At 71.4% G+C, this 40,800-nt stretch carries 32 protein-coding genes; 15 read left to right on the top strand and 17 right to left on the bottom strand.

Annotated features, from left to right (window positions below):
- The 8 genes from IH00_RS42265 to ngcE all read right to left on the bottom strand — a co-directional run.
- On the bottom strand, nucleotides 1-160 hold a 160-nt coding region (locus IH00_RS42265; RefSeq protein WP_039947679.1), incomplete at its 3' end, for a 1-deoxy-D-xylulose-5-phosphate synthase N-terminal domain-containing protein.
- A gap of 185 nt (nucleotides 161-345) precedes the next feature.
- Nucleotides 346-1,629 carry a sugar ABC transporter permease gene (locus IH00_RS0133045; RefSeq protein WP_031079761.1) on the bottom strand — a complete coding sequence of 428 codons (1,284 nt, stop codon included), beginning with the start codon at nucleotides 1,627-1,629 and terminating at the stop codon, nucleotides 346-348.
- Complete coding sequence (locus IH00_RS0133040) at nucleotides 1,626-2,420, bottom strand: ATP-binding cassette domain-containing protein (protein ID WP_031079760.1); 795 nt, start codon at nucleotides 2,418-2,420, stop codon at nucleotides 1,626-1,628. The genes IH00_RS0133045 and IH00_RS0133040 overlap by 4 nt, the downstream gene beginning before the upstream one ends.
- 247 nt (nucleotides 2,421-2,667) lie before the next feature.
- Nucleotides 2,668-3,768 (bottom strand): substrate-binding domain-containing protein, encoded by a 1,101-nt coding sequence (locus IH00_RS0133035; RefSeq protein WP_031079759.1) that lies wholly within the window; start codon nucleotides 3,766-3,768, stop codon nucleotides 2,668-2,670.
- A gap of 121 nt (nucleotides 3,769-3,889) precedes the next feature.
- Entirely contained in the window at nucleotides 3,890-5,089 is a 1,200-nt protein-coding gene (locus IH00_RS0133030) for an ROK family transcriptional regulator (RefSeq protein ID WP_031079758.1), read from the bottom strand.
- A 672-nt stretch (nucleotides 5,090-5,761) separates the two neighbouring features.
- Nucleotides 5,762-6,706 carry a carbohydrate ABC transporter permease gene (locus IH00_RS0133025; RefSeq protein WP_031079757.1) on the bottom strand — a complete coding sequence of 315 codons (945 nt, stop codon included), beginning with the start codon at nucleotides 6,704-6,706 and terminating at the stop codon, nucleotides 5,762-5,764.
- 12 nt (nucleotides 6,707-6,718) lie between these two features.
- A complete protein-coding gene (locus IH00_RS0133020) occupies nucleotides 6,719-7,642 on the bottom strand; it encodes a carbohydrate ABC transporter permease (RefSeq protein ID WP_031079756.1) in 924 nt (307 codons plus the stop codon).
- A gap of 76 nt (nucleotides 7,643-7,718) precedes the next feature.
- Nucleotides 7,719-9,170, bottom strand: coding sequence for an N-acetylglucosamine/diacetylchitobiose ABC transporter substrate-binding protein (gene ngcE, locus IH00_RS0133015; protein WP_031079755.1), 1,452 nt, complete (start codon nucleotides 9,168-9,170; stop codon nucleotides 7,719-7,721).
- A gap of 395 nt (nucleotides 9,171-9,565) precedes the next feature.
- Here ngcE and IH00_RS0133010 point away from each other — a divergent pair, with 395 nt between their 5' ends.
- Nucleotides 9,566-13,390: a GH92 family glycosyl hydrolase gene (locus IH00_RS0133010; RefSeq protein ID WP_031079754.1), complete on the top strand. Its 3,825-nt coding sequence runs from the start codon at nucleotides 9,566-9,568 to the stop codon at nucleotides 13,388-13,390.
- 67 nt (nucleotides 13,391-13,457) lie between these two features.
- On the opposite strand, the gene acnA is transcribed toward IH00_RS0133010, so the two are convergent.
- Nucleotides 13,458-16,175, bottom strand: a complete 2,718-nt coding sequence (gene acnA / locus IH00_RS0133005; protein WP_031079753.1) for an aconitate hydratase AcnA — start codon at nucleotides 16,173-16,175, stop codon at nucleotides 13,458-13,460.
- Between the two features lie 558 nt (nucleotides 16,176-16,733).
- Here acnA and IH00_RS0133000 point away from each other — a divergent pair.
- From IH00_RS0133000 to IH00_RS0132975, 6 genes are all read left to right on the top strand, one after another.
- Complete coding sequence (locus IH00_RS0133000; protein ID WP_031079752.1) at nucleotides 16,734-17,468, top strand: dienelactone hydrolase family protein; 735 nt, start codon at nucleotides 16,734-16,736, stop codon at nucleotides 17,466-17,468.
- A 221-nt stretch (nucleotides 17,469-17,689) separates the two neighbouring features.
- Nucleotides 17,690-18,046, top strand: coding sequence for a VOC family protein (locus IH00_RS0132995; protein ID WP_031079751.1), 357 nt, complete (start codon nucleotides 17,690-17,692; stop codon nucleotides 18,044-18,046).
- A 50-nt stretch (nucleotides 18,047-18,096) separates the two neighbouring features.
- Nucleotides 18,097-19,626 carry a helix-turn-helix domain-containing protein gene (locus IH00_RS0132990; protein ID WP_031079750.1) on the top strand — a complete coding sequence of 510 codons (1,530 nt, stop codon included), beginning with the start codon at nucleotides 18,097-18,099 and terminating at the stop codon, nucleotides 19,624-19,626.
- Nucleotides 19,627-19,986: 360 nt separating this feature from the next.
- On the top strand, nucleotides 19,987-20,490 hold the full coding sequence (locus tag IH00_RS0132985) for a GNAT family N-acetyltransferase (RefSeq protein ID WP_031079749.1): 504 nt from the start codon (nucleotides 19,987-19,989) through the stop codon (nucleotides 20,488-20,490).
- Between the two features lie 641 nt (nucleotides 20,491-21,131).
- The gene (locus IH00_RS0132980) at nucleotides 21,132-22,760 is read left to right on the top strand and encodes an MFS transporter (protein ID WP_031079748.1); all 1,629 of its coding nucleotides are present in this window, start codon (nucleotides 21,132-21,134) and stop codon (nucleotides 22,758-22,760) included.
- A gap of 18 nt (nucleotides 22,761-22,778) precedes the next feature.
- Nucleotides 22,779-23,309 (top strand): hypothetical protein, encoded by a 531-nt coding sequence (locus IH00_RS0132975; protein WP_031079747.1) that lies wholly within the window; start codon nucleotides 22,779-22,781, stop codon nucleotides 23,307-23,309.
- Between the two features lie 131 nt (nucleotides 23,310-23,440).
- On the opposite strand, the gene IH00_RS0132970 is transcribed toward IH00_RS0132975, so the two are convergent.
- Nucleotides 23,441-24,034 (bottom strand): potassium channel family protein, encoded by a 594-nt coding sequence (locus IH00_RS0132970; protein WP_078888091.1) that lies wholly within the window; start codon nucleotides 24,032-24,034, stop codon nucleotides 23,441-23,443.
- A gap of 210 nt (nucleotides 24,035-24,244) precedes the next feature.
- On the opposite strand from IH00_RS0132970, the gene IH00_RS0132965 reads away from it, so the two are divergent.
- From IH00_RS0132965 to IH00_RS0132940, 6 genes are all read left to right on the top strand, one after another.
- The gene (locus tag IH00_RS0132965) at nucleotides 24,245-24,901 is read left to right on the top strand and encodes an HdeD family acid-resistance protein (protein WP_039947672.1); all 657 of its coding nucleotides are present in this window, start codon (nucleotides 24,245-24,247) and stop codon (nucleotides 24,899-24,901) included.
- Nucleotides 24,902-24,967: 66 nt separating this feature from the next.
- A complete protein-coding gene (locus tag IH00_RS0132960) occupies nucleotides 24,968-26,386 on the top strand; it encodes a hypothetical protein (RefSeq protein WP_078888090.1) in 1,419 nt (472 codons plus the stop codon).
- 3 nt (nucleotides 26,387-26,389) lie between these two features.
- Nucleotides 26,390-27,253, top strand: coding sequence for a YhjD/YihY/BrkB family envelope integrity protein (locus tag IH00_RS0132955; RefSeq protein WP_052411829.1), 864 nt, complete (start codon nucleotides 26,390-26,392; stop codon nucleotides 27,251-27,253).
- Nucleotides 27,254-27,396: 143 nt separating this feature from the next.
- Nucleotides 27,397-27,861 (top strand): SHOCT domain-containing protein, encoded by a 465-nt coding sequence (locus IH00_RS0132950; protein ID WP_031079742.1) that lies wholly within the window; start codon nucleotides 27,397-27,399, stop codon nucleotides 27,859-27,861.
- A gap of 28 nt (nucleotides 27,862-27,889) precedes the next feature.
- Nucleotides 27,890-28,339, top strand: a complete 450-nt coding sequence (locus IH00_RS0132945; RefSeq protein ID WP_031079741.1) for a DUF7144 family membrane protein — start codon at nucleotides 27,890-27,892, stop codon at nucleotides 28,337-28,339.
- An 82-nt stretch (nucleotides 28,340-28,421) separates the two neighbouring features.
- Entirely contained in the window at nucleotides 28,422-29,732 is a 1,311-nt protein-coding gene (locus tag IH00_RS0132940) for a diacylglycerol/lipid kinase family protein (protein ID WP_039947671.1), read from the top strand.
- A gap of 228 nt (nucleotides 29,733-29,960) precedes the next feature.
- Here the strand turns inward: IH00_RS0132940 and IH00_RS39155 are convergent, their stop codons facing one another.
- Both IH00_RS39155 and IH00_RS39150 read right to left on the bottom strand, forming a co-directional pair.
- Nucleotides 29,961-30,401, bottom strand: coding sequence for a YihY/virulence factor BrkB family protein (locus IH00_RS39155; protein WP_052411828.1), 441 nt, complete (start codon nucleotides 30,399-30,401; stop codon nucleotides 29,961-29,963).
- On the bottom strand, nucleotides 30,368-30,721 hold the full coding sequence (locus tag IH00_RS39150) for a hypothetical protein (protein ID WP_052411827.1): 354 nt from the start codon (nucleotides 30,719-30,721) through the stop codon (nucleotides 30,368-30,370). Before IH00_RS39150 ends, IH00_RS39155 begins: the two co-directional genes overlap by 34 nt.
- Before the next feature lie 288 nt (nucleotides 30,722-31,009).
- On the opposite strand from IH00_RS39150, the gene IH00_RS0132930 reads away from it, so the two are divergent.
- Nucleotides 31,010-33,079, top strand: a complete 2,070-nt coding sequence (locus tag IH00_RS0132930) for a SpoIIE family protein phosphatase (protein WP_031079739.1) — start codon at nucleotides 31,010-31,012, stop codon at nucleotides 33,077-33,079.
- 202 nt (nucleotides 33,080-33,281) lie between these two features.
- Here the strand turns inward: IH00_RS0132930 and IH00_RS0132925 are convergent, their stop codons facing one another.
- Both IH00_RS0132925 and IH00_RS0132920 read right to left on the bottom strand, forming a co-directional pair.
- A complete protein-coding gene (locus tag IH00_RS0132925) occupies nucleotides 33,282-33,473 on the bottom strand; it encodes a DUF397 domain-containing protein (protein WP_031079738.1) in 192 nt (63 codons plus the stop codon).
- Nucleotides 33,470-34,351 carry a helix-turn-helix domain-containing protein gene (locus IH00_RS0132920; protein ID WP_031079737.1) on the bottom strand — a complete coding sequence of 294 codons (882 nt, stop codon included), beginning with the start codon at nucleotides 34,349-34,351 and terminating at the stop codon, nucleotides 33,470-33,472. The genes IH00_RS0132925 and IH00_RS0132920 overlap by 4 nt, the downstream gene beginning before the upstream one ends.
- A gap of 157 nt (nucleotides 34,352-34,508) precedes the next feature.
- Between IH00_RS0132920 and IH00_RS0132915 the strand changes: the two genes are divergently transcribed.
- A complete protein-coding gene (locus IH00_RS0132915) occupies nucleotides 34,509-34,958 on the top strand; it encodes an ATP-binding protein (RefSeq protein ID WP_031079736.1) in 450 nt (149 codons plus the stop codon).
- A gap of 23 nt (nucleotides 34,959-34,981) precedes the next feature.
- On the opposite strand, the gene IH00_RS0132910 is transcribed toward IH00_RS0132915, so the two are convergent.
- The 3 genes from IH00_RS0132910 to IH00_RS0132900 form a co-directional block, all read right to left on the bottom strand.
- Nucleotides 34,982-35,737, bottom strand: a complete 756-nt coding sequence (locus tag IH00_RS0132910) for a thioesterase II family protein (RefSeq protein ID WP_031079735.1) — start codon at nucleotides 35,735-35,737, stop codon at nucleotides 34,982-34,984.
- A gap of 14 nt (nucleotides 35,738-35,751) precedes the next feature.
- Nucleotides 35,752-36,537, bottom strand: a complete 786-nt coding sequence (locus IH00_RS0132905) for a thioesterase II family protein (protein ID WP_031079734.1) — start codon at nucleotides 36,535-36,537, stop codon at nucleotides 35,752-35,754.
- 147 nt (nucleotides 36,538-36,684) lie between these two features.
- A complete protein-coding gene (locus IH00_RS0132900) occupies nucleotides 36,685-40,791 on the bottom strand; it encodes a type I polyketide synthase (RefSeq protein ID WP_234335052.1) in 4,107 nt (1,368 codons plus the stop codon).
- Nucleotides 40,792-40,800 lie beyond the last annotated feature (9 nt).

Below are 40,800 nucleotides of genomic sequence, written 5' to 3'. Positions count from 1 at the left end.
TGGTCAGCTCGACCACGCCCAGGTTGGGACCGAGGTGGCCGCCGGTCTTGGACACGGCGTCCACGAGGAAGGACCGGATCTCCGCGGCCAGCTGGTCCAGCTGCTCCGGGGCGAGCCGGTCGAGATCGCGCGGGCCCGTGATACGGGTCAGCAGAGCCACCCGTGCCTCCTTGCGTGTTGAGCTGGTCGAGCTGCCGATTTGGTCGAGTCTAATGTTCCGCCCCTGATCGTCATCATCGGGCGGTGGGGTCTTCGTCAGGGTGTACGTCACGCCAATGGCGCAGACGCAGCAGTGCCCGGCACCGGTTGAGCGGTGCCGGGCACTGCGGGTGTGACGTGTGCGACCTACGCGCGACCTGCGGTCTTCTGCGTGCGGCGGGAGACCGAGTCGATCACGACGGCGGCCAGGAGGACCGCGCCGGTGATCATGTACTGGATCTCGGACGCCATGCCGAGCATGTTCAGGCCCTGCTGGATCGACTGGATGACGATCATGCCGAGCAGTGCGGACCAGACCTTGCCGCGGCCGCCGAAGAGGCTGGTGCCGCCGATGACGGCCGCCGCGATGACGAGCATCAGCGTGTTGCCGCCGCCGAGGCTCTTGGTGGCACCGCCGGAGAGGCTGGCCACGAAGAGCCCGCCGAAGGCGGCGAGCAGGCCGGACAGGCCGAAGACCGTGATGCGGACGCGGTCGACGTTGATGCCGGCGCGGCGGGCCGCCTCCGCGTTGCCGCCGACCGCGAAGACCTGGCGGCCGAAGGTGGTGCGGCGGGCGACGAAGTCGGCGACGACCAGGACGATCAGGAAGAGCACCAGGGCGAGCGGCAGGCCGCGGGCGCCGGCGGGCTCGTTCAGGACGTACGCGACGACGAAGCAGAGCACCGCGACGACCGCCGTGCGCAGGACGACCTCGCTGGCGGGGCGTGCGGGCAGGCGGGCGGCCTTGCGGCGCTTGCTGTCCAGCAGGAGGGAGGCGGCGTACGCGAGGACGGCCACCAGGGCGAGGCCGTAGGCGGCGGCCTTGTCCTCGAAGTAGTAGCCGGTGAGGTGCTCGACGACGGAGCCGGTCGGCGCGTTGATGGAGCCTTCCTTGCCCATCAGCCAGATCTGCAGGCCGCTCCAGCCGAGGAAACCGGCGAGGGTGACGACGAAGGCCGGCACGCCGATCTTGGCGAAGAAGAAGCCGTGGAGCAGGCCCAGGCCGAGGCCGCACAGGACGGCGACGGCGACGGAGAGCCAGTCGTTCATGCCGTTGCTCACGTTGAGCACGGCCCACACCGCGGCGCCCACGCCCGCGACGGAGCCGACCGAGAGGTCGATCTCGCCGAGGATGAGGACGAAGACGATGCCGACCGCCATGATGCCGAGGCCGGAGGTGTAGACGGCGATGTTCGCGACGGAGCTCGCGGACAGGAAGTTGCTGTTCTGCGCCTGGAAGACGATCGCGATGACGATCAGGCCGATGAAGACCGGGAGGGAGCCCAGCTCACCGCCGCGGACCTTGCGGGTGAACTCGGTCCAGTAGCCCTTCAGGCCCTCCTCGCGGACGAGCAGGCGCGGGTCGACCGCCGGGATCGGGGCGGCGGAGCCCTCGGCCGGGGGCTGCGTGGTCTTGGTGAGGTCGCTCACTTCGCGTCCTCCTTCGTGGCCGTACGCGCCTGCCGGCGGGTCACGGCGTTGTCCGTGGCGCCGGTGATCGCGGCGATGATCTCTTCGTGGGTGGTGTCCTTGACGTTGAAGACACCGTTGTTGCGGCCGAGCCGCAGGACGGCGACGCGGTCGGCGACGGCGCGCACATCGGCCATGTTGTGGCTGATGAGGATGACGCCGTGGCCGCGCTCGCGCAGCCGCTCGACCAGGTCGAGGACCTGGGCGGTCTGCTCGACGCCGAGGGCGGCGGTCGGCTCGTCCAGGATGACGATCTTGGGGTCGCCGATCAGGGCGCGGGCGATGGCCACGACCTGCCGCTGGCCGCCGGAGAGGGCGGCGACGGGGATGCGGACGCTGGGGATGCGGATGGACAGGGTGTCCAGCAGCTCCTTGGCGCGCTTCTCCATGGCGATCTCGTCCAGGACGGAGCCATGGCGCAGCTCGTTGCCGAGGAAGAGGTTGGCGACGACGTCGAGGTTGTCGCAGAGGGCGAGGTCCTGGTAGACGGTCGCGACGCCCAGGTCCTGGGCGTCGTTCGGCCGGGTGACGCGGACGGGCCGGCCCTCCCATTCGATGGCGCCTTCATCGATGGGGTGGACACCCGAGATCGTCTTGACGAGCGTCGACTTCCCGGCGCCGTTGTCGCCGACCAGGGCGACGACCTCACCGGCGTGGATCTCCAGGTCTACGTCGGTGAGCGCCTGGACGGCGCCGAACCGCTTGGAGACTCCGCGCAACGCCAGCACGGGCGTAGCGGACACGTGAATCATCTCCTTCGCCGCCTGTCCGGCGGGGATGGTGGTGCGTTGAGCAAAGGGGTGCGAGGGCCGGGCCGTCGGCCGGGCCGCGGGGCCCGTACCGGGCCCTCGGGGCGCGGGGCCGCCGAGGAGCCTCGGTCCGGGAGAGGCCGGCGCCCGGCCCCCGGTGCTTGCGGGGCGTGGAGGGGGCGGGCGCCGGACCGGTGCAGGGGGGCCGCTGTGCGGGCCCTCACCTGTGGGGGGTACGCGATGCCGGCGGTTACTTGATGCCGGCCGCCTCGCAGGCCGCCTTGTACTCGGCGGTGCAGATGTCCGCGGGGGTGTAGACCTTGTCAGCGATGATCGTGGAGCCGATGTTCTCCTTGGTCACGATCTCGGCGTCGTACAGCTTGGCCGGGATGTCCTTGAACTCACCGGTGAGGCTGGTGACCTTCGTGGAGACCAGGTCGTCGATCGCGTCGCCCTTGAGGAGGCGGACGGCGATCTCCGCGGTGGTCTCGGCCTCCGGCTTGATCTGCTTGTAGATCGTGAAGGCCTGGTCGCCCTTGAGGATGCGCTGCAGACCGGCGAGCTCGGCGTCCTGGCCGCCGACCGGGACCTTGATGCCCTGCTTGCTGAGGGCGGTGATGATGCCGCCGGCCATGCCGTCGTTGGCGGAGTAGACGCCCTGGAAGCCGTCCTTGCCCAGGGAGTCGATGGCGGCGCCCATCTTCTTGTTGGCCTCGTCGGGAGACCAGTCCGGGATGTCCTGCTCGTAGACGACCTTCTTGACCTGCTTGTCCAGGACGCTGTGGGCGCCCTTCTTGAACAGCGGGGCGTTCGGGTCGGTCGGCGAGCCGTTGATCATGACGACGTTGGCGTCCTTGGCCTTGGCGCCGAGCGCCTTGACCAGGCCCTCGCCCTGAAGGCGGCCGATCTTCTCGTTGTCGTACGACACGTACGCGGAGATCGGGCCCTCGGCGAGGCGGTCGTACGCGACGACCTTGACGCCCTTCTTCTCCGCCTGCTGGACCCAGGACTTGGTGGCCTTGTAGTCGACCGAGTCGAGGATGATCACCTTGACGCCCTGCGTGACGAGCGCGTCGAACTGCTTCTTCTGGGTCTCGGTGTCCTGCGCGGCGTTGTTGTACTTGACCTCGCAGTCCGAGCAGAGCTGCTTGATCTTCGCCTCGATGATCGGGCGGTCGAACGTCTCGTAGCGGGTCGTCTTGTTCTCCGGCAGCAGCAGACCGATGGTCTTGCTGTCGCCACCACTTCCGCCGGCGTTGTCACCGTCGCCCGCCTTGCCACAAGCAGCGAGGGTCGCGGCCATGGAGACCGCGGCGGTGCCTATGACGAAGCGTCGCGTCATTGCGTTCATGTGGGTTGCCTCCCTGACGAGGCCGCGACGTTGCGGCCGAGGTGGCTGTGAGTCAACTCGGCCGACCCGTCGTCGTCAAGGAGTAAATTGACAACGAGATGACAACGGTGCCATCCGTTATCTAAGTGAACGCAGGCGTGGAGGCGGGCAGGGCGCTCTCCAGGAGGGTCGAATCGCCCATTTCGCTCAATACCAGGGCGAGCGCTCCGAGCACTTCGGCCCGCCCGCCGAGGGCCCCGGGAGCCACCGAGAGCTGCCGGGCGGCACTGGGGATCGCATACCGCGAGACCGACTCGCGGATCGGGGCCAGCACCAGCTCACCGGCCTCCGCGAGGTCGCCGCCCAGCACGACACGGCTGGGGTTGAGGAGATTGCACAGGTTGGCGACACCGCTGCCGATGTGACGGCCGACGTCGGCGATCACCCGGCGGCAGCCGGGATCGCCCTCCCGGGCGAGCTGCACGACCCGCTCCATGGTGAGATCGGGCCCGTGCCCGGGCTGGAGCAGGGGCAGGACGTACCGCGCGGCGGTGAAGGTCTCCAGGCAGCCGCGGTTGCCGCAGCGGCACACGGGGCCGGACTCGTCGAGCGTGATGTGGCCGATCTCGCCGGCGGTGCCGCCGGGGCCCCGGTAGATCTGCCCGTCGATCACCAGTCCGGCGCCCACACCGCTCGCGACCTTGATGTACGCGAGGTCCTTGACGCCGCGGCCGCCGCCCCAGACCAGCTCGCCGAGGGCGCCGAGGTTGGCGTCGTTGTCGACGTACACCGGGACGCCCAGGCGGCGGGAGAGCTCCTCGCTGGGGTTGATGCCGGTCCAGCCCGGCAGGATCGACGTGGAGCCCAGGGTGCCGGAGGAGACGTCGATGGGGCCCGGGACGCCCAGGCCGACGCCGACCACCTTGTCGCGGCCGATGCCGGTCGTCGCGATCAGCCGTTTGACCAGCTGTTCCGCCCGGTCGAAGCCCTCTGCGGAGGACGCGTCCACGTCCAGCGGCTCGGACTCCTCGGCGAGCACCTGGTGCGCCAGGTTGCCGACGGCCACCCGCAGGTGGGTGTGGCCGAAGTCCACGCCGATGACGATGCCGGCGTCCCCGCTGAGCGAGACGCTCCGGGCCCTGCGGCCGCCCGCGGAGGTGGGGGTCACCTCGACCGTGCCGCCGTCCTTCAGCTCCCGGACGATGTTGGAGACCGTGGCCGCGGAGAGGCCGGTGGTCCTGGCGATCTCCGCCTGGGTGAGGGAGCCGGCCATGCGCACGGCACGTACGACCCGCTCGAGGTTGGCCCGATGCAGAGATGTCTGCGACCCCGGAGTCTCCATCGACTCTCTCACTCCTGCCGTTTTCTCCAACATGTGAACTCTAAGCTGAGCCTTTTGGGTTGCTCCCCGTCAAGACCTTGAGCGTTGTGGGCCTCTGATGAGCGAACAAGATGTGGAGAAAGCGGGCATAAGCCCTTCTAGACCGCGAAACCGCTCGGCGGCGGGGGTGTCCCCGCAGCCGGGCGGTTTCGTTTCGTGACCCCGGTTCGGGGTTCACGTGGGCCGGCGGTGATCGCGCACCCCGGGTTCCGCGACACCCGCGGCGGGCCGGCCTGCGGTCCGGGCCGCGCCATGGGCGGTGGTGGTGGGCGGTGGTGGTGCGACCCCGTCACGCCGGAGGCGTGTCTCCCCGTCGACGCCGCGGCCGCCTGCGGGGGATTCGCTCGTGGGCCGATCGCGGGACCGGCGTCCCGCCCGGCCAGGACGGGCCGCTGCACGGGGAGGTCGTCGGCCCTGTCCTCCGGGCGGCGAGCCGGTACGTGCCCGGGCTCCTGCGCGAGAACGCACTCCATGACCACGGGCCCGTCCCCATCGAGTTCCGCGCCTCGTGCCCGTCGACCGCCGCGAGGGGTCGTCGTGTCCTCCTCGTGGCGGCCGACGACCGAGGACTCCCGGGCGCGGGCTCCTCGGGCGCAGGACTCCCGGGCGCAGGGGCCCCGCGCGCCCGTTCCGTTACTTGAGCGCACCGGCCGTGAGGCCGGCCTGCACCTGCCGCTGGAAGATCGCGTAGACGACGAGCACCGGCAGCATCGCGATCATCATGCCGGCCATCAGGGCGCCCCAGTCGTTCTCGTACCCCTGCTGCAGGGCGATCATCGCCAGGCCCTGGGTGAGGACGTACTTGTCCTCCTGCTGGTTCAGCACCATGGGCAGCAGGTACTGGTTCCACTGCCCGAGGAAGTTGAAGATGCCGATGCTGATCAGCCCGGGCTTGGCCATCGGCAGCATGACCTGGAAGAAGGTCCGGGTGTGGGACGCCCCGTCGATCATGGCCGCCTCCGCCACCGAGGTCGGCAGCGTGCGGAAGAACGCCGTCATGAAGAAGACGGTGAACGGCAGGGAATAGGCGATGTAGACCAGGATCAGCCCGTGGTACGTCGCCAGCAGCGAGCTGCCCGGGAAGTCCCGCATCACGAAGAACAGCGGGATCACCAGCATGAAGACGGGGAAGGACATGCCCGCCACGAACAGGTAGTAGACGAACCGGTTGCCGGGGAAGGTGAAGCGGGCCAGGACGTACGCGGCCATCGAGCCCAGCACCATCGTGCCGATGACGGAACCGCCCACCACGATCGCGGTGTTCACGAAGTACCGGCCCATGTTCGCGTCGTTCCACGCGTTGGACCAGTTCTCCCAGTGCAGGGCGGTCGGCAGGCCCCACGGGTCGGACAGGATGCCGTTGCTGTCCTTGAAGGCGCTCCACAGCACCCACAGCAGCGGCACGCCGACCATCAGCGCCCACACCGCGAGGATGCCGTGGGAGAAGACGTTGAGCACACCGCCCTCCGCACCCCGGCCGCCGGGCGGCCGCGGCGCACGGCTGAGGGGGCCGGGCCCGGCGGGACTTTCGTCCCGCTTCTCCACGACGGGGATCTTGCCGATCTCTTCGGTCGTCATCCGCCGTACCCCCTAGTACTCGATCCGCTCACGGCGCGCGAAGCGCATCGTGAGCACTGCGAACGCCATGGTGACCACGAGCATCGCGACGCCCATGGCGGAGGCGTAGCCGAACTGGCTGTCGCGGAAGGCCGTCAGATACAGGCGCAGCGGCATGACGTCCGTGGCGCCGTCCGGGCCGCCCATGTTCACCGACATGATCTGGACCAGGGCGAAGGCGTCCAGGGCGATGATGCCCATGTACACCCAGCCCGTCTGGACGGTGTCCCACAGCAGCGGGAGGGTGATCCGGAAGAAGGTGTGGAAGCGGCCGGCGCCGTCCAGCAGGGCCGCTTCGTAGATGTCCCGCGGGATGGAGGCCATCGCCGCGGAGAACAGCACCACGTAGAAGCCGACGTGGCCCCAGACCATCACCGCGCTGATGCACCACAGGGCGAGGCTCTTCTCCCCCAGCCACGCGTTCTGCAGGGAGTCCAGGCCGACGGCGCCCAGCAGGGAGTTCAGCATGCCGTCGTCCGGGTCGGGGTTGTAGATGTTGAACCAGATGACGGCGATGATCGTGATGGAGATGACCTGCGGGAAGAAGAAGACGAACTTGTAGAAGGCGGATCCGGTCACCCCGGTGACGACCGCGTTCTTCCGGCGCCGGCCGCCCACATTGAGCATGAAGGCGAAGAAGAGGCCGAGCCCGAGCGTGACCACCGGGACCAGCGCCAGCATGTAGACGTTGTGGCGCAGGGCGTTCCAGAAATCGTCGCTTTCCCAGAGCCTGGAGAAATTGTCCAGGCCGACGAACTTCGCACTGCCGACGAGCCCGGACCAGTCGGTCATGGAGATCTGGAACGCCTGGACGAAGGGCGAGAGGACGAAAACGCCGTAGATCAGCAGAGGCAGGGCCAGGAAGCCCACGATGAATCGGTATTTGCCGTGTTGCATGGTGCTCCCCGGCCCCTTCCCCTCGTTCTGGCGTGACGGCGTGGAACGACCTCGGTCCGGCTGTCGGACCGAGCGGTCAGGCGGAGCGCTTGAATTTGGTGACGGAACTGTCCTTGGCCACCTTGTCGCATTCCGCCTGGGTCTTCTTGATCCATTCGGCAGCTTTGAGCTCGCCCGTGAGCAGCTGGCCGGTCAGACCGCCGATCTTCTCGTCGGTGAGGGCCGGGTACCACTCCTGGAGCTGAAGGCTGATCAGGTTGTCGCCCGCCTCCTTGAACACCTTGCTGGCGGAGGCGAGGCCCGGCGAGAGGGTCATGCCCGCGGTGGCGTCCATGACACAGGTGAGCGACTTGACCTTGGTGGCGAAGTTCTGGGCGTGCTTCCTGGAGAGCATGATGCGCAGCAGCTCCATGCCTCCGGCCGGGTTCCCGCCCTTCGCCGCGACGATGTACGGCTCGCTCGGCTCGCCGCGCAGGGTGCCGTGCGGCATCGCGTCGCCGGTGCCGTCGAAGAGGGGGCCGACGGCCATGCCGAAGTCCTTCGGCGTGGTGGGGGCGGCCTCGTTCTCCACCCAGGAGCCGTTGGGGATGAAGACGGCCTTGCCCTTGTTCCAGGCGGTCTGGGACTGGATGTGGGTCAGGCCCTGGCTGCCCGCGAGGAAGTACTTCTTGGCGGCGAGCTCCTCGTAGTGCTCGATGACCTCCTTGACCGCGTCGTTGGACGTCCAGGCGTTGGGCTCGAGGTTGTCGATCGCGATCCACTTCTCCATGCCGCCGATCTTGGCGATCTGGGCGAAGAGGTTGAAGTGGACGTAGTAGGGATACTTTCCGGCGTACGTCCAGGGGGCGATGCCCGCCTTCTTGATCTCGCCGCAGAGGGTGACCATCTCGGAGAGCGTCCGGGGGTACGTCCAGCCCTTGTCGTCCAGCAGCTTCCGGGAGTACCAGGTCCCGTAGATGGTGAAGGCGTAGTAGAGCACGTCGAACTTGTCGCCGTGCCTGCCCTTCTCGATGGTGCTGGGGTGGATCGTGTCCCGGACCTTCTTGGCCGGGTCGTCCAGGGAGGGCGCGTCGAGCAGCGCGGAGAGGTCCTGGAGCTGGCCCTGGGTGGACAGCTTGTTCATGTCGAGGTGGTCGGCACCGGAGTTGTCGATGACGTCCGGCGGGTTGCCGCCCGCGAAGCGGGGCGTCAGCTTGGGACCGACCTGCTGGGTGCCGGTGTGCTTGACCTCGGCTCCGTAAGTGGCCTTGTAGTCGGCCTCCGCGTCCTTCGCGTACTGGTCACCCAGGCCGCCCTTGAAGATGAACGCCTCCAGGGGGGCGCCCTTGGCCACGCCGAGCGGGTTCTTCGCGGTCTTCTCGCCGCCGGGGGCCTTCGTCTCCTTCTCGCTGGTGCCGCCGCCACCGGTGGCACAGGCGGAGAGGAAGCCGGCCGTCGATACGGTGATCAGGCCGAGTGCGGCGGACCGCTTGATCAGATCACGGCGGCCGATGCCGTCGTCGCCGTTGCGTGCGGAGGTGGATCCCATGCTCAAGTCCTCGCCTTCTCCAGGACTCATGCGGTGGACCGGTCGCCCGTACTGCTCGCCCTCAGGCGAAGGGCCCCGCCACCGCGGTCAGGTGCAGCTCGGGTCGTGTCGCAGATGCTGGGTCGCCGACAGGTATAGTCCACTTTTCGTCAGCCGGGCAAGATCGAAAACAACTTTGGCCGGCCTTCTTTCCCGAGTTGAGACCTCACGGAACAGCGGGAGCACCTGATTCGCGTTCACGCGCCGTCAGGTACGGCAGAACGACTGAATTCCACCTTCCGCTCCTGCCAACACCCTTGACACCACTCACCACTTACTTCCTACTGGTGCCTGCGCAGCTCACCTGACAACGTTGTCCATCGCGCTTCGGCGAGAGGCAGGAGGCAGGACGCGGGATGCACCTCCGATCGAGAAAACGGGACAGACACCTCCGTACGGCCGCCCTCGTGGCGGCCGCTTCCCTGACCGTGACGGCCGCGCTGACCGCCGGGCCGTCGGCGGCACTGGCCCTCGCCCGCCAACCCGAGCCGGTGGAGCGCCGGTTCAGCTCCTCCTTCGAGGCCGGCGAAGCACCGCCCACCTGGCGCAACACCGTCGACGTGGATGCCGCGGGAGAACGGCGGGCGTCCGGCGTCGACGGCGGCTTCGCCGCCGGAATACCGGGAAACGTCACCGAGAAGGTGGCCGAGCTGCGCGCCAGCGGTGAGAACCCCGCCGCCGGGGAGACCAAGGAGAACCTGGTCGACCTCCAGCCCGGCACCAAGTGGCTGACGTTCTCCCCCACCGCCTGGGTCGAGTTCGACCTGGAGGAGCCGGTCGCGGTCGCCCGGTACGCACTGACCTCCGCCAACGACCACGCGCCCCGCGACCCGGCGGACTGGACCCTCAAGGGCTCGGCCGACGGCAGCCGGTGGACGGTGCTGGACACCCGCGCCGGCCAGTCGTTCGCCCGGCGCTTCGAGACCAGGACGTACGACGTCGACCGGGCCGCCCCCTACCGGCACTACCGGCTGGAGATCACCCGGAACAACGGCGCCGCCGACATCACGCAGCTCGCCGACGTCCAGTTCTCCGACGGCGACACCTCCACGCCCGTGCCGCCCGACATGCGCAGCCATGTCGACCGGGGCCCGGTCGGCTCCCCCACCGCCAAGGCCGCCGCCGGGTTCACCGGAAAGCGGGCCCTGCGCTACGCGGGGACGCACCGGGCGGCCGGGCGCGCCTACTCGTACAACAAGGTCTTCGACGTCGACGTGCGCGTCGGGCGCGACACCGAGCTGTCCTACCGCGTCTTCCCGGCGATGGCGGAGACCGACCTGAACTACCCCGCGACGCACGTCTCCGTGGACCTGGCCTTCACCGACGGCACCCGCCTCAGCGAGCTGGGCGCGGTCGACAGCCACGGCGGGGCCCTGACCCCGCAGGGCCAGGGCGCGGCCGAGCGGCTCTACGTCAACCAGTGGAACCAGGTGTCCTCCTCGATCGGCACCGTGGCCGCCGGGAAGACCGTCGACCGGATCCTGGTGGCGTACGACGCGCCCCGGGGCCCGGGGAAGTTCCAGGGCTGGATCGACGACATCGCGCTGGAGCCGAAGGCCCCCGAGCGGCCCCTCGCCCATGTCTCCGACTACGCCTCCACCGTGCGCGGAACCAACTCCAGCTCCTCCTTCTCGCGCGGCAACACCTTCCCGGCGACCGCCGTACCCCATGGCTTCAACTTCTGGACGCCGGTGACCCACGCCGGCTCGAAGAGCTGGCTGTACGAGTACGCGCGCGGCAACAACGCCGACAACCTGCCCACCCTCCAGGCGTTCAGCGCCAGCCACGAGCCCAGCCCGTGGATGGGCGACCGGCAGACCTTCCAGTTGATGCCCTCCGCCGCGGCCGGCACCCCGCCCACCGGGCGGAGCGAGCGGGCGCTGCCCTTCCGCCACGAGAAGGAGACGGCGAGACCGCACCACTACGCCGTGACCTTCGAGAACGGCCTGAAGGCCGAGATCGCCCCGGCGGACCACGCGGCGATGATGCGGTTCACCTACCCGGGCGCCGACGCGTCGGTCGTCCTCGACAACGTCACGGACGAGGGCGGGCTGACCCTCGACCCGGCGACCGGCTCCTTCACCGGCTTCTCCGACGTGAAGAGCGGCCTGTCCACGGGCGCCACACGGATGTTCGTGTACGGCGTCTTCGACGCGCCCGTCACCGGCTCCGCGTCGGCGGGTGTCAAGGGCCACCTGCGCTTCGACGCGGGCGCCGACCGCACGGTGACGCTGCGCATGGCGACGTCACTGATCAGCGTCGAGCAGGCGCGGCGGAACCTGGCCGCCGAGATCCCGCAGGGCACGCGCTTCGAGCGGGTGCTGGCGCAGGCACGGGCCGCGTGGGACCGGATCCTCGGCCGCGTCCGCGTGGAGGGCGCGACACGCGACCAGCTCGTGACGCTGTACTCCAACCTCTACCGGCTGTACCTGTACCCGAATTCGGGCTTCGAGCGCGTCGACGGCAAGGACCGGTACGCGAGCCCGTTCTCGCCGCGGACCGGTCCCGACACGCCGGTGCACACCGGCGCGAAGATCGTCGACGGCCGGGTGTACGTCAACAACGGCTTCTGGGACACCTACCGCACGACCTGGCCCGCGTACTCCTTCCTCACCCCGCGGCGGGCGGGCGACCTGGTGGACGGCTTCGTCCAGCAGTACAAGGACGGCGGCTGGATCTCCCGCTGGTCGTCGCCCGGCTACGCCGACCTGATGACCGGCACGTCGTCGGACGTGGCGTTCGCCGACGCGTACGTCAAGGGCGTGGACTTCGACGCGGAGGCGGCGTACGAGGCGGCGCTGAAGAACGCGACGGTGGTGCCGCCGAGCCGGGGCGTGGGCCGCAAGGGCATGGAGACCTCCCCCTTCCTCGGGTACGCGTCGACGGAGACGCACGAGGGCCTGTCCTGGTCGCTGGAGGGATACCTCAACGACTACGGACTGGCCAGGATGGCCGAAACGCTGCACAGGAGGACGGGCAAGGCCCGGTACGCGGAGGAGTCCGCCTACTTCCTCGACCGGGCACGCCAGTACGTCACGCTCTTCGACAAGGACGCCGGCTTCTTCCAGGGGCGGAACCTCAAGGGCGAGTGGCGGGTGCCGTCGGCCTCGTACGACCCCCGCGTGTGGGGTTACGACTACACCGAGACGAACGGCTGGGGCTATGCCTTCACCGCCCCGCAGGACAGCCGGGGTCTGGCCAATCTCTACGGCGGCCGGGCGGGACTGGCCAAGAAGCTCGACACCTACTTCGCGACGCCCGAGACCGCCTCGCCGGAGTTCACCGGCTCCTACGGCAGCGTCATCCACGAGATGACGGAGGCGCGGGACGTGCGGATGGGCATGTACGGGCACTCCAACCAGGTCGCCCACCACGTGACGTACATGTACAACGCGGCCGCGCAGCCGTGGAAGACACAGGAGAAGGTGCGCGAGGTGCTGTCCCGGCTGTACACGGGCAGCGAGATCGGGCAGGGCTACCACGGTGACGAGGACAACGGCGAGCAGTCCGCCTGGTGGCTGTTCTCGGCGCTGGGCTTCTACCCCCTGGTGATGGGCAGCGGGGAGTACGCGATCGGCTCGCCGCTGTTCACCAGGGCGACGGTCCGGATGGACAACGGCCGCACGCTGGTGGTGAAGGCCCCGGAGAACAGCGCGCGGAACGTCTACGTGCAGGGCCTGAAGGTCGACGGCAAGCGCTGGACGTCGACCGCGCTGCCGCACGCGGTGGTGGCGCGCGGCGGGACGCTGGAGTTCGACATGGGCCCGGAGCCGTCGGCCTGGGGCACGGGCGAGGACGCGGCGCCGGTGTCCATCACGCGGGACGACGAGGTGCCGTCGCCGCGGCGGGACGTGCTGGCGGGTGCGGGTGAGCTGTTCGACGACACGTCGGCGACGGCGGCCTCGTCGGCCGCGGCGGTGGACCTGCCCGTGCCGGCCGGCACCCGCGCCGTCCAGTACACGCTGACCTCGGCGGCGCGGGACGCCGCCCCCTCGGGGTGGGTGCTCCAGGGGTCGCGGGACGGCACCGTGTGGCGGGACCTCGACCGGCGGTCGGGCGAGTCGTTCGCGTGGGACCGGCAGACGCGGGTGTTCACGGTGGCGCGGCCGGGGACGTACGAGCGGTACCGGCTGGTGCCCTCGGGCTCCGCGACGCTGGCGGAGGTGGAGCTGTTGCGCTGAGGCGCACGCGGAAGGGCCGCACCCCGTCGGCGGACGGGGTGCGGCCCTTGTGCCGCGTGCCGGATCCCTAGTTGCGGATCAGGTTGCGCAGCACGTACTGCATGATGCCGCCGTTGCGGTAGTAGTCGGCCTCACCGGGGGTGTCGATGCGGACGACCGCGTCGAACTCGACACCGGTGTCGGTGGTGACCTTGACCGTGCGCGGCGTGCGGCCCTCGTTGAGCTCGGTGACGCCGGAGATGGAGAAGGTCTCCTCGCCGGTCAGGCCGAGCGACTGGGCGGACGCGCCCTCGGGGAACTGCAGCGGCAGGACGCCCATGCCGATGAGGTTCGAGCGGTGGATGCGCTCGTACGACTCGGCGATGACGGCCTTGACGCCGAGGAGCGCGGTGCCCTTGGCGGCCCAGTCGCGGGACGAACCGGAGCCGTACTCCTTGCCCGCGAGCACGACGAGCGGGATGCCCTGCTCGATGTAGTTGCGGGAGGCGTCGTAGATGAAGGAGACCGGACCGCCGTCCTGCGTGAAGTCGCGGGTGTAGCCGCCCTCGGTGCCCGGCGCGATCTGGTTGCGCAGGCGGATGTTGGCGAACGTACCGCGGATCATGACCTCGTGGTTGCCGCGGCGCGAGCCGTAGCTGTTGAAGTCGCGGCGCTCGACGCCGTGCTCCGTGAGGTACTGGCCGGCCGGGGTGTCGGCCTTGATGGCGCCGGCCGGGGAGATGTGGTCGGTGGTGACCGAGTCGCCCAGCTTGGCCAGGACACGGGCGCCCGTGATGTCCTCGACCGGGGTGGTCTCCATCGTCATGCCCTCGAAGTACGGGGGCTTGCGGACGTAGGTGGACTGCGGGTCCCACTCGAAGGTGTTGCCGGTCGGGATCGGCAGCGCCTGCCACTGGGCGTCACCCGCGAAGACGTCCTGGTAGGACTTGGAGAACATGTCCTCGCCGATGGCGCTGGCGACGACGTCGTTCACCTCGGCCTCGGAGGGCCAGATGTCCTTGAGGTAGACCGGGTTGCCGTCCTGGTCGGTGCCCAGGGCGTCCTTGGTGATGTCCACCTTCATGGAGCCCGCGAGGGCGTACGCGACGACCAGCGGCGGGGAAGCCAGGTAGTTCATCTTGACGTCGGGGTTGATCCGGCCCTCGAAGTTGCGGTTGCCGGAGAGGACCGACGTCACGGCGAGGTCGTGCTCGTTGACGGCCTTGGAGACCTCCTCCGGCAGCGGGCCGGAGTTGCCGATGCAGGTGGTGCAGCCGTAGCCGACGAGGTTGAAGCCGACCTTGTCGAGGTACGGGGTGAGGCCCGCCTTGTCGAAGTAGTCGGTGACGACCTTGGAGCCCGGGGCGAGGGTGGTCTTGACCCACGGCTTGCGGGTCAGGCCCTTCTCGACCGCCTTCTTGGCCACCAGCGCGGCGGCGACCATGACGTACGGGTTCGAGGTGTTGGTGCAGGAGGTGATCGCGGCGACGGTGACGGCGCCGTGGTCGATCTCGTACGTCGAGCCGTCGGGGGCGGTCACGGGGACCGGCTTGGACGGCGCGCCGTTGGGGGTGTTGGCCGGGGCGTCGGAGGCCGGGAAGGACTCCTTGCCCGCCTCGTCCACGTCGTCCACGTAGTTGCGGACGTCCTGGGCGAACTGCTGGGCGGCCTCGGCGAGGACGATGCGGTCCTGCGGGCGCTTCGGGCCGGCGATGGAGGGGACGACGGTGGAGAGGTCCAGCTCCAGCTTCTCGGAGAAGTCCGGCTCGGCGGAGGGGTCGAGCCAGAGGCCCTGCTCCTTGGCGTACGCCTCGACCAGCGCGACCTGCTGCTCGGAGCGGCCCGTGAGCTTGAGGTAGTTCAGGGTCTCGTCGTCGATCGGGAAGATCGCGGCGGTGGAGCCGAACTCGGGCGACATGTTGCCGATGGTGGCGCGGTTCGCGAGGGAGGTGGCGGCGACGCCCTCACCGTAGAACTCGACGAACTTGCCGACGACGCCGTGCTTGCGCAGCATCTCGGTGATGGTGAGCACCAGGTCGGTGGCGGTGGTGCCGGTGGGCAGCTCGCCGGTGAGCTTGAAGCCGACGACGCGCGGGATGAGCATGGAGACCGGCTGGCCGAGCATGGCGGCCTCGGCCTCGATGCCGCCGACGCCCCAGCCGAGCACACCGAGGCCGTTGACCATGGTGGTGTGGGAGTCGGTGCCGACGAGGGTGTCGGGGTACGCCTGGCCGCCCCGGACCATGACGGTGCGGGCCAGGTGCTCGATGTTCACCTGGTGGACGATGCCGGTGCCGGGCGGGACGACCTTGAACTCGTCGAAGGCGGTCTGGCCCCAGCGCAGGAACTGGTAGCGCTCCTTGTTGCGGCCGTACTCCAGCTCGACGTTCTGGCCGAAGGCGTCGGCGGTGCCGAACTTGTCGGCGATGACGGAGTGGTCGATGACCAGCTCGGCCGGGGCGAGCGGGTTGATCTTCGCCGGGTCGCCGCCGAGCTCCTTGACGGCCTCGCGCATGGTGGCGAGGTCCACGACGCACGGCACACCGGTGAAGTCCTGCATGATCACGCGGGCCGGCGTGAACTGGATCTCCTGGCTGGGCTGCGCCTGGGAGTCCCAGTTGCCGAGGGCCCGGATGTGGTCGGCGGTGATGTTCGCGCCGTCCTCGGTGCGGAGGAGGTTCTCCAGGAGGACCTTGAGGCTGTAGGGGAGGCGCGCGGAGCCCTCGACCTTGTCCAGCCTGAAGATCTCGTACGACTCGTCGCCCACGCGCAGCGTGCTGCGGGCGTCGAAGCTGTTCGCCGACACGACAGTCTCCTTCATCAATGTGCGCGTTCTTTACCGCATCCTGCCGCGATGGCTCCTCGCCGATCCGCTAAGGTAAGACTTAGTTAGGTAACCCTTACCGGCTGGCGCGGCTGCGGTGCGTCTTTCGGCAGATATCTCGATGTCGAGATAACTCTAGTACATGACCGCTGTCCGGTCATGCCCCGGCACCCCGTGACGGCTCCCGTCCTGTCGACGCGTCCGCTCAGCGGACCCGGCCGTCCGGCCGCCGGCCCGGAACCCGGTCGTGCGGGTGAGTACGGGGAGGCGTCACGCGAGGGACGACACGCGCCGCCGGACCCTGTGGCGGCCGGCGGGAGGGCCGGAGGCGGGGATCGCGTCGCGGCCCGGCTAAGCTGATCGGCCATGAATACCGGGACGGCATCACGCCACACACGGATCGGTGACCCGGTGCTCTCCTGAGCGCCGTGCGGGCCGGTGCGCGCCCGCTGCTCGATCGAGGATCTCGTGCCGCCGCACGGGGTCCGCCTCCGTCGTGTTGATCACAGGCTCGGCACCTCGACCACGACAGGAGAATGCATGCCCACCACGACACTGCGGATCCCCACCGCGGACGGCCGGGCGGACGCCTTCGCCGCCTTCCCCGACCACGGCGATCGGCACCCGGGCGTACTGATGTACGCGGACGGCTTCGGCATCCGGCCCGTACTGCGGGAGATGGCCCGCGAACTGGCCGGGCACGGGTACTACGTGCTCGTCCCCAACCTCTTTTACCGGCACGGCCCGACGCCGCTGATCGACCTTCCCGAGCACATCGGAGAGGAGGTCCGGCCCGCGCTCATGGCCCGGCTGATGCCCTTGATCGAGGCGCACACCGCCGAACGCGCGCTGAGCGACGCCGACGCCTACCTCAGGTTCCTCACCAGCCGGCCGGAGGTCGCCGACGGGCCGGTCGCGGTGACCGGCTACTGCATAGGCGGCCTCCTGGCGACGCGGACCGCCGTGGCCCACCCCGGCCGGGTGGCCGCCGTCGCCGCGTTCCACGGCCCCGTGGGCGCCGACGGGCCGGACGCCCTCGCCAGGATCACCGCCCCGGTCCACTTCGGCCACGCCGAGAGCGACCTGACACCCGAGGCCCTCCGCGAGCTCAACCAGGCCCTGGACGCCGCGAAGGTCGACCACACCTCCGAGATCTACCCCGGCACCGTTCACGGGTTCACCATGTCCGACACCGACGCTTTCGACCCCGCCGGACTGCAGCGCCACTGGGACCGTCTGCTGCCCCTGCTCGACCGCACACTGGGCACCGGCTGAGACTCCGGCCCGGAAGCCGGACGCGACACGGCTCGCCGTCGCCGCCGGGGCCTCCCCGGCGAGCGGCGCCCCGGGCCGTGCCGGCTGCCCCGGCCTCCGGGCCCCGAGTCCGGCGGGGCGTACGGACGGCCGACGGCCGGTCCCGGCCGGGACCGGCCGTCCGTCCCCGTACGGGTGCGCTCCGATGGCGCGATCCCGTGCCGCGCGGTGAGCATCGGAGCATGTTCAGTGGCGCGCACGTCATCCTCTACACGCGGGACGCCGACGCGGACCGGCCGTTCCTGCGGGACGTGCTGGGGTTCGACCACGTCGACGCGGGGCGCGGGTGGCTCATCTTCAAGCTGCCGCCCGCCGAGGTCGCCGTACACCCGTCGGGGGGCGAGGAGCGCCACGAGTTCTACCTGATGTGCGACGACATCGAGGGTGCGCTGCGCGAGCTGACGGACCGTGGGGCCGAGGTGGCCGAGCCGGTGAGCGACCAGGGCTGGGGGCTGCTCGCCTCGCTGCGACTTCCGAGTGGTGCCGAATTGCCCCTGTATGAACCGCGTCACCCCACTGCACATACCCTGTCACCCTGATGGCCTACCCCACCGCGAACCCCATCTCATATCTGAGATAACCTGCCGTCATGGCAGACGACTACCTCGTACGCATCGGGAAGCTCATCCGCGACGCCCGTCAACACCGTGGCTGGACGCAGACGCAGCTCGCCGAGGCACTGGCCACAAGCCAGAGCGCCGTCAACCGCATCGAGCGCGGCAACCAGAACATCAGCCTTGAGATGATCGCGCGCATCGGCGAGGCGCTCGACAGCGAAATCGTGTCGCTCGGTTACTCCGGGCCGATGCACCTGCGGGTGGTCGGCGGCCGCCGGCTGTCCGGCTCCCTGGACGTCAAGACCAGCAAGAACGCCTGTGTGGCGCTCCTGTGCGCCTCCCTGCTGAACAAGGGCCGCACGGTCCTGCGGCGGGTCGCCCGCATCGAGGAGGTCTACCGCCTGCTGGAGGTGCTCAACTCCATCGGCGTGCGCACCCGTTGGATCAACGACGGGACGGACCTGGAGATCGTCCCGCCCGCCCACCTGGACATGGAGGCCATCGACGCGGACGCCGCGCGCCGCACCCGGTCCATCATCATGTTCCTGGGCCCGCTGCTGCACCGGCTGCGGCAGTTCAAACTCCCGTACGCGGGCGGGTGCGACCTGGGTACGCGCACCATCGAGCCGCACATGATCGCGCTGCGCCGCTTCGGGCTGGACATCACCGCCACCGAGGGCCTGTACCACGCGCAGGTCGACCGGGACGTCGCGCCGGACCGTCCGATCGTGCTGACCGAGCGCGGCGACACGGTGACCGAGAACGCGCTGCTGGCCGCCGCCCGCCACGACGGCGTCACCATCATCCGCAACGCCTCGTCCAACTACATGGTCCAGGACCTGTGCTTCTTCCTGGAGGCCCTGGGCGTACGGGTGGAGGGCATCGGCACGACGACGCTCACCGTGCACGGCGTGCCGGCCATCGACGTGGACGTCGACTACTCGCCCTCCGAGGACCCGGTCGAGGCGATGAGCCTGCTGGCCGCTGCGGTCGTCACGGAGTCGGAGCTGACGATCCGCCGCGTACCGATCGAGTTCCTGGAGATCGAGCTCGCGGTGCTGGAGGAGATGGGCCTCGACCACGACCGCAGCGCCGAGTACACCGCGGACAACGGCCGTACGCGGCTGGTGGACCTGACCGTGCGGCCCTCCAAGCTGGAGGCGCCGATCGACAAGATCCACCCGATGCCGTTCCCGGGCCTGAACATCGACAACGTGCCCTTCTTCGCGGCCATCGCGGCCACGGCCCAGGGCCAGACCCTCATCCACGACTGGGTCTACGACAACCGCGCCATCTACCTGACCGACCTCAACCGCCTCGGCGGCCGCCTCCAGCTCCTCGACCCGCACCGCGTGCTCGTCGAGGGCCCGACCCGCTGGCGCGCCGCCGAGATGATGTGCCCGCCGGCCCTGCGCCCCGCCGTGGTGGTGCTGCTGGCCATGATGGCGGCCGAGGGCACGTCGGTGCTGCGCAACGTGTACGTCATCAACCGGGGGTACGAGGACCTCGCGGAGCGGCTGAACTCGGTGGGGGCGCAGATCGAGATCTTCCGGGACATCTGAAGGTTCTGAGAAAAGACAGCGCGCGACCCCTCCTGACCTGTGCAAATGCGGGGCGGGAGGGAGCCGGCCCGTAGGTGTCTCCGGGCTTTCCGGGACTTCTGGCCGGGCGCGGAGTCTTCGAGTGACAGGCGCATCACGCGATCCGCCATCGGAAATGATGCCGGAACCCAGAAAACCCTGGTCAGAGCCAGTTGCGCACCCTCGTCGGCCGCACCGTGCGCACCGTATGGAGGACGCCTTCCCCCAGCTCGCCTCCCGCACCTGGGCAGCGGCGTGACGGACATGCCGGAGCTGCACACGCGGCTCCTGGCGGATGTGATCGCCCCTGCGGACGGCCGCGCGCTGCTACGGTCGGGCGCCATGAGCTGGCTTCCCGATGACTTCGTCCACCCCGTCCTGGTACCGCTGCCGGGCGGTGGTCATCACCTGCGGCCGATCCGGGAGGCGGACACCCCGCTCGACTATCCGGCTGTGATGGGTTCGCGCGAGCGGCTGTGGACCATTTTCGGCCCGGCCTGGGGCTGGCCCGCGGACACCATGACCTACGAGGCCGACCAGGCCGACCTTTTGCGGCACGAGAAGGAGATCGCCGCGCACCAGTCCTTCAACTACGCGCTGTTCGACGCGGCGGAGACAGTTCTGCTCGGCTGTGTCTACATCGACCCACCGGAGAAGGCCGGCGCGGACGGCGAGATCTCCTGGTGGGTGGTGGACGAGCTGGTGGGCAGCAAGGTCGAGCAGGCCCTCGACGCGCTGGTGCCGCAGTGGATCGCCGCCGACTGGCCGTTCGAGCAGCCGCGCTTCCTCGGCCGCGAGATCTCCTGGTCGGACTGGCTCGCCCTGCCGCAGCATCCCGACACGTAAGTGGTTGTTACCCGTACCGATCTCGAGTCGGTCGAAACGGGAGTCTCGATCGGGTGACTGCGGCGGTTTCCGCGCGTGGAAGCAGGGCCTCCTGGTAGCTCGCGGGGTGCGATCCCTTTCCGAGTGCTTCCCGGAAGCCCTGTTGTCCTTGTTGTACGTGCCCGGGCACGTTGACTTCAACTCGCCCGCCGTGTCGTGCGATTGCCTCGCGCATGTGTACGGCAACGCGGCCGACCATCCGGACCGGGCGCGCCGGTATCCGTCGGACATGACAGACGCGGAGCGGGCGGCCGTTGCTGCCGGTGCCTGCCTGGTTCCAGGGGCGGGGTGGACGGCCCGAGGGCTACTGTCATCGGCAGTTGTTGGACGCGGTCCGCCACCTGGTCGCGGGCGGGATCTCGTGGCGGGCGATGTCCCGCGGACTTCCCCGATTGGGGCCGGGTCTACGCCTTCCTTGCGCACGCGCAAGCCAGGAGGGGTTGTGGCGCATCCGTGACTCCTCGACGGCGGCCCCTCCCCCGCGGCGGGTGAGGCACGGCACGCGCACTTCGGCTCCGATGGACAGGAGCGGCGGGCCGTGCGCGGTCCGCTGCCCGGCCGACTCCGTCGGCGTACCGCACCGACTCGGCGAGGTGGACACTGTGAAGCGCTGGCGGGCCCTGGCCGTCCTCGGTACGGCACAGTTCCTGATGGTCCTGGACACCTCCGTCATGAACGTGTCCATCAGTCAGCTGGTCGAGGACTTCGACACGGAGGTCACCGCCATTCAGGCCGTCATCACTCTGTACGCGCTGGTGATGGCGGCCTTCATGATCACCGGGGGCAGGCTGGGGGACATCCTGGGGCGTCGGCGCATGTTCCTCGTGGGCCTGGTCGTCTACGCCGCAGGGTCGGCCCTGACCGCCGTGGCACCCACGTTGTGGGTCCTCACGCTGGGCTGGTCCATCATCGAGGGACTCGGAGCCGCCATGGTGCTGCCCGCCATGGCCGCCCTTGTCGCGGAGTCCTACCAGGGGCGGGACCGGGCCATCGCCTACGCAGTCATCGGCGGACTCGCCGGAGCCGGGATCGCGGTCGGCCCGCTGCTGGGCGGCTGGGTGACGACATACCTCACCTGGCGGCTGGTGTTCGCCGGCGAGGTCGTGATCGTCCTGGCCGTGCTGCTGTGCCGCCGGGCGATCGCGGCGCCCGCCCCGGTCCGCCCGCGTCCCCGGCTGGACGGCGTCGGTGCCGTCCTGTCGGCGACCGGGCTGGCGCTGTGTGTGCTCGGCGTGCTGCAGAGCAGCACCTGGGGATGGGTGCAGCCCCGCAACGCACCGTTCACCGTGCTCGGCTTCGCCCCGACACTGTTCGTCGTCGGGGCCGGAGCTGCCGTCCTGGCGGTCTTCCGGCACTGGGAACGGCGCCGGAAGGACCAGGGCGCCGACCCGCTCGTCGACCTGTCCCTGCTGCACAGACCCGTGCTGCGGTCCGGCCTGCTGACCCTGCTGAGCCAGAACCTCATCCTGCTGGGGCTGTTCTTCGCCATTCCGCTGTACCTGCAGGTGGTGCAGGGTTTCGACGCCTTCCAGACGGGACTGCGCCTGCTGCCGGTGTCCGCCACCATGCTCGTGACCTCTCTGTGCGCGTCCTCGCTGGGACGGGTGTGGGGGCCGCGCCGGGTGGTCCGGCTGGCCCTGGTGACCCTCACCGCGGCCATCGTGTGGCTCCTCGCCACCATCGACCCGGTCATCGACGACGCGCAGTTCGCCGGCGCCATGGCCCTGCTCGGCGTGGGCGTCGGCCTTCTCGCCTCGCAGTTGGGCAATGTCGTTCAGTCCAGCGTCGGCAAGGGGGAACGCAGCGAGGCCGGAGGACTCCAGTTCACGGCACAGAACCTGGGCTCGGCGCTGGGCACCGCGCTCATCGGGTCCATCCTGATCGGTGCGCTGGCGCACGCCTTCACCACACAGGTCGAGGACAATCCGCAGCTCACCGCAGAGACCCGTGAGCAGGTCGGTGTCTCCCTCCAGGCCGGGATCACCTTCGTCCCCACCGATCAGGTGCGCTCGGCGGCCGAGCGTGCCGGCCTGCCGCCGTCCGAAGCCGACGCCGTCGCGGACTCCTACGCCTCCGCGCAGCTGGACGGCCTCAAGGCAGCGATCCTCGCGACCGGCGGCATCGCCCTTGCCGCTTTCCTGGTCACACCGCACCTGCCCACCGCCCCGCACCACCGTGCGGAGCAGCCGGACGGCGACGCTCCGGGCGGAGAGTCCGGGCCCGCGAGCTGAGCCGGAGGGATCGGGCAGGTGTCCAGAGGAACCGCAGCAGGACCGGCCACGGACCGCCGGGCACGTCGCGCCGAACGCCGGGCCCACGCCGACTACACAGGCGCCGTCTACGGCTCCATGCTCGCCGCCTCCGTGGTGGTCGGTGCCGGCTCCCTGGGCTCGTTCCCCCGCACCGAGCTGGTTGTGCTGTTGATGCTCACCAGCGTGGTGTTCTGGATCGCGCACGTGCACGCGCAGCTGTTCGGGGCACGCCTGGCCCAACGGGCACCGGACCGCCGCGTCGTGCTGCGCGTGTGCCGCGAGGAGTGGCCCATCGTCAAGGCCGCCGTCCCGCCGGCCGCCGCGGTGGCGGTCAGCCCTCTCCTGGGCCTCGACGTGCGGGGTGCCCTCTGGCTGGCTCTTGCCGTCGCCGTGGCCGACCAGGTGGGCTGGTCCGTGGCCGCGGCTCGCCGCGCCGGTGCGTCCCGGCGGCTCATGGCCGCAACGGCGTCGGTCAATCTCCTGCTCGGCCTGCTGATCGTCTCCTGCAAGATCGTACTGACGCATTGATACGGAGCTGTCCGGATGCTCGCCGCCGAGCACAGGGGCACCCGCACCGGGTCGGGCCCGGCGGAGCCGCAGGGCGGACGATCACAGGAATGCCCCGGCGACCGCCTCACGCGTGGCCACCGCCGGGACGGTCAGGGTCCGGCCTCCTGGTCCGGCGCGTCTCGGCGCTGCCGGCGCAGCCCCGCCTGGACCGCGCCCGCCAGGACCCGCGCGGCGACCCCCACGAGCAGCAGCCCGCCGAACATCTGCAGCATCGTCAGCACCCGCCCGGTCTGCGAGCGTGCCGCGATGTCCCCGAAGCCGACGGTGCTGAACGTGGTCAGAGTGAAGTAGAGGGCGTCCGTCCTGGTCAGCGGTTCGCTGAAGGAGCCCGGGGAGGAGTGGTCCAGCAGGTAGTAGGCGCCGGCGAAGAGGATGAGGAACAGTGCCAGCGTGGCGACCAGGGCCTCGACGGCCTTCAGACGTGGATGCGGTGAGCGGACGATGGCCCGCACCTCCCAGCCGAACACCAGCAGCACCGCCGCCAGACCGCCCAAGAGCAGTGCCGACGCACCGGCCGTGCCCCGCTCGTCCAGGGGCAGCAGGTAGTAGGCGGTGACGAGGCCGACGGCTATGAACACGGCGCGGGTGACGGATACGACCGCCGCCCGACGAAGGCGGGGCCGACCGGGAACGTCCGGCCCGGACGGCGTCCGGTCCGTGCGGGCTGCGCTCTGGTCGCTCATCTCGTGTCTCTTCGTTCCGTCCCGTCGCTCCGTCCCGCGGCGCCCGGCGGGTGTGCCGCACGGCCGGTCGACCGCGCGCCGAGCGATACCCACCTCACCGCCACGACGGCGCCGACGGATCACCTGTGGTGGGTGATCCGCGCTCCCCGGGGCGGGCGTGACCCTGGCCGTCAGGTCCCCGGCACACCGCCGATCACGCCAGGAGGAGCCATGACCATGCCGCGCGGTCCGGCATCGCGCACCGGACAGGAAAACCGGCCCGGCGGGACGGCTCCCGGCGCGAGGGGTGATCCCGCCGATGCGCTCGCGCGGCTCGGCCACTCCTGGCCCTGGCTGCTGGGCTCGGCAGCCGCGACCCTGATCCCGGGTGTCCTCGTACTGGTCTGGCCGGAGGCGACCCTGCACGTCCTGGCCGTCCTCATCGGCCTGTACCTGCTGGTGATCGGGGCTTTCCGGTTCGTGGACGTCTTCGCGCGCGGAGGCCACGAACGGCTGCCGGCGCTGCTCCTGGCCGTGCTGTACCTCCTGGCCGGGGTGCTGTGCCTGCGGAACCCCCTGCAGACGATCGCCGCGCTCTCGCTGATCGTCGGGGCCGTCTGGCTCATCTCGGGGATCCTCACCCTGTACGCGGCCCTCACCGCCGAGGACCTGCCGCACCGCGGCATCGTCCTGGGCGCCGCGCTGCTCGGCATCGTCGCGGGGATCGTGGTCCTCGCCCTGCCGACCGAGTCGGCCCGGGCCCTGACCCGCCTGCTCGGCCTGTGGCTGGTCCTGCTCGGCCTGGCGGAGGCGGTGGTCGCCCTCGCGTGGCGGGCCATGCTCCGCAAGACGCGCCCCGGCCCGCACGCCCCGGCCGGGACGGCCTGACACCGCAACCGAAGGGCCCGGCGCGCGCCCCGGCCGCGACCGGGTCCTGGACGGAAGGCAGCACTCATGAACCCAGCCGTGTCCCCCGATCCGCCGGACTCCGGCGGATCCGCGACCCCGAAGCACGTCATGACCGCCGACGAGCGGGCGGAGTACGAGCGGTTGCGCCGTCACGCGGCGGTGCGCCACCGGGGGGTGCGCCGGGCCGGCGCCTCGGTCCTCCTCCTGCTGACCCTGCTGCTCGCCCCTCTGGCCGTGGTCGCGGCCTGGGTCCAGGACACGGTCTCCGACACCGACAGGTACGTGGAGACCGTCGCGCCGCTGGCGTCCGAGCCCGCCGTGCAGGACGCCGTGATCAACCGGCTCACGGACCGCGTGGTGGCCAACGTGGACGTCAAGGCGGTGACGGACTCGCTCGCCAAGGCCCTCCAGGACGCCGGGGCACCACCCCGCGTGGTGGAGGGGGCCGGAGCCCTCACCGCTCCGCTGCAGGACGCGGTCAGGACCGTCGTGGACCGCACGATCAGCCGGGTCATCACCAGCGACACCTTCCAGCAGGTGTGGGAAGGCGCCAACCGGCGGTCGCACGCCGCGGTGGTGAACATGCTCACCGGGGACGGCGAGGGCGCCCTGCGCGCCGAGGGCGGAACCATCCAGCTGGATGTGGGAGAGGTCGTCGACCAGGCCCGGGAGCGGCTCGTCGCCGCGGGCTTCGAGAAGGCCTCCGCCATCCCGGACACCGACCGGACGATCACGCTGTTCGAGACCGAGCAGCTGGGCAAGGCGCAGGACACGATGCGACTGCTGGACGTCATGGGCGTCTGGCTGCCCGTGCTGACCGTGGTGCTCGCCGTGCTCGCGGTGTGGACGGCGCCGGCACACCGGGTGATGCTGATGGTCACGGCAACGGGCGTCGGCGTGATGATGGTGGTGCTGCTCGTCGCCCTGGCCGTGGTCAGACGGGTCTACCTGGACTCGGTTCCGCCCGCGACGCTGCCCACCGACGCGGCCGCGGCGATCTTCGACACGTTCGTCCGGTTCCTGCGCGACAGTACGCGCACTCTGCTGGTCGTGGCGGTGGTCATCGCCCTGGTCGCGTATCTCTACGGCCATGGACGCCCGGCCCGCGCCCTCCGCGGGGCGACGGACCGCGGAACAACGGCAGCCGGCCGGGCGCTGCACGGCGCCGGAGTGCGTACCGGGTCCACGGGACGCTGGCTGGCGGGGCACCGGGCGTGGACCACCGGCGGCGTCATCGCGGCCGCAGCGCTGACGCTGGTGCTCTGGAACCGCCCCTCGGTCGGAGTGGTGGCGCTCGTTCTCGGCGTCGCCCTGCTCGTCGTGCTCGTCCTGGCGATCCTCGCGGCCGCGTCCGGACCGGCGGACGGGACGGCGAGCGGACCGACGGACGGACCGACGGACGGGACGGCGAGCGGACCGACGGACGGACCGGCGGATCCGACGGCGGGCCGGGCGGTCCCGTGAGTCATGGTCCGGGACCCCGGGCCTCGGGAGCGGGAGCCGTCCCGCGGGCGCGCGGGACGGCTCGCCGCGCGCCTGCGTGCGGGGCCCGCGGCCCGGCTGCTGTCCCGCCTGTCGGCGCTCAACATCGTGGAGGGCTCCGTACGGCTGGCCGCGCAGGCGTTTCTCACCGCGCTCCCGCTGCTGATGGCGGTCGCGGCCTTCGCCCCCGACCGGGTGCAGGACCTGCTGGCCGATTCCCTCCGGGCGGTGCTGGGCATGGGCGGCGACACCCTCGACGAGATGCGCCAGGTGTTCTCCGCGACCGGCACGCCGCGGAACACCGCCGGGGCGGTCGGCGTGGCGGTGACGCTCCTGTCGGCCACGGCGTTCACCCGGGCCCTCCAGGCGGTGTGCGAGCGGTGCTGGCATCTGCCGCGTGCCCCGCTGCGGGCCGCGGTCTGGCGCTGGCTGCTGTGGCTGGTCGTCTGGCTGGCCTTCCTCCTGCTCCAGGCGCCGTTGCGCGGCGGGTTCGGCGGGGGCCCGGTCACGGGGCTGGTGCTCTCCGTGCTCTCGGCGGCGCTGCTGTGGTGGTGGTCGCAGCACCTGCTGCTGGGCGGCCGGGTCGGCTGGCGGAGCCTGGCGCCGGGAGCCCTGCTGGCGGGCGCCGGTACGGTCCTGCTGAGCAAGGCCGCCCGTCTGCTGATGCCCACGGCCATGGAGCGCAGCCTGGACGAGTTCGGGCCCCTGGGCCCCGTCTTCACGTTCCTCTCCTGGCTGATCGCCGTCTTCCTCGTGGCCGTCTCCGGCCTGGCGCTCGGCGAGTACGTCTCCTCCACCTCCTGGTACCGGTCGGCCGCGCTCCCCCGCCGCGGGCGGACCGGCCCCTGACGCGACGGCGGCAGCCGGCCTGCCGGTACGCCTCACCGCCGCGCACACTCACCCTCGCCGGGTGAGGACGTCCGGTGTGACCGTGGGCACGCTGGAACGGCACAGAACCGCTGCCGGGCCGGCGCCCTGGACGGAGGACGGACATGAGCGCACCGACTTACCTGGCGTACGACTTTCCGCTGCTGAGCGCCTTCTGGACGATGCTCGTCTTCTTCCTGTGGGTGCTGTGGTTCGTCCTGCTGTTCCGGATCATCGCCGACATCTTCCGTGACGACGACATGAGCGGTGGGGCGAAGGCCGGCTGGCTGGTGTTCTGCATCGTTCTGCCCTTCCTCGGGGTGTTCGTCTACGTGATCGCCCGGGGCAGGAACATGGGCCGCCGGGAGGCGGCGCAGGCGCGCGCCCAGCAGGAGGACTTCAACGCCTACATCAGGCAGACCGCGGCCGCCGGCCGCACCAGCAGCGTCGACGAGCTCGCCAGGCTGTCCGAGATCCGCGACCGGGGCGACATCACGGACGAGGAGTTCAGGAGGGCGAAGGAACTGGTCCTGGCCGGCCACGGTCCGGCCCCGCATGCGGGCTCCGCCGACCGCACCGCCGACCGCTGACAGCGCACACCACGAAACGAGGCGCAAGATGACCACGACACACACCCGACCGGTCCACACGGCCAAGCAGGAGTGGGCAGCCGGCCTTGCGGCCTTCGCGGCGGTGATGCTCCTCCTCGTCGGCATCCTCGACATCTTCCGCAGCGTCATGGCCATCGCCGAGGACGACATCTTCGTCACGACACCCAACTACGTCTTCGCGTTCGACCTCACCTCCTGGGGCTGGATCCATCTCGGTCTGGGCGTGCTCGCCGTGATCGTCAGCATCGGGCTGCTCCGGGCGGCGATGTGGGCGCGCGTCCTCGGCGTGGCCATCGCCGGGCTCGTCATCGTCGCCAACTTCCTCTCCCTCCCGTACTACCCGGTGTGGTCGATCGTGATGATCGCGCTCTCGGCCTTCATCATCTGGGCCCTGTGCGTGTTCCGGAAGGAGGGGTTCCTCGACACGTACGGCGAAGGCCCCCCGAGGAAGCCGTGAGGCTGCGCGGGACCACGGGCGGAGGACCCGGCGCGGGGCTGCGACACGGCGCGCACGCGGAACCCCGGGTCGTGCAGTCACCATGACCGTGCGCGACAGCAGTGCCGGACGCGCTCGTCTGGCCGTGCTCGCTCTCGCCGGCTGCATCCTGGTGCCGCTCGTCGCCGCCGGTCTGCGCAGCGTGCTGTGGGCGCTGGCCGGTCTCGCCGGACTGGTGCTCGCGGCCATCGGCGTGTGGTGGGCCCTGGCGCACACCGGTCCGCTGCGCGTCCTCGGGACGGCCCTGTCGGTGACCGCGCCGGTCGCGGTCCTCGCCCTGTTCGCCGCGTTCGGCATGCTCTGGCCGGCGGTGGTGTCCCTCGTCCTGTGGGCGCTGGCCGTCACAGCGGCGCGTACGGCCGTGGCGCCCTCCGGCGCCACCGCCGAGCATGTGGTCACCGGGGCACCGCACGCCCCCTGGATCGTCATGAATCCGCGCTCCGGAGGCGGCAAGGTGGGCCGTTTCGGCCTGGTGGCGAAGGCCGAGGCGGCGGGTTGCCGGGTCGCCCTGCTCGAAGCGGGGCAGGACGTCGTCGAACTGGCCCGGCAGGCCGTCGCCGAGGGGGCCGACCTCCTGGCGGTGGCGGGCGGCGACGGCACCCAGGCGCTGGTGGCCGAGGTCGCGGCGCACCATGACGTTCCGTTCGTGGTGGTCCCCGCCGGGACCCGCAACCACTTCGCCCTCGATCTCGGCCTCGACCGCGACGATCCGGCGGCGGCCCTGGAGGCCCTGACCGACGGCGTCGAACTGCGCGTCGATCTCGGCTACGCCGCCGACCGGGTCTTCGTCAACAACGCCTCGTTCGGCATGTACGCGTTCGTCGTCACCGACCCCGCGTACCGGGACGCCAAAGCCCGCACGACCCTGCGCACCCTCCCCGGCCTCCTCACCGGTGAGGAGGCGCCCAGGCTGCGCACGCGGGCCGACGGGACGTACGTCGACGGGCTGCAGGCGCTGCTCGTCAGCAACAACCCCTACGGACGTGCCGTCGACGCGGCCCGTCCCGGGCGCAGGGAGCGGCTGGACTCCGGGCTCCTCGGCGTGGTGTGCGTCCGGGTCGCCAACACCGCCCAGGCGGCGCGCATCGTGCGCGGCCCCGGCTCCGGGGGTCTGATCCGGCTGAGCGCAGGGGAAGTCGTCGTCGAAGCCGACACGGCGACCCTCCCGGTCGGCATCGACGGGGAGCACGTCGTTCTGCCGTCACCCGTGGTGTGCCGCAGCGCGCCCGGGGCACTGCGGGTCCGCGTGCCACGCCGTCGCCCCGGTACGCCGAGGTCGGGCGGGGCACCGGCCGACTGGCCCCGCGTGGCACGCCTGGCGCTGGGCCCTCTGTTCCACCGGCCGGGGACATGACGCGCTCGGACGCGGCATGCGGTACCCGGCGGCGGCGGGAGAACGGATGGTGCCGTGCCGGTGTGTCCCTCGCTCCGAGCCGTGTCCCGCCCGGCCGATCGGTTCGAGGTGGTGGCCGCACCCGTCGGCACCTCGGACAGCCGGCCCCGGCGCGCCCGCCCGGGGTCCGGCGTCCGGCGGCTGACGTCCGCGGCGCGTGGGTCCGGGCCGGCCCCTCGGCACGGCGTGTCAAGCCAGGGGGCCGGGGCCCCTCCCGCGGGGGAGCGGAGCCCCTGGACCGTACCCGCCCGTGCGGTCGGTGAGCATGCGGCCCACCACCGCGCCCAAGTGGATCACCACCCCCACCGCCACCAGCCACGAAATGATGATCATGACCACGCCGACGGGGCCGTACCGCTGTTCGTTGGCCACGATCGAGGCGGAGAAGTAGCGCGCGGAGAACAGGCCCAGGCCCAGCCAGCACACGCTGGTGATCAGTGCGGGAGGGAGGAGGGCGCGCCAGCGCACCACTCCGGACAGGAGCACCCAGATGGTGGCCCACCAGAAGGCGGCCGCCCACAGAAACCCCGTGAGACTCCTCAGCGGCAACCCCCCGGTCACACGGCCCAGTGCGGTCTGGACGGCGCCGAAGACGATCAGGAAGACGAGCCAGACCACCTGGACCGCCACGTCACGCCACCCGTGGCGGGGACGTCGAAGAGCAGTTGGTACCAGCTCTGCAGGGTGCCCGCGACGGCCACGGCCCCCAGTGCCATGAGAGCGCCGCTCACCACCGTCACGGTGTCCGAGCCGGGCCCGGGAACGAAGAGCGATGCCACGGCGTCCGCCGCCTCCTGGTTCACTCCCAGCCACCGGATGACGACCGCTGCGGTGTCGCGGCCCGTCGCCGCCGTGAGGACGATGAGCATCGGGAAGAAGCACAGCAGCGCGAGTGCGGCCAGCTGGAGCGCGTGGTTGAAGAAGTCGGCCGCCGTGAGCCGGCCCCACATGGCGTCCCACAGCCTGCCCGGCCGGCTCTTCCGGATGCGCCGGGCCGTTCGCGCTCCCCACCCCTCACCCCTCGACGACGGACCTGCGCGCCTGTCATGACCCTCGCCTCCCATACCGGCATGAAAACCTGCCGGCTCCTGCCTGTCATGCCGTCGTCGGCCGGTCGGCGCAGCGTGGCGCACACCTGCGGATGCGGACGGAGGGGTGGGCGCGGGACGCTGGGAGTACCTGCGGTGAGCCGGCATGGAGGTGCCGGAGCGCGTGCGAGGGAGCCGGGAGGTGGTTCCATGGACGGCAGGGCTTCCGGCCGGCCGGAGGACGAGGCGGCGGTGTCGATGCTGGACGCCTTGTTCCATCAGTCCCCGATCGGGCTGCATCTCCTGGATTCCGAGCTGCGGGTGGTGCGGGTCAACACCGCGACACCCGTGATGCGGGGCGTGTCCGTGGACGATCTCGTGGGACGCCCGGCCCGCGAGGTCTACGACATGGTCGAGGACGATGTCGACGGGCTGCTCGGCGGCGTCCTGGACACGGGTGTACCGCTGCTGGGGCGCCTCGTGCGAGCCCGCCTGAACGGAGTTCCGCGGTATTACGAGCTGACCGCCCTGCGTCTGCAGAGCCCGAGTGGAGCCGTGCTGGGCGTGGCCGCCGCTGTCGTCGACGTCACGGAGCAGAAGCGTGCCGAAGCCCGCACGGGTGTGCTCGGCGCCGTGCGCACGCGCGTGGGCCGCAGCCTGGACCCCGCCGTGACAGGGGAAGAACTCGCCGCGACGGTGGTCCCCGGCTTCGCCGACGCCGCGGTGGTGGAGGTGGTGGACACGGTCCTCCGGGGCGATGACCCGCCGCTCGCCCCGCTGCCACCGGGCGTGCCTCTGCTGCGCACCGCCTTCGCGGGCGGCAACGCCCTCCCGACCCAGGCTTTCCCGGTGGGCGAGGTGTGCCTCCTGCCGGCCCCGACGCCCTTCAGCCAGGCCCTCACCGACCTGCGGCCGCGTCTGCTGGCGCTGGGCTCAGACCTTGACTGGGGCAGCGTGGACGGCGCGCGAGCCAGGACCCTCCGCTCCGTCCGGGCGCATTCCCTCCTCGTCGTCCCCTTGACCCTGCACGGTGCGGTCCTCGGCCTGATCAGCCTGTACCGGAGGGAACCGTCGCCCCCCTTCGAGACGAGCGACCTGGCGCTCGCCGTGGAGATGGCCACCCATACGGCGCTCTGCATGGACAACGCACGCCGCTACATACGCGAACACGCCATCGCGGCGACCGTGCACCGGCAGCTCCTGCCCCGCCGGCCCCAGACCCACGCGTCGATCGAGACCAGCTTCCTCTCCGTCGCGGGCGTCGGCCCCGGTGCCTGGTACGACACGATCGCCCTGCCGAGCGCCCGTACCGCCTTGGTGGCGGGCCGCGTGTCCGGACGCCCGCTCAGCGCTGCCGCGACCATGGGGCAGTTGCGTACCGCCATACGGTCCCTGGCGGCCTTCGACCTGAGCCCGGATGAGCTCCTCGCCCGCCTGCACGGCACAGCCGATCAGCTGGCGGCCGAACGCGCGTGCCTGCCCGTCGGCGATCCGCTGCGGAGCGAGGCGCTCACCGCCGAATGCGTGTATGCGGTGCATGATCCCCTGACCGGCAGGTGCACCCTGGCCGCGGCAGGCTGCCTGACCGCCCTCGTCGTGCACCCCGACGCCACCGTGACCGTACCCACCACACCGGCCGGGCCCCGCCTCGGTACGACTCAGCACACACCCTTCGTCGCCACCGACGTCGAGGTGCCGGATGGAAGCGTGCTGGTCGTGGCGAGTGACCCGGGCATCGCCTCCTCCCTGGCATCGCCGTCCGCGCCACTGGCCTCTGCGCCCGATCTCCGCGACCGGCCCCTGCAGGACTTGTGCGACACACTCGTGTACCGGCTCCCGCCCGACGTCATCGCCCGCCACCCGGCGGTGATCGTCGCGCGCACCCGGGCCTTCCCGCCCGACCGGTGCGCCTCGTGGCAGCTCGACCAGGAACCGGCCGCTGCCGCCCTCGCGCGACGCCATACCCGCGGACAACTCGCCGAGTGGGGCGTGGATGACGACATTTGCCACAGCACCCAGCTCATCGTGAGCGAACTCGTCACCAACGCGGTCCGCTACGGCATGCCTCCCATCCTGCTGCGTCTCATTCACGACAGCACGCTGACCTGCGAGGTACGGGACGCGGGCTTGGCGACGCCTCACCTGAGGCACGCAGGCACCACCGAGGAGGGCGGGCGCGGTCTGTTCATCACCGCCCAGCTCGCCGACACGTGGGGTACCCGGTACACGCCTCCGGGCAAGACGATCTGGACCGAACAAACACTGTCGTCCCCGACCTGACCCGCTGATGCGACCACCGGTGCCCGTCCGTCACGGGTCGAGCGGCCGCCACGCCGTCGCCGCCACGCCGTCGCTGGCACGTCCCGGCAACGCCGGCTTCGAGCCGCGGGGCGACCTCACACCCGCACCCGACGCCTCCGCGCCCGGGAAGGTGTGCCGTCCTGCCGCGCTCAGCGGACGCGGCGGACGGCACCTCTCGGGCTCAGCGCTCCGACGCGAACCGCACGAACCGCTGCCAGCCGTCGCGGCCGACCGACAGGGCCGGGCGGCTCACGTCCTTGGAGTCCCGTACGTGGACGGCCTGTTCGGCGATCGCGACCTCCACGCAACTGTCGCCCTCACTGCCGCTGTAGCCGGACTTGAACCAGGCGAGTCCCGCCGTGCCGTTGCTCATAGCTCTCCTCGCAGTCGCTCCAGCAGGTCCCTGGATTCCTTCGGGCTCAGGGCCTGCGAGCGCAGTGTTTCATAGCGATGGCAGAGCACACTCACCTCTTTCGAGTCGGAGATGAGCCGCCCGTTCTTCTGCCCCTCCGAGTACCCGAGCCGTCGGCCCTCCGGTGTCTCCAGCACCTGCACCGGACCGTCCAGACAGGCGTGCAGCCCCGCGTCCAGCGGGACCACCTGCAGCGTCACATTGCGCGGGGCGCTCCGCTCCAGCACATGCTCCAACAGCCCGCGCATCGCCTCCGCGTCCCCGAACCGCCGCCGGAACACATGCTCCTCGACGATGAAGCTGAACGGCACGGTGGGCTTCTCCCGCATCATCCGCTGCCGCTCCATCCGCGCGATCAGCTGCGCCTCCAGCTCCTCGTCGGTCCGCAGCGGGATCGTGCCCTCGAACACCGCCCTCGCGTACTCTTCCGACTGCAGCAAGCCCGGCACCAGCCGGCACTCGTACGTGCACAGGCTCACCGCCTCCCGCTCCAGCCGCGCCCATCGCCGGAACCACGCCGCGAGGCCCACCTCGCCCCGGCTGAGATGGCGAGCGGCCCTGCGCAGCGCGCCGGTGTTGCCCAGCGCTTCCTCCGCACGCTCGACGAACGCCTCGTCCGGCATCCGGCGGCCCAACTCCACCGACTCCACGGTGTGTCGGGAGTACTGGACGACGGCGGCCAGCTCGCCCCGGCTGAGCCCCGCGTGTTCGCGCAACGCCTGGACGACCGCGCCGAACGTGCGCAGACTGTCCGACGGGTGGGGTTCCCGCTCCCCCTCCCCCGCCGGAACCGTCCGGGAGCCCACTCCCGTGGCCGTCTCCGCTTCGGCGATGTCCATCCGCCGCCCCTCTCTCCAGCCGCTCGAGCCCGTACACGTTCGGCACTCAGCGTGACGGCTGGGCGGGCGTACCGTCCACTCTTTGTGCCCGTACGCTGACTCGGCGTACGGGGTGCGAGGCTCGCGTACCGTCGCATCCGGACGTCACGCTGGCGCCATGAACCAACCCGCTCCCCCTTTCACCACCTCTCCCCTGGCCTTCACGCAGCTGCTGTCCTCCACACGGCGCGGTGCCCGGCTCGCCCGGCTGCTCAGCGTGAGCCAACTGCGGTCCTGGGGCGCCCCGCAGGACCTCACGGAGCGTGCCGAGATCGTCGTGGCGGAGCTTGCGGCGAACGCCGTACTCCACGGCCATCTGCCCGGTCGCAGCTTTCGGCTGACCCTCGGGTTCGAGGCTCCGCCGGGCCGCCGCCTTCGCATCGACGTCACCGACGCGCGCGGGGACAGGTGGCCGGTGGTCCGTCCCGCGAGCGCCGCACCCGGCGCAGTGCTCCACGCCGGCGGGCGCGGCCTCTCGCTCGTCACCGCGATCGCCGACCACTGGGAGACGCTCCCCCATCCGCCCGGTGGCAAGACCGTGCGGGCCGAACTGGATTCCCCGGCCTGAAGTCCCTCACCCCGCGGGTGCGCTCAGCGATCGAGCGCCTCGCGGATGCGGGCGATCACGGACAGGGCGTGTTCGTTGAGGTAGAAGTGACCGCCGGGGAACTCGTGCAGTGTGAACCCGCCTGTCGTGTGGTCCGCCCACGCGTCGGCCTCCGCCCGGGTGACCTCCGGGTCGGCGGTACCGGTGAGCACCGTGACCGGGCAGCGCAGCAGCGGCGCACCGGGGCTCCGGCGGTAGGTCTCGGCGGCCTGGTAGTCGCCGCGGAACGCCGGCAGCAGGCGGCGCAGCAGCGCGTCGTCCGCCAGCACCTCCGGTCTGGTGCCGCGCAGGGACCTGACGGTGGTGAGGAGCGTCTCGTCGTCGGCGAGGTGGACCGCGTCCTGGTCGCGGTGGCAGGACGGCGCCCGCCGGCCGGAGGCGAACAGCCTCACCGGCTCGACGCCGCCGGCTTCGAGCCGCAGGGCGACCTCGTAGGCGAGGGTGGCTCCGAGGCTGTGGCCGAAGAGCGCCAGCGGACGGTCCGCCCAGGGCCGCAGCTCCTCGGTCACGAGGTCGGCGAGCTCGGCCACGTCGCCGACCGGGGCCTCGTTCCGGCGGTCCTGCCGGCCCGGGTACTGCACGGCCAGCACGTCGACGGCCGGCGACAAGGACCGGGACAGCGGAAAGTAGTACGTGGCCGACCCGCCCGCGTGCGGGAAGCACACCAGGCGCGTGGGAGCGGCGTCCGCCGGATGGTAGCGCCGCAGCCAGGCACCGGTGTTCACGGTCACTTCGCTCATCGTCTCCTCCGTTCTCAGTGGGTGGCCACGGGCCGGGCGAAGGCGGTGAGGCAGTCGCGGACGGCCGCGCCGACCGCGTCCCACTGGTCGCTGAGGTAGAAGTGGCCGCCGGTGAAGAGCCGCAGCTCGAAGGCCGCGTGGGTGTGGTTCTCCCAGGCACGTACCTGTTCCACGGTGGCGGCCGGGTCCTGGCGGCCGGTCATCGCCGTGATGGGGCAGGCCGGTTCGTCCCCTTCCTGGTGGCGGTAGGTCTCGATCGCCCGGTAGTCGCCGCGCAGCGAGGGCAGGATCATGCGGACGATCTCCGGGTCCTCCAGGAGGCCGGCCGCGGTTCCGCTCTGCCGCCGCAGCTCGTCGATCAGGGCGGCGTCGCCCCGCAGGTGGATGTTGCGCGCCGGGACGGGCAGGCACGGCGCGCGGCGGCCCGAGACGATCAGCCCGATGGGCCTGTGCTCGCCCTGCCGCTGCATGCGGCGGACGACCTCGTAGGCGACGACCGCACCCATGCTGTGCCCGAAGAACACCAGGGGCCGGTCCGTCCACGCCTGGATCTCGTCGTGCACGCGGTCGGCGAGTTCGGCGATGGTCACGCACGCCGGTTCGGCGCGGCGGTCCTGGCGGCCCGGGTACTGCACGGCCACCACGTCGGCGGCCGTGCCCACCTCGGCCGCCAGGGGGTGGTAGAAGGACGCCGCGCCACCGGCGTGCGGGAAGCACACCAGGCGCACGGGCGCGTCCTTCTGCGGCGTGGGGCCGGCTTCCCGTATCCACAGGCCGTCGCGTCGACGTGTTCGTTCCATGAGTCCACTTCCTCTCGTTCGGGTGGCCGGTCTTTCGTTCCGGTCGTACGGGGCCGGGCGGCCGGCGGCGGTGGGGGCCGTGCACGTCCCGGCCGGGCACGGGCCGCAGGGCGTCCCGTGCGGTACCGGCCCCCACCGCTCGCCGGTTCAGTCGGACAGCAGCGTCCGCTGGATCAGTTCCTCGAGGTCGAGGTCGTCGATCTCCTGGTCGAGTTCGTCCATGGCCGTCGCCTCGTCGTCCGGACCGTCGGGTACGGGCCCGGCCTCCCCGAACAGCCGGTCCAGCAGGTGCACCGCCAGCGCCGCCGGTGTCGGGTAGTTGAAGATGACCGTCGCCGGGATCTCCACGCCGGTGTCCTTCTTGACGTGGTTGCGGAACTCCACCCCGCTCAGGGAGTCGAACCCGATCTCCTGGAACGACATCCGGGCGTCGAGGTGGTCCGCGGACGGGTAGCCGAGGACGAGGGCCGAGGTGGACAGCAGCAGTTCCTGGACCCTCTCCGTCCGCTCCTCCCGCGACAGGTCGGCCAGCTGCCGCGCGAGCGCCGGCCCGCCGCTCTCCTCGGTCTTGCGGCGCCGCGGGGTGACCATGCCGCGGTACAGGGTGTGCACGGTCTCCTGCTCCTCCAGCCCCGCCCGGTCGAGCACGGCCGGCACCACCAGCGACGTGTCCAGGCGCAGCGCGGTGTCGAACAGCGCGGTCCCGGTCGCGGCGGGGACGGGCACGAACCCGGCACGCCGGAACCGCGCGAGGTCCGCCTCGCCGAGCTCGCCCGCCATGCCGAGCTCCCACGGGCCCCAGGCGAGCGAGACCGCGGGCAGGCCCGAGGCGCGACGGTGGGCGGCCAGCGCGTCGAGGAACACGTTGGCGGAGGCGTAGTTCGCCTGGCCGGCCGTGCCGAACGTACCGGCGACCGAGGAGTACAGGACGAACGCCGCCAGGTCCTGGTCCTTCGTCAGCTCGTGCAGGTGCCACGCCGCGTCGACCTTCGGCGCGAAGACCCGGTCGACCTGCTCCGGCGTCATCGTCCGCACGCTGCTGTCGTCCAGCACACCCGCCAGGTGCACCACCGCGGTCAGCGGTGCCCCGGCCGGGATCCGTGCGAGCTCGGCGGCCAGCGCGCCGCGGTCGGACACGTCGCAGGCGGCCTGCACGACCTCGGCCCCGAGCGCGGTGAGTTCCTCGGCCAGTTCGCCGGCGCCCGGTGCCGCGGGACCGCGCCGGCTGAGCAGCAGCAGGCGTCGCACTCCGTGCCCGGTCACCAGGTGCCGGGCGAACAGCGCGCCCAGGCCGCCGGTGGCACCGGTGAGGAGCACCGTGCCGTCGGTCCACTCCGGACGTCCGGCGGTGGCCGCCGGTGCGGCGGCCAGGCGCGGCACGTACGCCACCCCGCGGCGGATCGCCAGCTGCGGCTCGGACAGGTCCAGCGTCTCCAGGACGGCCCGCGACGCCTCGTCGCCGTCGGTGTCCACCAGGACGAACCGGTCCGGGTGCTCGGCCTGCACGGACCGCATCAGGCCCCACACCGGTGCGAGTGCCAGGTCCGGCGTCTCGTCCGCGCCGAGGGCGACCGCGCCGCGGGTGACGACGACCCGCCGGGTCCCGTCGTCGAGCCAGGTCCGGACCCGGCCGAGCAGCTCGCGCGCGGTGGCCCGGGCCGACGCGGGCAGGTCCGCGCCCGCAGCCGCGGTGACATGGGTGAACTCGGCGTCCGCGCGGCTCGCGCCGCCCGTGTCCGCGAGCGGTGTCCAGTCCAGCGTGAACAAGGAGTCCGCCGCGGCGACCGCGGCGAGCTGGTCCGCGGACGCGGGCATCAGGGCCAGCGACTCGACCGACAGGACCGGCGTGCCGTCCGGCCCGGTGATCAGCAGCGACACCTCGTCGACCCCGATCCGCGCCGCCCGGACCCGGAGGTCCGCACCGCCGGCCGCGTGGAACGTCACCCCGGACCAGGCGTACGGCAGCAGGGTCCGCTTCCGGTCCGGTCCGGCGAGCAGGGCGAGGACCGGATGCAGTGCCGCGTCGAACAGCGCGGGGTGCAGGCCGAATCCGGACGAGGCGTGCGGCACGTCGTCGGGGAGCCGGATCTCGCCGTACGCCTCGTCGCCGGAGCGCCACAGGCCGCGCAGGCCCTGGAAGGCGGGCCCGTACCCGTATCCGCGGTCCACGAGCCCGGGGTAGAAGCCGTCCAGCTCGACCGGGTCGGTGCCCGGCGGCGGCCAGGCGTCCGGCGCGGCCGCGGGTGCGGGGGCCGGTCCGGGGGCGATGACACCGACGGCGTGCCGGGTCCACGACCGCGTCCCCGCCGTCCGCGCGTGGATGCCGATCTCCCGCCGGCCGGCGTCGTCCGCCGCGCCGACGGTGACCTGCAGGTCGACGGCGTTGCCGGTCAGGGCAAGCGGCGTCTGCAGGGTGAGTTCCTCGATCCGGCCGCACCCGGCCGTGTCCATCGCCTGCTGGGCGAGGTCGACGTAGGCCGTCCCGGGGAAGACGGCGCTGCCGAAGATCCGGTGGTCGGCCAGCCAGGTGTCGGTGGCCGGTGCGAGGTGTCCGCTCAGGACGATCTGGTCCCCCACCGCGACGTCGGTGGCCGCCGCGAGGAACGGATGACCGACCGCGGTGAGCCCGGCGCTGCCGACGTCGCCCTTCGGCGGTTCCGGCCGCACCCAGTACCGCTGCCGCTCGAAGGCGTAGGTGGGGAGGTCGGCGTGGTGCCCGGTGACGCCGACGGCCGCGAGGTACGCCCGCCAGTCCACCGCGACGCCCATGACGTGCAAGCGGGCGAGCGCCTCGGCCAGCGCGCGGGGCTCGGGGCGCGACCGGCGCGCCATCGGCACGGCCGTCGCCTCCGGTGCGATGTCGGCGAGGGTCTCGCGGGCCATCGCGGACAGCACGGCGTCCGGCCCGACCTCGACGAACACCTCCACCCCGGCCGCCACGGCGGCGCGCACGCCGTCGGCGAAGCGCACCGCCTCGCGGACGTGGCGCACCCAGTACTCCGGCCGCTCCAGTTCACCGTCCGCGAGGGCGCCGGTGACGTTGGAGACGACGGGCAGGCGCGGTGCCGCGTACGACACCGACCGCGCCACCTGCTCGAACTCCGCCAGCATCGGCTCCATCAGCGGGGAGTGGAAGGCGTGCGAGACCCTCAGGCGCTGGGTCTTGTACCCCTCCCCGGAGAACTTCGCCCTGAGGGCGAGGACGGTGTCCTCGTCGCCGGAGATCACCGTCGAGTGCGGACCGTTCACGGCGGCGATGCAGACGGCGTCCTGGTGGCCCTCGATCGCCGCGCGGATCTCGTCCTCGCGCGCCTGCACGGCGACCATGGCCCCGCCACGGGGCAGTGCCTGCATCAGCCGGCCGCGCGCGGCCACCAGGCGCGCCGCGTCCGCGAGGGAGAACACGCCCGCCACGTGCGCGGCGGCCAGCTCGCCGATGGAGTGCCCGACCAGGACGGACGGAACGACGCCGAGCGACTCCAGCAGGCGGAACGCCGCCACCTCGAAGGCGAACAGCGCCGGTTGGGTCATCGCGGTCTCGTCGAGCAGTGCCGCCGGCTCCGAACCGGGCTCCGCCGCCACGACCTCGTCGATCGGGTGGTCCAGCAGCGGTGCGAGCGCGGCGCCGGCGGCATGCCACGCCTCGGCGAACACGGGGAAGTCCCGCACCAGTTCCCAGCTCATGCCGAGGCGCTGGCTGCCCTGCCCGGAGAACAGGACGCCGACGTCCGGCACACCGCCGGCGGCGCCGGTGATCAGGCCCGCGGCACGCTGCTCGGAGGCCAGCGCGTCCAGTCCGGAGAGCAGTTCCGCCCGGTCGGTGCCGAGCACGACCGCTCGGTGGTCCAGGACCGCGCGCCCGGTGGCGAGCGTCGCCGCGATGTCGCCGACGCGGGGCGCCCGTTCGCCGGAGACCGCGTCGTGCAGGCGTACCGCCTGGGCCGTCAGGGCCGGGGCCGTGCGCGCCGACACCAGCCAGGGCACGACCGCGGCGGGCGCCGTGCCGTCGCCGGCCGCCGTGCCGTCGCCGGCCGGGGCGTCGTCGCCGGCCGGGTCGTCCAGGTCCCCCTGTTCGATGATCACGTGGGCGTTGGTGCCGCTGATCCCGAAGGAGGACACGCCTGCCCTGCGGGGCCGGCCCGCCTCGGGCCACGCGCGCTGCTCGTGCAGCAGCTCCACCGCGCCCCCGGACCAGTCGACGTGCGACGTCGGTGTGCCGGCGTGCAGGGTGCGGGGCAGTACGCCGTGCCGCATGGCCATGGT

The organism is Streptomyces sp. NRRL S-118, assembly GCF_000716335.1.
Classification (GTDB): Bacteria; Actinomycetota; Actinomycetes; order Streptomycetales; family Streptomycetaceae; genus Streptomyces.
This window is presented reverse-complemented; position numbering and strand designations above follow the sequence as displayed.

What these genes read in the sequence shown, in the direction of transcription:
- IH00_RS0133040 (WP_031079760.1), bottom strand. Translation starts at nt 2,420, where the DNA reads ATGATTCACGTGTCCGCTACGCCCGTGCTGGCGTTGCGCGGAGTCTCC.
- IH00_RS0133035 (WP_031079759.1), bottom strand. Translation starts at nt 3,768, where the DNA reads ATGAACGCAATGACGCGACGCTTCGTCATAGGCACCGCCGCGGTCTCC.
- IH00_RS0133030 (WP_031079758.1), bottom strand. Translation starts at nt 5,089, where the DNA reads ATGGAGACTCCGGGGTCGCAGACATCTCTGCATCGGGCCAACCTCGAG.
- IH00_RS0133025 (WP_031079757.1), bottom strand. Translation starts at nt 6,706, where the DNA reads ATGACGACCGAAGAGATCGGCAAGATCCCCGTCGTGGAGAAGCGGGAC.
- IH00_RS0133020 (WP_031079756.1), bottom strand. Translation starts at nt 7,642, where the DNA reads ATGCAACACGGCAAATACCGATTCATCGTGGGCTTCCTGGCCCTGCCT.
- ngcE (WP_031079755.1), bottom strand. Translation starts at nt 9,170, where the DNA reads ATGGGATCCACCTCCGCACGCAACGGCGACGACGGCATCGGCCGCCGT.
- IH00_RS0133010 (WP_031079754.1), top strand. Translation starts at nt 9,566, where the DNA reads ATGCACCTCCGATCGAGAAAACGGGACAGACACCTCCGTACGGCCGCC.
- IH00_RS0133000 (WP_031079752.1), top strand. Translation starts at nt 16,734, where the DNA reads ATGCCCACCACGACACTGCGGATCCCCACCGCGGACGGCCGGGCGGAC.
- IH00_RS0132995 (WP_031079751.1), top strand. Translation starts at nt 17,690, where the DNA reads ATGTTCAGTGGCGCGCACGTCATCCTCTACACGCGGGACGCCGACGCG.
- IH00_RS0132990 (WP_031079750.1), top strand. Translation starts at nt 18,097, where the DNA reads ATGGCAGACGACTACCTCGTACGCATCGGGAAGCTCATCCGCGACGCC.
- IH00_RS0132985 (WP_031079749.1), top strand. Translation starts at nt 19,987, where the DNA reads ATGAGCTGGCTTCCCGATGACTTCGTCCACCCCGTCCTGGTACCGCTG.
- IH00_RS0132970 (WP_078888091.1), bottom strand. Translation starts at nt 24,034, where the DNA reads ATGAGCGACCAGAGCGCAGCCCGCACGGACCGGACGCCGTCCGGGCCG.
- IH00_RS0132965 (WP_039947672.1), top strand. Translation starts at nt 24,245, where the DNA reads ATGACCATGCCGCGCGGTCCGGCATCGCGCACCGGACAGGAAAACCGG.
- IH00_RS0132960 (WP_078888090.1), top strand. Translation starts at nt 24,968, where the DNA reads ATGAACCCAGCCGTGTCCCCCGATCCGCCGGACTCCGGCGGATCCGCG.
- IH00_RS0132955 (WP_052411829.1), top strand. Translation starts at nt 26,390, where the DNA reads ATGGTCCGGGACCCCGGGCCTCGGGAGCGGGAGCCGTCCCGCGGGCGC.
- IH00_RS0132950 (WP_031079742.1), top strand. Translation starts at nt 27,397, where the DNA reads ATGAGCGCACCGACTTACCTGGCGTACGACTTTCCGCTGCTGAGCGCC.
- IH00_RS0132945 (WP_031079741.1), top strand. Translation starts at nt 27,890, where the DNA reads ATGACCACGACACACACCCGACCGGTCCACACGGCCAAGCAGGAGTGG.
- IH00_RS0132940 (WP_039947671.1), top strand. Translation starts at nt 28,422, where the DNA reads ATGACCGTGCGCGACAGCAGTGCCGGACGCGCTCGTCTGGCCGTGCTC.
- IH00_RS39150 (WP_052411827.1), bottom strand. Translation starts at nt 30,721, where the DNA reads ATGTGGGGCCGGCTCACGGCGGCCGACTTCTTCAACCACGCGCTCCAG.
- IH00_RS0132930 (WP_031079739.1), top strand. Translation starts at nt 31,010, where the DNA reads ATGGACGGCAGGGCTTCCGGCCGGCCGGAGGACGAGGCGGCGGTGTCG.
- IH00_RS0132925 (WP_031079738.1), bottom strand. Translation starts at nt 33,473, where the DNA reads ATGAGCAACGGCACGGCGGGACTCGCCTGGTTCAAGTCCGGCTACAGC.
- IH00_RS0132920 (WP_031079737.1), bottom strand. Translation starts at nt 34,351, where the DNA reads ATGGACATCGCCGAAGCGGAGACGGCCACGGGAGTGGGCTCCCGGACG.
- IH00_RS0132915 (WP_031079736.1), top strand. Translation starts at nt 34,509, where the DNA reads ATGAACCAACCCGCTCCCCCTTTCACCACCTCTCCCCTGGCCTTCACG.
- IH00_RS0132910 (WP_031079735.1), bottom strand. Translation starts at nt 35,737, where the DNA reads ATGAGCGAAGTGACCGTGAACACCGGTGCCTGGCTGCGGCGCTACCAT.
- IH00_RS0132905 (WP_031079734.1), bottom strand. Translation starts at nt 36,537, where the DNA reads ATGGAACGAACACGTCGACGCGACGGCCTGTGGATACGGGAAGCCGGC.
- IH00_RS0132900 (WP_234335052.1), bottom strand. Translation starts at nt 40,791, where the DNA reads ATGCGGCACGGCGTACTGCCCCGCACCCTGCACGCCGGCACACCGACG.